At 45.7% G+C, this 45,046-nt stretch carries 38 protein-coding genes; 30 read left to right on the plus strand and 8 right to left on the minus strand.

What is annotated here, in order from left to right; genetic code table 11:
• Positions 1-75 precede the first annotated feature (75 nt).
• From SCJ97_10375 to SCJ97_10435, 13 genes are all read left to right on the plus strand, one after another.
• Positions 76-1,296, plus strand: coding sequence for an AAA family ATPase (locus SCJ97_10375; protein MDW7740440.1), 1,221 nt, complete (start codon positions 76-78; stop codon positions 1,294-1,296).
• A 2-nt stretch (positions 1,297-1,298) separates the two neighbouring features.
• On the plus strand, positions 1,299-2,684 hold the full coding sequence (locus tag SCJ97_10380) for a CpaF family protein (GenBank protein MDW7740441.1): 1,386 nt from the start codon (positions 1,299-1,301) through the stop codon (positions 2,682-2,684).
• Positions 2,684-3,652 (plus strand): type II secretion system F family protein, encoded by a 969-nt coding sequence (locus tag SCJ97_10385; GenBank protein ID MDW7740442.1) that lies wholly within the window; start codon positions 2,684-2,686, stop codon positions 3,650-3,652. Before SCJ97_10380 ends, SCJ97_10385 begins: the two co-directional genes overlap by 1 nt.
• A 15-nt stretch (positions 3,653-3,667) precedes the next feature.
• On the plus strand, positions 3,668-4,594 hold the full coding sequence (locus tag SCJ97_10390) for a type II secretion system F family protein (GenBank protein ID MDW7740443.1): 927 nt from the start codon (positions 3,668-3,670) through the stop codon (positions 4,592-4,594).
• Positions 4,595-4,670: 76 nt separating this feature from the next.
• The gene (locus SCJ97_10395; GenBank protein ID MDW7740444.1) at positions 4,671-7,298 is read left to right on the plus strand and encodes a vWA domain-containing protein; all 2,628 of its coding nucleotides are present in this window, start codon (positions 4,671-4,673) and stop codon (positions 7,296-7,298) included.
• Between the two features lie 140 nt (positions 7,299-7,438).
• Positions 7,439-10,879, plus strand: coding sequence for a PAS domain S-box protein (locus SCJ97_10400; protein ID MDW7740445.1), 3,441 nt, complete (start codon positions 7,439-7,441; stop codon positions 10,877-10,879).
• A 107-nt stretch (positions 10,880-10,986) separates the two neighbouring features.
• Complete coding sequence (locus SCJ97_10405) at positions 10,987-12,822, plus strand: ATP-binding protein (GenBank protein ID MDW7740446.1); 1,836 nt, start codon at positions 10,987-10,989, stop codon at positions 12,820-12,822.
• Positions 12,815-13,261 (plus strand): response regulator, encoded by a 447-nt coding sequence (locus SCJ97_10410; GenBank protein MDW7740447.1) that lies wholly within the window; start codon positions 12,815-12,817, stop codon positions 13,259-13,261. Before SCJ97_10405 ends, SCJ97_10410 begins: the two co-directional genes overlap by 8 nt.
• Before the next feature lie 50 nt (positions 13,262-13,311).
• Positions 13,312-14,532 (plus strand): DUF438 domain-containing protein, encoded by a 1,221-nt coding sequence (locus tag SCJ97_10415; GenBank protein ID MDW7740448.1) that lies wholly within the window; start codon positions 13,312-13,314, stop codon positions 14,530-14,532.
• Positions 14,519-14,755, plus strand: a complete 237-nt coding sequence (locus SCJ97_10420; GenBank protein ID MDW7740449.1) for a DUF1858 domain-containing protein — start codon at positions 14,519-14,521, stop codon at positions 14,753-14,755. The genes SCJ97_10415 and SCJ97_10420 overlap by 14 nt, the downstream gene beginning before the upstream one ends.
• Before the next feature lie 34 nt (positions 14,756-14,789).
• Entirely contained in the window at positions 14,790-15,806 is a 1,017-nt protein-coding gene (locus SCJ97_10425; GenBank protein MDW7740450.1) for a hypothetical protein, read from the plus strand.
• A gap of 28 nt (positions 15,807-15,834) precedes the next feature.
• Positions 15,835-16,488 carry a DUF1638 domain-containing protein gene (locus tag SCJ97_10430; protein MDW7740451.1) on the plus strand — a complete coding sequence of 218 codons (654 nt, stop codon included), beginning with the start codon at positions 15,835-15,837 and terminating at the stop codon, positions 16,486-16,488.
• Between the two features lie 28 nt (positions 16,489-16,516).
• Positions 16,517-18,193: an ATP-binding protein gene (locus SCJ97_10435; protein ID MDW7740452.1), complete on the plus strand. Its 1,677-nt coding sequence runs from the start codon at positions 16,517-16,519 to the stop codon at positions 18,191-18,193.
• Here the strand turns inward: SCJ97_10435 and SCJ97_10440 are convergent.
• A complete protein-coding gene (locus SCJ97_10440) occupies positions 18,190-18,849 on the minus strand; it encodes an HAD family hydrolase (GenBank protein ID MDW7740453.1) in 660 nt (219 codons plus the stop codon). The two genes, SCJ97_10435 and SCJ97_10440, sit on opposite strands and share 4 nt — an antisense overlap.
• Before the next feature lie 139 nt (positions 18,850-18,988).
• Here SCJ97_10440 and SCJ97_10445 point away from each other — a divergent pair, with 139 nt between their 5' ends.
• The 4 genes from SCJ97_10445 (at position 18,989) to SCJ97_10460 (ending at position 23,744) form a co-directional block, all read left to right on the plus strand.
• Positions 18,989-20,347 carry an MATE family efflux transporter gene (locus SCJ97_10445; GenBank protein ID MDW7740454.1) on the plus strand — a complete coding sequence of 453 codons (1,359 nt, stop codon included), beginning with the start codon at positions 18,989-18,991 and terminating at the stop codon, positions 20,345-20,347.
• Between the two features lie 91 nt (positions 20,348-20,438).
• On the plus strand, positions 20,439-21,080 hold the full coding sequence (locus SCJ97_10450; protein MDW7740455.1) for a PilZ domain-containing protein: 642 nt from the start codon (positions 20,439-20,441) through the stop codon (positions 21,078-21,080).
• A gap of 63 nt (positions 21,081-21,143) precedes the next feature.
• A complete protein-coding gene (locus SCJ97_10455) occupies positions 21,144-22,415 on the plus strand; it encodes a Glu/Leu/Phe/Val dehydrogenase dimerization domain-containing protein (protein ID MDW7740456.1) in 1,272 nt (423 codons plus the stop codon).
• 66 nt (positions 22,416-22,481) lie between these two features.
• Positions 22,482-23,744 (plus strand): ArgE/DapE family deacylase, encoded by a 1,263-nt coding sequence (locus tag SCJ97_10460; GenBank protein MDW7740457.1) that lies wholly within the window; start codon positions 22,482-22,484, stop codon positions 23,742-23,744.
• 35 nt (positions 23,745-23,779) lie between these two features.
• Here SCJ97_10460 and SCJ97_10465 read toward each other — a convergent pair whose 3' ends face one another.
• A complete protein-coding gene (locus tag SCJ97_10465; GenBank protein ID MDW7740458.1) occupies positions 23,780-24,601 on the minus strand; it encodes a transposase in 822 nt (273 codons plus the stop codon).
• 204 nt (positions 24,602-24,805) lie between these two features.
• Here SCJ97_10465 and polX point away from each other — a divergent pair, with 204 nt between their 5' ends.
• From polX to SCJ97_10480, 3 genes are all read left to right on the plus strand, one after another.
• Positions 24,806-26,539, plus strand: a complete 1,734-nt coding sequence (gene polX, locus SCJ97_10470; GenBank protein ID MDW7740459.1) for a DNA polymerase/3'-5' exonuclease PolX — start codon at positions 24,806-24,808, stop codon at positions 26,537-26,539.
• Positions 26,540-26,598: 59 nt separating this feature from the next.
• The gene (locus SCJ97_10475; protein MDW7740460.1) at positions 26,599-27,816 is read left to right on the plus strand and encodes a M28 family peptidase; all 1,218 of its coding nucleotides are present in this window, start codon (positions 26,599-26,601) and stop codon (positions 27,814-27,816) included.
• 141 nt (positions 27,817-27,957) lie between these two features.
• Positions 27,958-28,452: a hypothetical protein gene (locus SCJ97_10480; protein MDW7740461.1), complete on the plus strand. Its 495-nt coding sequence runs from the start codon at positions 27,958-27,960 to the stop codon at positions 28,450-28,452.
• A 29-nt stretch (positions 28,453-28,481) separates the two neighbouring features.
• Here SCJ97_10480 and SCJ97_10485 read toward each other — a convergent pair whose 3' ends face one another.
• The gene (locus SCJ97_10485) at positions 28,482-28,622 is read right to left on the minus strand and encodes a hypothetical protein (protein MDW7740462.1); all 141 of its coding nucleotides are present in this window, start codon (positions 28,620-28,622) and stop codon (positions 28,482-28,484) included.
• Between the two features lie 185 nt (positions 28,623-28,807).
• On the opposite strand from SCJ97_10485, the gene SCJ97_10490 reads away from it, so the two are divergent.
• The 3 genes from SCJ97_10490 (at position 28,808) to SCJ97_10500 (ending at position 32,541) form a co-directional block, all read left to right on the plus strand.
• Positions 28,808-29,725, plus strand: a complete 918-nt coding sequence (locus SCJ97_10490) for a hypothetical protein (GenBank protein ID MDW7740463.1) — start codon at positions 28,808-28,810, stop codon at positions 29,723-29,725.
• A 320-nt stretch (positions 29,726-30,045) separates the two neighbouring features.
• Complete coding sequence (locus SCJ97_10495; protein ID MDW7740464.1) at positions 30,046-31,278, plus strand: radical SAM protein; 1,233 nt, start codon at positions 30,046-30,048, stop codon at positions 31,276-31,278.
• Between the two features lie 3 nt (positions 31,279-31,281).
• On the plus strand, positions 31,282-32,541 hold the full coding sequence (locus SCJ97_10500; GenBank protein MDW7740465.1) for a uroporphyrinogen decarboxylase family protein: 1,260 nt from the start codon (positions 31,282-31,284) through the stop codon (positions 32,539-32,541).
• Between the two features lie 67 nt (positions 32,542-32,608).
• On the opposite strand, the gene SCJ97_10505 is transcribed toward SCJ97_10500, so the two are convergent.
• A complete protein-coding gene (locus SCJ97_10505) occupies positions 32,609-34,816 on the minus strand; it encodes a PAS domain S-box protein (protein ID MDW7740466.1) in 2,208 nt (735 codons plus the stop codon).
• Between the two features lie 261 nt (positions 34,817-35,077).
• On the opposite strand from SCJ97_10505, the gene SCJ97_10510 reads away from it, so the two are divergent.
• A complete protein-coding gene (locus SCJ97_10510) occupies positions 35,078-35,392 on the plus strand; it encodes a hypothetical protein (protein MDW7740467.1) in 315 nt (104 codons plus the stop codon).
• A 121-nt stretch (positions 35,393-35,513) separates the two neighbouring features.
• On the opposite strand, the gene SCJ97_10515 is transcribed toward SCJ97_10510, so the two are convergent.
• Both SCJ97_10515 and SCJ97_10520 read right to left on the minus strand, forming a co-directional pair.
• Positions 35,514-36,050, minus strand: coding sequence for a DUF2937 family protein (locus SCJ97_10515; protein MDW7740468.1), 537 nt, complete (start codon positions 36,048-36,050; stop codon positions 35,514-35,516).
• Positions 36,034-38,610: a PAS domain S-box protein gene (locus SCJ97_10520; GenBank protein ID MDW7740469.1), complete on the minus strand. Its 2,577-nt coding sequence runs from the start codon at positions 38,608-38,610 to the stop codon at positions 36,034-36,036. The genes SCJ97_10515 and SCJ97_10520 overlap by 17 nt, the downstream gene beginning before the upstream one ends.
• A 136-nt stretch (positions 38,611-38,746) precedes the next feature.
• Between SCJ97_10520 and SCJ97_10525 the strand changes: the two genes are divergently transcribed.
• Positions 38,747-39,316 (plus strand): MBL fold metallo-hydrolase, encoded by a 570-nt coding sequence (locus SCJ97_10525; protein ID MDW7740470.1) that lies wholly within the window; start codon positions 38,747-38,749, stop codon positions 39,314-39,316.
• A complete protein-coding gene (locus SCJ97_10530; protein ID MDW7740471.1) occupies positions 39,267-39,479 on the plus strand; it encodes a hypothetical protein in 213 nt (70 codons plus the stop codon). The genes SCJ97_10525 and SCJ97_10530 overlap by 50 nt, the downstream gene beginning before the upstream one ends.
• A gap of 21 nt (positions 39,480-39,500) precedes the next feature.
• On the opposite strand, the gene SCJ97_10535 is transcribed toward SCJ97_10530, so the two are convergent.
• A complete protein-coding gene (locus SCJ97_10535) occupies positions 39,501-40,394 on the minus strand; it encodes a pirin family protein (GenBank protein ID MDW7740472.1) in 894 nt (297 codons plus the stop codon).
• 143 nt (positions 40,395-40,537) lie between these two features.
• Between SCJ97_10535 and SCJ97_10540 the strand changes: the two genes are divergently transcribed.
• The 4 genes from SCJ97_10540 (at position 40,538) to SCJ97_10555 (ending at position 44,662) form a co-directional block, all read left to right on the plus strand.
• Complete coding sequence (locus SCJ97_10540; protein MDW7740473.1) at positions 40,538-40,792, plus strand: hypothetical protein; 255 nt, start codon at positions 40,538-40,540, stop codon at positions 40,790-40,792.
• A gap of 28 nt (positions 40,793-40,820) precedes the next feature.
• On the plus strand, positions 40,821-42,215 hold the full coding sequence (gene asnS / locus SCJ97_10545) for an asparagine--tRNA ligase (GenBank protein MDW7740474.1): 1,395 nt from the start codon (positions 40,821-40,823) through the stop codon (positions 42,213-42,215).
• 2 nt (positions 42,216-42,217) lie between these two features.
• Complete coding sequence (locus tag SCJ97_10550) at positions 42,218-43,213, plus strand: uroporphyrinogen decarboxylase family protein (GenBank protein ID MDW7740475.1); 996 nt, start codon at positions 42,218-42,220, stop codon at positions 43,211-43,213.
• 108 nt (positions 43,214-43,321) lie between these two features.
• Positions 43,322-44,662, plus strand: a complete 1,341-nt coding sequence (locus tag SCJ97_10555; GenBank protein ID MDW7740476.1) for a pyruvate carboxylase subunit B — start codon at positions 43,322-43,324, stop codon at positions 44,660-44,662.
• Between the two features lie 7 nt (positions 44,663-44,669).
• On the opposite strand, the gene SCJ97_10560 is transcribed toward SCJ97_10555, so the two are convergent.
• Positions 44,670-45,046, minus strand: a 377-nt coding sequence (locus SCJ97_10560; protein MDW7740477.1) for a YccF domain-containing protein, incomplete at its 5' end; no start/stop codon positions are given.

Below are 45,046 nucleotides of genomic sequence, written 5' to 3' on the forward strand. Positions count from 1 at the left end.
AGCAGACGAAGTTATCCTTCCTCTTGCAGATTACGGCATCAGCAATTTCGAAGATTTCAGAATGAGGTGATCAAATTGGAAAAGATCAAAGTACTGGTTGCCGGAGTGCAGGGTGAAGAGAGGGATAGTATCAATGAAGCCCTGGCCAATGTTGAATACATCAGCGCTACCGATGGTGCAAACACCGCAGAGGATGTCCTGCAGGTTTTGGATGAAAGCCATGTTGATGTAGTCCTGGTGAACGCTCAAATATCGGGGAATGGTTACAGCCTTACTGAAAAGATAGCAGAGCAGTTTCCCGGTGTCGCCGTGGTTATAATGGAGTATGAACTTAAGGAAGAGACAATGCGCCAGGCTCTTTTCAGCGGAGCCAAGGATGTATTGTTATACCCCTTTACTCCCTCGAAGCTGGTTGATTCGCTTTACCGCAGCTACCAGCTGGAACGAAAGAAGCAGGCAATGCACCAGGGCAAACCGATGATGCGCAAAAAGGCAAACCAGGGAAAGATGATCACGGTTTTCGGCACCAAAGGTGGGATCGGAAAGACCTTTGTTGCTACCAACCTGGCAGTTTCCCTGGCTGAGTATAACGGCAACAGGGTAGCCCTGGTTGACCTGGACCTCGACTTCGGTAATGCTGCGCTGGCCCTGAATATCATCCCCAAGTTTACCATTTCCGATGTGGTTAACGAAATTGCCCATCTCGATCAGGATCTTCTGGAAAGCTACCTGATTCCACACAGTTCCGGTGTAAAATTGCTGGCGGCCAATGCTCAGCCCCAGATGACCGAATTTGTAACTGCCGAGCATGTCAGTTTTATTTTGAGGTTGCTGCAGAATGCTTTTGACTATGTTGTGGTAGATATGCCTGCCAGGTTCTATTCTCCGGTCGATCCGGCCCTGCAGGAGGCTGATCTGCTTTTGCTTATCACCACTCCCGAAGTGGTTGCCCTGCGCAACATTAAATCCTGTTTGAATACCTTTGCCCTGCTAAAATATCCCCCTGCTAAAATCAAGCTGTTACTTAATAAAGTTGACTCCCGTGATGATATAAAGCTGAAAGATGTGGAGGTTACCCTGAACAGTAAAGTCTTCGGAGCCCTTCAGGCTGATCACCGACTGGTTTGTTCATCAATGAACCAGGGTATACCGGTGGTAACCCTTTATCCCCGCTCAAAGATCAGCAGAGGGTTTTACGATCTGGCAGTTCAGATCAGTGGTTCTGAAAAATCATGGAAAGAAAAAGCGGCCCGAAAAGCTGAAAGTGAAGAAGTTTACCAGGAGGCGAAAAGTTGATGATGTCGAAACAGCCTTACCCGGGGAAAATAGAGGCTAAAAGTGAAGACAGCCGCAGGCCGAGTCCGGTTGCCCCGGAACGAAGCCGGCTGCTCAGCGATATATCCTGGGAAACCCTGCGGAGGATAATCGATACCATAAAAGATTATGCCAACCTGGATGCAAGCGACCTGAAGCGGAGAAAACAGATCCAGGGACAGATTATTGATATTATGGAGGATGTTCTGCGTGAGCAGTCCCATCACCTGTCCCAGGTAGATAGGCAGAAGGTAATCAAGCAGGTAACCGATGAAATATTCGGCTTTGGTCCAATAAACTCTTTGATCAATGACCCGACCGTAACAGAAATCATGGTCAACGGGCCGAACCAGGTATATGTTGAACGTGAAGGTAAACTCTATCACGCGGATATTAATTTCAGGGATAATGCACACGTGATGCATACCATTGATAAGATAATTACCCCCCTGGGCAGAAGAATAGATGAAAGTTCACCCATGGTTGATGCCCGTCTGCCGGACGGGTCAAGGGTAAATGCGATCATCCCTCCGCTGGCGATCAAGGGACCCACCATTACTATCCGTAAGTTTGCCACAGACCCCTATACTTCCGAGGATCTGATCAGCTTTGGGACGATGACCAAGGATATCGCCCAGTTTTTGAAGGCCTGTGTGCGGGCCAGGTTAAATATTATTATCTCCGGCGGTAGTGGTACCGGAAAAACCACTACCTTGAATGTCCTTTCCAGTTTTATTCCCAATACAGACCGGATCGTGACCATCGAGGATGCGGCGGAACTGCAGTTGAAACAGGATCATGTTGTATCACTGGAGAGTCGGCCGCCTAATATTGAAGGAAAGGGGCAGGTAACCATTCGTGACCTGGTGATCAACTCTCTTCGGATGAGACCCGACAGGATTGTTGTCGGTGAAGCCAGGGGTGGGGAAGCCCTAGATATGCTGCAGGCGATGAATACCGGTCATGACGGCTCTATTTCGACAGTCCATGCTAATACAGCCCGTGATGCTTTGGCCCGTTTGGAAACAATGGTTTTAATGGCGGGGATGGATCTGCCGATCAGGGCAATCCGGGAACAGGTTGCGGCGGCGATCGACCTGATAATTCATATCCAGCGCTATTCAGACGGAACGAGAAAGCTATTTAAGATCAGTGAAGTGGTCGGCATGGAAGGTGATATGATTACCATGCAGGATCTGTTTATCTTTAAACATTCCGGGTTAAATGAAAAGGGATTTGTAACCGGCAAACACTTACCTACGGGGATCATTCCAAAATTTATTGAGAAGATCCAGCTTTCCGGTGAATCGCTGCCGATGAAGATATTTGAAGGTGAAGAAACTGAAAAAGTACGCTGGGGGGGCAGTTGATGGAGACTATATATCTGGTTGTTGGTGCCTCTCTATCTGTTATTCTTTTTGTTGTTGGGCTCTATATGACCTTTTTCAGTTCAAGGACAGTTATCCTTTCAAGGCTGGACAAAGCAACTGCAGTTGAAGATGGGACAGCCGGGCAGAATGTGGAAAAGGCCGACTTCAAATCTGACTTTCTATGGGTTTTAGGCCAGATCGGCAGGGTTATCCCCCGTAAAAACCGGTTTGAGAATATCCAATCCAACCTGATCAAAGCCCAGGTTTTCATGAGAGCTGAGGAATTTGTCGGGTTGACCCTATTGGTAGGGGTGGCCTTTTATCTCGTTGTTTTCTTACTTAGCGACTCTGTGCTATTGGGGTTATTGGGTGGTTTAATCGGGCTCTATATCCCCGGGATGATAATCAATTCAAAGAAGAGAAAACGTTCATTACAGATGACAGAACAGCTCCCCGAAGCGCTGAATATTATTTCCAGCGGTTTGCGGGCCGGTTTCAGCTTCCCCCAGGCTGTGTCAATTGTGGTGCGTGAAATGGAACCGCCGCTAGCGGTAGAGTTTTCACGAGTTTTAAGGGAAAACAGGGTTGGCAAACCGATGGATGAAGCATTAACCGATCTTTTGGATCGGGTGGAAAATGATGATCTCGAACTGCTGGTTACTGCTCTGTTGATCCAGAGACAGGTTGGTGGGAATCTGGCCGAAGTCCTTGACAGTATATCACATACCATAAGAGAGAGGGTGCGAATCAAGGGTGAGATCAGAACGCTGACTGCCGAGGGTAGGATTTCAGCTATAATATTGTCTTTGCTACCCATCTTTATTGCTGGGGTAATTGTATTATTAAATCCAGACTATATTCTTACCTTAGTGCAAGAACCTATTGGTATTATACTCATTGCTGGTGCGATTTGCATGCAAGTTGTTGGGATTTTTATTATTCGCAAAATTGTGGCCATCGACGTTTAAGAAGAAGGTGATGTTATGACCGTTATTTTGACAGTGCTAACATTTATTGCTATAACATTCCTGGTTATATCTACAGGTTTTATTCTGACCTACCGCAAAAACCAGGTTAAAGGTCGGCTAACTGTCATCCGCAGCATGCATGATGAAGTAGATGCTGAAGATATGCTGCGTTTGCCTTTTGTGGAACGGGTTATCATTCCAATTTTAAGCGGGCTGGGCCATAGACTTGGCAAGCTGGCGCCAGGTGAATTCCGCTTGCGGATGGAAAAAAGAATTTTGTACGCCGGGACTCCATGGAATATCAGCTTCCAAGGTTTATTTGCGATACAGTTTTTGCTTGGTGCAGCCTTCTTTGTTTTATCAATTTTGATATTAAGATTATTCCTGGTTGGTGGTATTAGGGCAATCATATTTGTAGCTTTGCTGACCTTTATCGGTATATTCCTCCCCTCAGGAATAATCAACAGCATGGGAGAAACACGGCAGAAAAAGATCCGCCGTGCTCTACCGGATATGCTGGACCTCCTGCTTGTAAGCGTGGAAGCAGGTCTCGGTTTTGATATGGCCTTAAAAAAAGTAATCCAAAAGATGCCGGGGCCGCTTAGCGTGGAGATCAAGCGAGCACTTGATGAGATAAGAATGGGTGGAACAAGGGAGTCGGCTCTGCGGGGGATTGCCCGCCGAACCGGGGTAAATGAATTGAGTAGCTTCATCAGTTCAGTAATCCAGTCTGAACAGTTAGGGAGTAATATTGCTGGCACCCTGAGGGTTCAGTCCGATTATATGCGCCAGCGCCGCCGTCAGCAAGCTGAAGAAAGAGCAATGAAAGCACCTGTAAAGCTTATTTTTCCGCTGATTTTCTTTATTTTCCCATCACTTTTTGTTGTTATTCTCGGCCCGGCGGTTATTAGAATATTCCAGATGTTCGCGACCATGCTCTGAGTCGGTCACATGGTATAATAATTATGATCAATCAATGGAGAAAAAAATTAAACATAACCGGCAAGGAGGTTGGTTTGTGGTTAGGCAGAAACAGAAAAGCCTGGTTGGCCTGCTTCTCTGCCTGGCGCTGGTAGTAAGCCTATTTTTACCGGGCTCCACTACCCTGAGAGCCCAGGAAGAAGAGACACCTGTACAGGTTACAGAAATGCTGCCTTCAGGTTCTGTTGAGCCCAGCCCCTTCGACAACCTTGCCGTGATCTTGGTGATTGATATTTCGGGCAGTATGTCATATACCGACCCGCTGCGCCTGCGTGAAACGGCAGCGGGTGTTTTTATTGATCTTCTTGGGGCCGACGATTTCCTGGGGGTGGTAACCTTTGATGACAGGGCTGAAGTGGTTATCCCCCTAGCGCCGGCAGGAAGCCCGGCTGCTAAAGAAGCGCTAATTCAGAAGCTCTCAACCGAACTGGATCCCCGTGGTGATACCGACTTTGTTGCCGGCCTTCAACTTGCCCACAGCCAGTTTGCCGATACGGATATCGGCCGGAAAACTCCCGTAATACTGCTTCTTACCGATGGCGAGCCTGACCCTTACCCGGGCAGCCGGGATGATCAGGATTTTATGGCGGGTTACATGGAATCACTCTGGGAAGAGGTGGAGCTGATCTCCCGCGATGGTATTCTTGTTTACACGGTGGGATTCAGCGCTGAAATCGATCCCGAAGTGATCAGGCAGATAGCCGCTGAAACCCGCGGCCAGTATTACATCCTCTCCGATCCAGCCGAACTGCTGGTTACCTTTTACCGGGCTCTGGAAGTGTTAAAGGACAGGCGCAGTTTCCTGGAAGAATCCATTGATTTCGGGGCTGGTATAACAGAAACATTTACCTTTGAGGTGCAGGAATTTATCCGCCAGGTAAACATTGTAATCGTCAGCTCTCCGGCTGAAGAGGCTCTCGAGTCCGCTGTAACAGTCAGACCTCCGGCAGGTTCAGCTGCGGGAATAGAAGAACTTCTGCTGGGTGGCCGGAGCAGCTACCGCACTTTGATTCTTTCCCGCCCCCTGGAAGAGCATTACGGAACCTGGGAAGTCGAAATAGAGGGCAGCGGAGAGGTGATGCTGCTCGGCAATGCCGATCTTTACCTGGAAGCGCTGCTCATGGAGCCCGATCCCGATGCCCACTATCCGCTCGCTGAACCACTTGAAATCAGGATGGAGGTAATAACCAGGGAACGTTATGTCGACGCCGATTTCAGGGTAGAGATGCAGGTTACGGCTCCCGGGGAAACTTCGCCGGCAGCGGTCGCCATGACCAGGGAAGGTAACAGCTTCAGGGGTACATTTGAGGATACTGAACAGCCGGGTGAATACCGGCTTGAATGGACCCTTTTAAAGGATGGCGAAGAAATATCTAAGAACTCAGCGCCCATTCAGCTTAGGGCTCTGCCGGCCCTGACCACCGATTTCTGGGTCGACCGTGAAGGCCTGCGCCTGGGCGAAGAGATGGTGATCAGCGTATCGCTGGCCAGCCGTGGAGAGAGGATGCAGCAGGGTCCTCACCTGCAGGTTGAAAGGATGACCCTCGACCTTGAATACCGCGACGGAGCCAGAGTTGAGGTAGAACTTTTTGACAGTGGAAACCGTGAGCATGGCAACAGCCGGGCCGGTGACGGCATCTGGTCCAACCGGATTGTTTTTGACCGGGAGGGGACGGCCGAAGCCTTGCTGACAGCGACCGGTACTTACCGTGATGCCAATTTCATTCTTAAAAAAAGCTTCGGTTTTACCGTGGTAGAGCCTGGAGAACTTGTGGTGCATGCCCTTCCCGAGGAGCTCTGGTCTGAACCGGGGGAGATCCTGGTTATCCCTCTCGAACTGATCAGCAGGTCTCCTTTTACCCAGACCGTCCGTATTTCAAGCGATAGCGAAGATATTAAGCTGCTGCAGGACCGGGTGATCGTTCCGCCCGGAGAAGAAGTCCTGTTCAACCTGGAAACAGAAATCGCTGAAACAGCCGACTATGGGCAACTTTATGCCACGTTGAATTTTACCGTTGAAGATGGAATGACCCCCATTTCACCCGATGCCCTCGATGTGGGAGCACAAATCCTCACCCGGGGAGAAGCCTTTCGCGAACGCTATACGGGTCTGGGTCTTGGAGTAGGATTTATCCTGGCCGGGCTGGTACTGATTGTCGGAGTTGTTTTCGGCGGCGGCAGCTTGCTCTACCGCTTCTACCTGCTGCCGAAGATTAAAGTTAAAGGATGCCTGCAATACTCAGCATCTGAAAAGAAGCCGGGACCGACGAAGAAAAAACATCAAGAGTATCGGTTGGATTTGGATCTGGGGTTGAAAAATGAAATAGTTATCTCCTTTGACCCTGAAAATAATCTGGCTGATTATAGCTTTGACAGTCGGGAGTACAGCCACGATCTGGTAATAAATAACAGCTGGAATGATCACCTGCCCCGGTTCTGGCGGGGATGGAAAGCGCTTTTCAGCCGTAGATTACCTGTCCGGACTGAAATTGCCTGCACACCACCGGGTATTATGGTTGTAGATGGTAAAGTTTTTTCCCGGAAAGATATTCATCCCGGGGATGAGTTCGAATCAGGCGGGTACCTTTTTAAATATATCGACGACTCAGATACAGATATACATGCTGACCTTAAAGGCACAAATATCCTCAAAGATAAGATTTAAACCCCTTTTCCTGTCAGGGGGACGGGGTTGTTGACAACTTTTTATTCCAGCAGTAAACCTGAATAATGTGACATTTTTGCCCATACTGTTATATTATTACCAATGATTCAGTAAGTTTGATGCTCCCCGGGGGTTAGATTATGGCTGTTAAGAAAGATCAAAACTTTCACGATTCCGATAATATACTTCAGGTTGCTGTTGATGCCGTCCAGGATGGAATAAGTATATTATCAACAGATCTGACTATTCTAAAGGTCAATAAAGTAATGAACGATTGGTACAGCCATGCTGCTCCCCTGGTTGGTAAAAAATGTTATGAAGCTTATCACATGACGGATTCCCCCTGTAAAATATGCCCTACCTTAAAAGCCCTTAAAACCGGAAAACCTGCAGTCGAAGAGGTTGCTCTTGTCCAAAATGGAAAACAAACCGGGTGGCTTGAGCTATTTTCTTATCCCATTCGTGATAAATCCGCAGAAATTAGCGGGATCGTTGAGATTGTTCATAATATCACTGACCGAAAGGAAAATGAAGAGAAATATAAGGCGCTTTTTCAGAATTCCACCGACGGCATTTTCCTCTTAAGCGACATATTTATCGACTGCAATGATGAAGTATGCCGCATGTGGGGTTACAGTCGCGATGAAATCATCGGTCGTTCCCCCGGAGATTTTTCCCCTCCCTTCCAGCCCGATGGACGGAAGTCTGCTGACGCAGCCCAATGTTATATCAGGGCCGCCCTGAAGGGAGAAAAACAGTCTTTTTACTGGCAGCACCAGCGTAAAGACGGTTCTCTTCTTGATACGGAAATCAAACTTGCCTCATTGACTATTCGTAAAGAAATTATTTTGCTCGCTGTTATGCGCGATATTACTGAACGGAAAAAAGCTGAAAAAGTTTTGGAACAGAGTCGTGAATGGTACAGGGCTCTGGCTGAAGATATCCCAGCCCTGATCACCAGGATTTCACCGGACGGTAAAATCACCTATGTAAATGATGCCAGTTGTGAAGTTATCGGTAGTTCGCGCGACGAGATTGTCGGCAGTGATTTTTTTCAATTTGTACCTGATGAATACCGCGATCAGGTTTGGAAAGGTCTGCAATCTTTAACTCCGGAAAACTCCGTGATTACCTACGATCATTGCATTAAATCGCGTTGGTACAGCTGGAAGAACAGGGCTGTATTTGATTCGGAAGGACAGCTGAAGGAATATTTTACAGTCGGGGAAGATATCACCCGGCGTATAGAGTATGAACGGAAACTGGAAGAGAGCGAAGCCCGCAACCGCGGCTTGGTTGATGCCATTCCGGATATGCTGGTCCGATATAGCCGCAACGGAGTTATCCTGGATGCTGAAATAAAAGGGGCGCGTCAGTTAACTCATCGGGGGCAAAAGTATTACGAAGCAGGTCAGCTGATCGGCAGTGTGGTCACTGAACTGTTGGACCCGGAGGTCGCTTCAGCAGTTATGGGAGGAATCAAGAGAGCGCTTGAAACAGGTAAACTTCAACTTGTTGAATATAGCTATCCAATTGATGACAAGAAGAGTTTTCTCGAAGCAAGGATGATTGCCACCGGGCCGGATGAGGTTACATCGATTATTCGTAACGTAACCGATCGCAGGGAAACTGAAGAGGAACTGCAGTATCTCTATCAGTTTGAAAGCATGGTTGCCGATATATCCTCTGCTTTTGTTAACAATACGAGTGAAAAAATTAATGAAACCATTAACTTTGCGCTTGAAATGAGCGGCAAATTTTTCAAAGCCGACCGCAGCTATATTTTCCGCTTCAGTGATGACGGCCTGTTTATGGATGTAAACCATGAATGGTATGCAGCCGGAATAGCTTCAACCCTGGAGCGAAATCAATGTTTCCCTGTTGAGAAGACTCCCTGGTGGGTCAATAAAATGCTGGAAAGCGAATATGTTTACATTCCGGATGTTGAAGCTTTGCCTCCCGAAGCCGAGTTGGATAAGCAGGATTTTCAGATTGAAGAGATCAAATCTCTGCTGACGTTACCGATGATCAGGGAAGGAAAGGTTATTGGATTTTTTGGCATAGATGCAGTTAAGGAAAAGCAAAACTGGTCTGAACAGCAGATTTCCCTGATCAAGGTAGTTGCTGAAATTATCGGAGGGGCTATTATAAAAAATGAAACGGAAGAAGCTTTGAAAGAATCGGAAGATCGCTACCGTGAGATTCTGGCTACAATTGAAGAAGGCTATTATGAAGCCGATCTTTCCGGGAATATAACCTACTGCAATGATGCAGCCTGCCGCCTGTTCGGGGGATACAGCCTGGATGAGATCATCGGGACAAGCTACAAAAAGTTATATAAAGATCCTGAAGCTGCTTTCAGGACATTCCATAATGTCTTCCTGTCCGGTCAACCGGAACGAGGATTGATTCTGGAGATGCTGCGCAAGGACGGCTCTGTCAGGTACGGGGAAATTTCAATATCATTAAACAAGGATAAAGAGGGTTATGTTACCGGTTTCAAGGGTATCGGAAAAGATGTGACGGAGAGAATCGAGCGTGAGCAGCGTTTGGAATATCTTAGCTTACACGATCAGCTCACCGGAATTCACAACCGGGCCTACTTTGAGGCAGAGTTAAAACGCCTGGACAACAGCCGTGAATATCCAATTACAATTATTTCTGCCGATTTGGATGGATTGAAACTGGTTAATGATACTATGGGCCATAACGCGGGAGACCGGCTCTTAATCGGTTGTGCCGAGGTTCTGAAGGATTCTTTACGTGAATCCGATATCCTGGTCAGGGTTGGCGGCGACGAATTTTCTTCCATATTATTACATACCGATAAGGCTACCGGGGAAAAAGTTGTCCGCAGGATCAGGGAAAATGCCAACCAGTATAATCTCACCCATCAGGACTTACCCATTGGTATCTCACTTGGTGTAGCGACTACCGAAAGTAACGAAATTTCCTTGAAAGATCTCTTTAAGCGGGCTGATGATATGATGTATCGTGATAAACTTTACAGCAGCACAAGCAGTCGCAGTAAAATTGTCCAGAGCCTTCTGGCAGCCCTGGCCGAACGAGACTATATTGCCGAAGGCCATGCTCGCCGGTTGGAAGAACTGTGCCGGGCTGTCGGCGAAAAGCTTAACCTCTCATCTCACCAGCTTGCCGACCTGGCTCTGTTGGCCCAGGTGCACGACCTGGGCAAGGTAGGAATACCCGATACGATTCTTTTCAAACCAGGTCCGTTAAACGAAGAAGAATGGGAAGTTATGCGCGGTCACCCCGAAAAGGGATTTCGCATCGCTTCATCATCACCGGATCTTGCAAGTGTGGCAGAATTAATTCTGAAACATCATGAACGATGGGATGGTCAGGGTTATCCACTGGGGCTGAAGGGTGAAGAAATACCCGTTGAATGCCGCATACTATCTATTGTCGACGCTTACGATGCAATGACCAATAAACGACCCTACAATGAGGAAAAAACTAAAGCTGAAGCTGTTGAAGAAGTTAAGAGAAATTCCGGCACGCAATTTGATCCCACCCTTGTCCCCATATTTCTTGAATTCATTTCCAGATCTGCAGAATAAATTCTTCCAAATAATATTTAAAAATTTAATCAGATCTATATTTGATATAATGTTGCTATCAAATTACAGCTTTAGTGCTACTTAGATGGAGGCTGGCTACCTTGAAAATGTCGGTCAGGTTATCAGTATTTTTTGTTTTAATTGCCATTATCCCTATTACTATTGTTGGCATATTATCTTTCTTAAACGGCCGGCAGGCAATCGAAGAAGAAGCAATCAATCATCTATCTTCGGTTAATCTATACAAGGAAAATGCAGTTATTAGCTGGGTTGAAAAAAACATGCGGGATCTTGTTATCCTTGCCCAAAGGCCCCTTATTAGAGTAAATGCTGCGGCTCTTGTTTTGAATTCAGATGAATCGGAAATTGAAGCAAGCAGTGCGAATATCCGAAAAGTTCACTTTGAGATCCTCCTTTCTAATAACCTGGATTACATAGAACTCTTTATAATGGAGTTGGAGGAAGGAAGGGTTATAGTCTCTTCAAGCCTTGAATGTGAAGGAGAATCTCATTTAAATGATCTTTATTTTATCGAAGGACAGAAAGATACCTATTTTCATAACCTCTACTACTCGGACCATCACGAAACAAACCTGATTACAGTAACAACTCCTTTGCTTGACCTGGACGGTAATATTATTGCTGTTTTGGCTGCCCACCTCAGAATCGATGAACTGGAAAAACTGATTAAACAGTCAAGTGAATTAAAAGCCAGCGAGGATACTTACCTTGTTAATGATCAACATTTTTTTATAACAGAGCCTTTGTACGGCAGCGATTATATCCTGAAAGAGCAGGTTTACACAGAGGGGGTATTAGATGCCCTGTCTGGCAATAACGGGGTCGGTTACTATGATGACTATCGTGGAGAGCCTATCATCGGGGCATACCGCTATATACAGCAATTTGACATGGCTTTGATCACTGAGATTGATCAGCAGGAAGCTTATATGCCAATCTACGATCTGGGCTATAAGACTCTTGGTATTGCTTTCATTTCGGCCTTGATCGCTGCGGTTATTGGAATTGTTTTCTCTAACCGGATGATCCGACCCATTTTGAAGCTTATAGATGGTGCGGCTGAAGTTGGTAAAGGCAATCTCGAGCATCAAATTCCTGTAACCGGTAGAGATGAAATCGGTGAATTAACCAAGACCTTTAACACGATGACCTCAGACCTACGGGAAACCCTTATTTCAAAGAGTCGCATGGAAGAGCTGGTCAAGGAGCGGACCATGCAGGTTGAAGCATCAAACCGGGAGCTGGAGGCCTTTTCCTATTCTGTATCACACGACCTGAGAACGCCGCTTCGGGCTGTCGATGGTTTTTCTCAAATTTTGATCGAAGAACATGCAGATAAGCTTGATCAGGAAGGTCTGAGAGTTGTTGGTATAATTCGCAAGAATATTGAGCAGATGGATCAGTTAATTACCGATCTTTTAACTTTTTCTAAGGCAACCAGAACTGATATTAAATCTGTAACTTTTGATATGACGGAGATGGTCCTATCAATTTATGAAGAATGTGTTCCCCCCCAGGATAAGATCGATTTAACTTTCCTGGTCGAATTACTGCCGCATGCCTGGGGTGACCCCGTGCTTATCAGGCAGGTCTGGTTAAACCTGATCGGCAATGCTGTCAAATTTACCAGAACCCGTGATGACAAGAGAATAGAAATAGGGGGTTATTCAAATCGTTATGAAAATGTATACTATATAAAAGATAATGGTGTGGGGTTCGATTCCCGTTATACGCATACCATATTTGGAGTTTTTCAGCGCTTGCATAAAAGTGAGCAATTTTCGGGGACCGGTATAGGCCTGGCTATCGTTCAGCGGGTTGTTGAACGTCATCATGGAAGGGTATGGGCTGAAGGAGATATTGACCGTGGTGCGGCATTTTACTTTGCGTTGCCGGTAAAGGAGGAAGATAGTAGTGTATGATATTCAGGATGTTGAGATTCTCTTGGTAGAAGATAATCCCAATGATGCAGAACTTGCTATCCGTGCATTAAAGAAGAATAAACTGGCCAACAAGGTCGTCCAAGTGGGAGATGGAGAGGAGGCTCTTGATTTCCTTTTTGGCAGGGGAAAATTTTCGGACAGGCAAATCGAGAATGGGCCGAAAGTAATTATTCTTGATCTGAAGCTGCCCAAGATAAACGGGCTTGAAGTATTGCAGGAGGTCAAGTCGCATCCGATCCTGAAAAAAATACCTGTTGTGGTGTTGACCTCTTCATCTGAAGAGTCGGATCTGATCGAAAGTTACAACCTGGGAGCAAACAGTTATATAGTCAAACCGGTGGATTTTGACAAATTTACTGTAGCAGTGAGGGATCTTGGGTTTTATTGGCTGCTGCTTAACGAACCGCCTAAACTGTAACAGATTGTTTTCGGATCCCAATAAAATATTTTAAGAAGGAGATTACCCTGATGAGCGCCGATAGCTTTGAAAAGCAAAAAAAAGTGATCAAGGATATTATCCTCGGGTTGCATGAAGGGTTGAGCTTTGAAGAGGCAAAGAACAAACTGGAGAAAGAAGTGGGCAGTATATCTTCACTCGAAATTGCCCAGGTTGAGCAGTCTTTAATCGACGATGGTATGTCGCCCGATGAAATAAAGAAATTCTGCAACGTTCATACCCTTCTTTTCGAAACATCCCTGAGAGAGGAAATGGGGAAAGAAGAGAGTCCCGGACATCCTGTATATCTCTTTAAACAGGAGAACAGGGAGATTGAAAAGATTACTGCCGAGATAAAAGAGCTGGCCGGTCAGGTTGAAAAAGAAGACCCGGAAGATTTTAAAGATAAGATCAAAGCCTATCTTGAGAAGTTAAAGGATGTAGAACTGCATTACATAAGAAAGGAACAGCTTTTGTTTCCCTATCTTGAAAGATACGGGTTTATGGGGCCTTCAAAGGTAATGTGGGGCAAACACAACGAGGTAAGAGATCTTTTCAAACAGGCCTTTTCCGCCATAGAGCAGATCAAAGATACGCTCAGTGCCCAAAAATTTGTTGAAGATCATCTGAACCTGCTGATTGAAGAAGTTGATGGGATGATTTTCAAGGAGGAGAATATTCTCTTTCCCACCTCGCTTGAAAAGCTGCAGACCGATGACTGGGTTGATATCCTCAAGGAAAGCGATCAGGTCGGATATGCCTTTATAGAACAGCCGGAAGAGACCTCTCACCTGGTGGAAGCGATGAAAAAAGCGGCTGCCGAAGAACCTGCATTCAAAGAGAATAAGATTACCTGGCCTGCGGGTCAGCTGACTCTCAAGCAGCTGGTGCATATGCTAAATGCTTTACCGGTTGATTTAACATTTGTTGATCATGACGATGTGGTCCGTTTCTTCACGGAAAACAAAGATCGTATATTTGTCCGGACCCGCGCCATAATCGGCCGGAAAGTTGAAAACTGTCATCCTCCTCAGAGTGTTGAAGCGGTTGAAAAAATCCTTGATGCCTTTAAAGATGGAAGCCGTGATTCTGCCGAATTCTGGATTAACATGAAAGGCAAGATGATCTATATTGTTTTCTATGCTGTACGCGATCAGCATGGTAAGTATCTCGGTACGCTTGAAGTCGCCCAGGATATAACCGGAGTAAGGGCGCTGGAAGGAGAAAGAAGGTTGCTGGATGAAGGAACTTGATCTGAAGAAAACAGTCTACCAGCTAACTGAACAATTCCCTGAACTGATCGATGTCCTGAAAGAACTCGGTTTTGCCGGAATCGCTTTCCCGGCAGTTCGAAAAACTCTGGGCCGGAAGATGACCATTCCGGAGGGAAGTAAAAAGCAAGGCAAAGACCTCGACCAGGTGATCAGTCATCTTGAAAGCCTGGGCTATAAAGTTACAGGAAGAGAAGTAGATTAGCTGACTAAATATCTGTTCTAAGGATGATTGGTATATGAAACTTATTGGTAACTGCCAGACTACGGCGATGGGGATTATGCCCCATACCGATGTTCAAAAAGCGCTTGACCTGGCTCTAAGCCTTGATATCCCATTTTGGCCTCAACTGCCGAAAGTCAATTTTTTTGAAGATATGTATGCCCAGATTTCCGAACATTTTCCGGGTATTTTGCTCGAAACGGAAAAACGAGTGGTCAGTTTTTCCATTGAGAAATTTTATGAAGATATAGAGGAATTCCTGGCTAACTGGGAAGATGATAACTATTTTCGGCTTTCTCCTGAATACTCAGTTGTTTTTCACCGCTTTTTGGAGCAGGACCTTTCCAGGTACACGCATATCCGTGGTCAGAGTATCGGTCCGGTCAGTTACGGGCTGAAAATACTTGATGAAAGTAATAAGCCGATGATCTATTATGAAGAAGTCAGACAGACGGTTTTTGATTTTGTGGCCAAGAAACTGCAGGCCCAATTCAATGAGATGCAGGAGATTCACCCGGGGGCTTTCGTCTGGGTCGATGAGCCGGGTCTGGAGATGATTTTCATGGCCATAACCGGCTATACCAGTGAAAAGGCTAAAGATGACTACCGGGCTTTTCTGGAGAATTTTCCCGGTCCGAAGGGGGTTCATCTTTGCGGCAATCCCGATTGGTCGTTCCTTCTGCAGATGGATTTGGATGTTTTATCTCTGGATGTTCTGGCCCGGGGGCATATATTCAGCCGTTATGTGGATGATATCAGGACTTTTCTGGACAGAGGCGGCATAATTTCCTGGGGGGTCACACCCACCCTGACCGAAGAGTACGAGAAGGAAAATATTGAATCCATGATCAAAATGGTCGATGAACTGTGGACCAGTATGAATTCAATGGGTATTCCCAGGGAACAGATTTTGAAGCAGGCCTGGTTCGCCCCGGCTCGCTGCTGTCTGGTTAATATGGATGGCGAAGAAACTGTCACAAAATCATTCAGGCTTTTGCAGGAAGTAGCTGAACACTATAAAGCTCAATTATAGAATACAAAATGACGTGGAGTGTTAACCGATGAAACAGGTAATGAAGCTTTTCTGTTGTAAAACAATGATGGATGAAATTGCCAGGATAAAGCCGGATGATATTCTGGTTGAATATATTGAATATGCTCTGCACAGAAACCCGGACAAACTTCGTGCGGAGCTGCAGAAAAGGATAGATCGGGAAGAAGAGGCAGATGTCCTTGTTTTTGTATACGGTTTATGTTCACGTGGCCTTGATGGCTTAAAAGCGCGAAATAAAACCCTGGTTATACCGCGGGTTCATGACTGCATCAGCATTCTGCTCGGTTCACGGGATAAATATCAGGAGGAGTTTGAAGCATCGCCCGGGACATACTACCTGAGCAAGGGTTGGATCGACCAGAAGGCCGACCCGTACCAGGAATATGAAGAATACGTCGATAAATACGGTGAGGAAAACGCCAAGTGGGTTATTGAGCAGTCCTATAAGCATTATAAGAGATTGGTCTTTATCGATACAAAATTACCGGAACTGGATGAGTATAAGGAGTATGCCCAAAAAGTTGCCAGGTTTATGGATGTTGATTATATCTGGATGCAGGGGCAGGGCGACTTCTTCGAAAAACTGGTTTCCGGATCATGGGAGAAGGACTTTATTGTTGTAAACCCGGGAGAGACCTCCAGATACCAGGATTTTATGTAGAATTTCCTACTCAAAAAGGAGACAATATATGGCAATAACTGACAGCAAAAGATTTCTTAAACAACTGATTGCCATTAATGAACTGCTCTTACAACAATCATCCAGTGAGATAGATTATAAGATGCTCTCTGATGGTTTGCTTGTCCTTTCAGGGGCAAAATATGTATTGCTGATTATCCCTGAAGATGACGGGAAAGTAGCTCACGTAGCTGCCGTTTCGGGATCAGGTGATGGTATAGATAAAATTACAGAAATTTTGGACAGTCCACTGATGGGTATGAAATGGAAAGTTGGCCAATTTTGGGGGGCGGCTAGTAGAGAAAAGAATAAGTTAACAAGCTATGATGACCTCGAGGAAGTCAGCAGTGGGGTTGTTACAAAGGAAATTGAAACACTTATTAAAAATACTCTTGGTGTCGAAAGCTTTTTCAGTCTGGCTGTGACCGGCGATAAGGAAGAGATATTGGCAGATGTTGTTCTTGCCATGCCACCGGGCGAGGATTTGGCTAACCCGGAAGCAATCGAGCTATTTGCCGGACAGCTTGGAATGCTTCTGATGCGATTAAAAGCTGAGATGGCCCTTAAAAAGAGTGAACAAGAGAAGGCAACAGTGTTGAATAGCCTGGAAGAACAGGTCCTCTACCTGGATCCCCAGTTTCGGATTATCTGGGCCAATCCGGCGGCAACCAGGACACATAATATGGAGCTGGATGAATTTCTTGGCCGGAAATGCTACGAAGTTTGGCACGATTATTCTAAACCCTGCCCTTACTGTCCGGTTGAAAAAGCTATCAATACAGGCAAAATCCAGATTGGAGAAACTCACGCTGCCGATGGCCGGGTATGGAAAACGACCGGGGTTCCAGTGTTTGACGATAGCGGCGAGTTAATTGGCCTTGTTGATACATCGATGGAAATAACTGACCTTAAAAAAGCTGAAAAAGAGTTAAAAAAATTAAATTTAACCTTAGAAAAAAAAGTTGCTGAGCGTACTGCCGAGCTGGAAAGAGTAGTGAAAGAACTTGATGCTTTTGCCTATTCCGTGTCTCATGACCTGCGGGCCCCATTGCGCAGCATTGACGGTTTCAGCCAGATTCTTATCGAAGATTACAGACTATTGCTGGATGATGAAGGTAAGAAGTATCTCGAAAAAATATCACAGGCCAGCCAGAGAATGGGTAGGCTTATTGATGATTTGCTTAAGCTTTCCAGGGTTTCCAGGCAGGAACTTAATCATAAAACTGTTGATCTGAGTGAACTGGTCAAACAAGAGCTCGAAAATGTTAGGGAGAAAATTGATTTGAAAGAAGTTGAAACTGTAATTGAGCCGGGGTTGAAGGTAACCGGTGATTTAGAACTACTGAGGATAGCTGTCAATAACCTTATTGATAATGCTCTCAAATTCTCCTCTCAGAAAAAAAAGCCGTATATCAAATTTGGTCTTAATGATTCTGAGGGTAAAAATACTTTTTATATCAGGGATAACGGGGCAGGATTTGACATGAAGTACGTGGATAAATTATTTACTGCTTTTCAGAGGTTGCACTCTCCGGAGGAATATCCCGGTTCTGGGATCGGACTGAGTATAGTATCGCGAATACTTTCCAGGCATGGCGGTGAAATTTGGGCAGAAGGCAAGGTTGGCGAAGGCGCAACTTTTTACTTTTCATTACCCGGGGATGCCGATAAATCGAGTGGTTGTTAACAGGTCAGGTTTAGCAGCAGGTTTTTAAATTCCCGGACACTCTTAACGAGATAGGTCGGCCTGGCAGCGGTAAGTTCCTCTTCAGTGCCGTATCCGTAGGCAACAGCAGCTGAATCGATATTACAGTTTCGGGCACCGATAATATCATGTTCCCGATCTCCGACCATCAAAGTTTTTTCCGTCGCCAGCTTATTTTCTGTTATCACATGGGTGATCACTTCAGTTTTATCTACTCTTGTGCCATCCAGATTACTTCCGGTTATTCCTTTAAAGAATTTGGTGAGATCGAAATTTGCTAAAACCTGCCCGGCGAAAAAGGTCGGTTTAGATGTGGCCAGATATAATGAAACTTCCCGATTTTTTAACTCTGCTAGCAATTCTGCAATACCAGTATAAACCTTGTTTTCATAAATTCCTTTTTCCCTGTAATATTCCCGGTAAAAAGCGACTGCTTTTTTAGCCTCTTCTTCACTGAAGCCGTAATGGTTTTGAAAAGAGTGCTGAAGGGGAGGGCCGATGAAAGGGATCAAATCGCCCAACTCTGCGGAGATCTTAAACTTTTTTAAGGCATATTGTACCGAACGGGCGACACCCGGAGCCGAGTCGGTGAGCGTGCCGTCAAGATCGAATAGGATATTACAGTATCTTTTTGCCATACCGGGGCCCCTTTCTATTATTTTATTGATATATTAGATTGACTCTACGGGGATTCCTCCTCTTGCCCCTGTTTAATTTAAGGCGTAAAATAAGTTAATGCCTGAGTTATCTCTGATAAAGATAAGGATATGATATTAAATGCGCAATAATGCAGCTTTAATGGGTGAAGATAGCATAGTCAGGTTGCTGATCCGCTTTTCCGTCCCGGCTATAACCGGGATGCTTGTAATGGCTACTTACAACATAGTTGATACCATATTTGTCGGTATGCTGGGCAGCGAGGCGATCGCTGCTCTTTCTATTGCCTTTCCCTTTCAGATGCTGCTTGGCGCTGTGGCAATAGGCACCGGGGTTGGGGCAGCGTCGCTTATTTCAAGAGCGCTGGGGGCTAATCAGCAAGATCTGGCCCGTCGGGTAGTCGGTCAGGTAATCGGTCTTTCTCTTCTGTTTGGTCTTATTATTGCATTCCTCGGTTTATTTTCGCTGGAGCCGATTCTTGTTCTCTTCGGGGCAACTCCCGATATTATCGGTTTAACCGGAGAGTATGTCAGTGTGATAACAACCGGTTCGGTTATGTTCTTTTTGATCATGGGTCTCAATAACATGGTCAGGGGTGTGGGGCATCCCACCCTTTCAATGAAGGTTATGATCATATCGGCGATTATCAACATAATCCTTGATCCGATTTTCATCTTTGTCTTCGGTATGGGTGTCCGGGGCGCTGCTGTGGCAACAGTGTTGGCCAAGGTTGTTGGTGTGGGTATCATGCTGCACTTCTTTCTCAGGGGTAGTGAAGAAGTTAGAATTGATCTGGCCTGCCTGAGGCCCCACTGGGATACGATTAAGAAAATCTATGTGATCGGATTTCCAGCTATGATTCTCCAGGTTTCCACAAACATTTCACTGGTTATTGCCAATAATATACTTGCTGCTTACGGACATTTACCTATTGCTGCCCTGGGTCTGATTTTCCGGTTATTTATGTTTGCCCTTATGCCGGTAATCGGAATAGCACAGGGCTTGCTGCCGATTATCGGGTTCAATTTTGGTGCAGGAAAGATGGAGAGGATACGGGAAGCAATCATCAAGGGTTCGGCTGCTGCAACTGTGCTTGTAACAATATTCGGCATATTATATTTTACAATTCCCCATGTTTTCCTGAGCATTTTTACGCGGGAAACTGAACTTATTGAACTGGGTGGGCAGGCTTTAAGAACGATGGTCGTCATGTTTCCGGTTATCGGGGCGCAGGTGGTGTTTACGACTTATTTTCAGGCTGCGGGCAGGGGATTACCTTCACTTCTACTTTCCATCCTGCGGGAAGTGATTTTCTTTATACCCTTTTTATTGGTTCTTTCCGCAATTTACGGGCTTGATGGCGTCTGGATTTCCCGCCCGGTAAGTGATCTTCTTGCTTTCCTGGTAACCTTAATGCTGATTAGCAGAGAATTGAAAAAGCGCGGAATCCCGCTGTTTAAAACAGCTGTTTCACCATAAGGCAAATAATCCCGGACGCAGCAATGCAGGAATATTGAGCTTTTATATAGAATGCATGAGCAACTTCACAGTGAGGGTGAGTGTGATATCAGTGGTCGATGAAATTCGGCTTGAAGAGGCTTTTAGTCCCGGCGCCATTGTTACCTGCGAGGTTGTAGTAAAAAAAGGCCTGATCAAGAAATACGAAACCAGTGTTGATGATATTGAAAAAGAATATCTGGTGCTGAAGTCGCCGGTTTCCAACAATACTCCCGTTGAGTTTGAAGAAGGTCAGGAGCTTACCCTGCGACGTAAGGAAGATAAGAAGAAACAAGCCTATGTTACAAATGTCTTTGTTATTGAGAACCGTGCCGGCCAGGTTCCCCTCCTTGTTTGTAGCAAACCACGCGAGATAGGGAAAACATCCCTGCGGCGTTATTCACGTTTTAATGTCGAGCTTCCCTGTTCATATGTAACGGGAAAAATATCGGCAAAAGGGCAGTTGAATAATCTTTCGCTCACCGGTTGTCGGCTAGAAGTCAGCCCGGGTCCGCATATCAGCAAAGGTGTCTTGATGGATCTGAATATTACTTTACCTGGTGAGCAGAAAATTTCTTTCCGGGCTGAAGTTGTCAGAATTTATGAAACCGCTGATGAAGCCATTATTGACATTGCCCTTGAAATTCGTGAAATTACCTCTGAGATGCAGGATAAGCTTCGAACATTTTTGTTCGGGCAGCAGTTGATGCAGTAAGTGAAGATTTAGCCGGGATAAGATCCTGGCTTTTTTTCATTTCAGGATAGGGAGGAAAGATTCATGGCTGACGAGGTAAAGAAAACCCGGGGATACAGGCTGCTAAACTGCGAGCAATCATCACGCGTCCATTTTGATAAAGCTGCAAATAGATTGGGATTGGATGAACAGATGCGCAACTGGCTTAGAATTCCGCTGCGTGAAATAAGGGTGCACCTGCCGGTGGTCAGGGATGATGGCAATCTCTGTGTTCTTGAAGGATACCGGGTTCAGCATAATAATGCCCGGGGACCCTTTAAAGGGGGTATCCGCTATCACTCTGAAGTCTCCATGGAAGATATCCGTGGGCTTGCTGCCTGGATGACCTGGAAAACTGCACTGCTCGATCTGCCCTACGGCGGAGCCAAAGGTGGGGTAACCTGTGACCCAAAACAGTTATCTTTGGCAGAGCTTGAAAGGATAACCCGGAAATATACCCAGGCCATTGGATTTGATATAGGCCCACATCAGGATATACCTGCGCCGGATGTTAATACCGATGAAAATGTGATGGCCTGGATAATGGATGAGTATAGTAAAATACATGGCTATTCACCGGCGGTAGTTACCGGTAAACCGGTTGATCTTGGTGGATTAGCCATCCGCAAGGAGGCCACCGGACTGGGAGCTTCCTTTATTGTTGAAAAGTGGGCTAAAGATAACGGCATGAAGATGAATGAAACGACCGCGGTAATTCAGGGATTCGGTAATGTTGGCCACAACCTGGCTTTTTGCTTGCAGGATATGGGGTGCCGGGTTATTGCTGTTTCTGACACCGGGGCCGGGGTAGTCAACAGAGATGGGCTCGATATTGATGCAGTCTTTGAACATAAGGAGAAAACCGGTTCTGTTGCCGGATGTCCGGGAGTTGAAACGGTTGATCGAGAAAATATCTTTGGTCTGGAATGTGATTTTTTAATTCCCTCTGCGCTGCAGAATGCTATACATGGTGGCAATTACCGGAATGTGAGGGCCAAAGTTATCTTTGAAGCGGCAAACGGCCCTACCTGCCCGGTGATCGAACCGAGGTTAATCAGGAAAGGTATACCTGTTGTTCCGGATATCCTGGTCAATAGCGGCGGAGTGGTAGTTTCCTACTTCGAATGGGTCCAAAATCTACAGCAGTTCAACTGGGATGAAGATAAAGTCTACAACGAGCTGAAGAAAAAGATGATCGATGCTTACGATGCAGTTTTCGGTAAAGCTGAGGAAGAAAAGTGCTCACTTCGTACGGCCGCCTACATGATTGCTATCGCGAAAGTGGCTGCAACAGCCCGGACACGCGGCATCTACTAAGTAAAATTTGAAAGGTTTCTATTTGTAGTATGATAAGTTGCAAATGTTGAAGGAGAAGAACATAAGATGAAGCAGCTGATAGAGCAGATCAGAAATGAAGCAGAAAATAATCGAAGCAACCTGGCCCTGTTAATCGGAGAGATGGTGCGTATACGCAGTTATTCCGGGGAAGCTGAAGATATGCAGCTATATCTTCGGGGAAAACTTGAGGAGCTTGGGATGGAAACCAGGTTGGTTAAGGTGGAACCTGATAAGCTCGAAAAATATAAAGGGTTTAGTTATGATGGATTTTCATATGACAGGCGTTACAGTTTGATCGGATTGAAAAAAGGAAAAGGCGGTTCAGGGCGGTCGCTTATTTTGAACGGTCATGTTGATGTTGTTCCTCCCGGTGATACTTCCTGCTGGATTGATGACCCGCTGAGCGGAAAGTATGTAAATGGTCGGGTCTATGGCAGGGGGGCTCTTGATATGAAGGGCGGTCTTGCAGCAGGAATTATGGCTATCAAGATTTTAGAGGATTTCGGTTATACAAATAGCGGAGATCTATTCTTTAGCAGCGTTTGTGGTGAGGAAACCGGGGGCTGTGGTGCTTTTGCTGCTGTTGAAAGCGGTTTAAGCGCTGACGGCTGCATCATCCTGGAGCCGACAAAGCTGAAAATATGTCATATTCAGTCCGGCTGCCATACCTTTAAAATCACTGTTAAAGGCCGTTCGATTCATGCCTGCATGGCCTATAAAGGCATTAATGTCATCGATAAATTCTATATCCTTTATGATGCGCTTAAAAAGATGGATCGGCGGAGGCACGAAAGGTTCAGTAACCGATTTTATGAGAACCCCGGAAATGTTGCGCCCTTTAGCGTGGGGACTGTAGCAGCCGGTGAATGGCCTTCAAGTGTACCAGATCTGCTCGAAGCCCATGGGCGGATGGGTATATTCCCCGGGGAAACTGTCGAAGAAATGCACCGTGAATTTGAGGATACTTTGCGGCAGGCTGCTGAAACTGACTCCTGGCTTGCTGAAAATTTGCCGGAGATAGAGTGGTACGAGGGGCTGTTCGAGCCGGCTGAAACGGACATTAACAGTGATTTGGTCAAAACTCTTGCAGCAAGTCACCAACAGATCCTGGGCCGGAGTGTCCAATACGATGCAGCAACCTACGGCTCTGATATGCGAATCTTCAATCTTTACGCCAATATCCCTACAGTTCTCTACGGGCCCGGCGACGTCAGCCTCGCCCACACCGTCAACGAATACATCGAAATCGATCAGGTCCTCGAAGCAGTTTGCTCCATAGCCCTCATGATCACCAACTGGTGCCAATAAGTGTACGCTTTAAAGCCTGTCCACTTTTCGTACACTTATTTGGATAATTTATAGACTGCTGATTTGGATAAATTCATGAACTCACCAATTTCGGTAAAGGAATAACCTTCCTCGATTGCCGATTTGATAAATAGTTGTTTTAACGGTATTAATGGTCGGGACCGTGAGCCACTTTTAATCTGCATGATTTCTTCATCAGAGGCACCAATATCTCTTAATAAAACTTCCCTTGCTTTTCTGCCGATTTTTTCACGTTCGAATTCCTTTTCTTTCTTCACAGTTTTTTTTCTGAATGCCATGTAATTAAAATCATCTGGTGTTTTCATCATCTGTCTGTAATTGTTAATTGCATCAGACCTGGTTGAGGATGTAATATTGAGGATAAAGTCGATATCCACAAAACTATTGTTATTTGATTGATAAGCCCAATCGCTGGTCCAATTATATTCTGAAACAGTTTGGCAGATATCCGCCCGGACCGGGTTCCAATGGATGTAACGAAGCACTGAAAAAAGATAATCTTCATCCAGAATTAAGGTGGCATAGTACCTTGAACTGAACACATGGCCGTCTCGATTATTTTCATGGTTGTAATATTTGCCATATGCTGTATTGATTGGGTGCATGATTTTGCTGAGGGGCACTTCTCCGGTCTTAACCAACAGGTGAAAATGGTTATCCATTATTGCATAACCGAATAACTGAAAATCAAGTCTTGCTTTGTAGACTTTAAGAAGATCCAGATAAGTCTCTTTTTCAACGGTCTTGCCGAATATAGGCTCCTGATTATTGCCTCTCTGGGTAACGTGATAAACTGCGCCAGCGTATTCAATCCTAGATTTTTTGATAACAATCACCCTAAATAATTATACTTGCAGTAAATTCCTCTTTCAATAACTAATTGCTGAATAAATGGATGGAGAGGGCTTAGTTTATAGTATTTTAACTTCAAAGAATATGCTAAACTTAATATGAAAAACGTTGTTGATGAAATAAGTGTACGAAAAGTGGACAGGCTTTAAAGCGTACACTTATTTGAGTGGGTGACGAAAGGATAGGTTATGGAGAAGCATGGCGTTGCGGGATTAATTGAGGAGATAGGTGTCCTGCTTGAATTGAAGGGAGAGAATCCTTTTAAGAGCAGGGCTTATTATAATGCGGCCCGGATTATTGAATTGATGGGTGAGGAAGAACTGGAAAGATTGGTCCGGGAAGGTAAACTAAAAGATGTCAAGGGTATTGGCACTGCCCTTAATGAAAAGATTACCGAACTTGTTACAACCGGGACACTAGTCTATTACGAAGAACTTAAGCAGAGTATACCGGAAGGACTTCTTGAAATTTTAAAAGTGCCTGGCCTTGGACCGCGGAAAATACAAACTCTTCATGAAATGCTCGATATAACCACTCTGGCTGAGCTTGAATATGCCTGCCGTGAAAACAGGTTGATAAATATAAAAGGGTTTGGGTCGAAAACACAGGAAAATATTCTCGAAGGAATTGAATTCTTAAGGCGCAACCAGAATCAGTATTTTTATAGTGAGGCAATGTTGATAGCTGACGATCTGCTCGAACAGATGAAAACAATCCCTGGTATTGGTGAAGTAAGCCTAGCTGGCAGTATTCGCCGTTTCAGGGAAATTGTTAAGGATATTGATTTGGTTGCATCTGCCGAAAAACCGGGAAACCTAACCCATCAATTTACAAAACTGCCCGGTATCTCCGGCGTAATTGCTCTCGGAGATACGAAAGCATCAGTTCAGATGGAAGAAGGTATAAATGTCGATCTACGGGTTGTGAAGAAATCCGAATATCCCTATGCCCTGCACCATTTTACGGGCAGCAAGGAACATAACACTGCTCTGAGGCACAGGGCAAAAAGCATGGGGCTCAAGATTAACGAATATGGATTATTCCGCGGCGAGGAACTAGTAAAATGCAGTACTGAGAAAGATTTTTTTGCCGCACTCGGTCTTGATTATATCCCTCCCGAATTAAGGGAGAATAACGGCGAAATTGAAGCAGCAGAAAATAGTACTCTGCCCTTATTGGTTGAGAGTAAAGATATTAAAGGTATTTTCCATGTTCACAGCGTCTACAGTGACGGAACAAATACACTGGAAGAGATTGTCCGGTATTGCCTTGACTCAGGCCTTGAGTATGTCGGGATCACCGATCACAGCCAATCAGCATTTTATGCCGGGGGGCTAAAGGATGATGATCTAAAAAGGCAAGCCGAAGAGATTCAGGCCCTGCGTGAAAAGTATTCGAACCTGGGGATATATGCCGGTGTTGAAGCGGATATTCGGGCAGATGGTACACTCGATTATCCTGACGAAATTTTAGAGAAGCTGGATTTCGTTATCGCCTCTGTCCATTCAGGCTTGAAAATGGAACGGTCAAAAATGACCGAACGGGTGATACAAGCCCTTAGAAACCCATATGTCACAATGCTTGGGCACCCCACAAACAGACTCTTACTCGGTCGCGACAGTTCGCCCATCGATCTTGAAACAATATTTGAAGTAGCTCTTGAAAAGGGAATCATTATTGAACTGAATGCCAGCCCGGCTCGGCTCGATCTTGACTGGCGGCATCTGAAAAAAGTCAAGGAGATGGGTTTGCTGGTTTCAATAAATCCCGATGCACACCGTCTGGAGAATTTTATAGATATTGAATTAGGGGTATCGTTAGCCCGAAAGGGTTGGCTTGATAAAGGTGATATTTTCAATTCATTATCCCGATCTGAAGTTGAGAAATACCTGTTATACCGGCGGGGAAAAAGTAAAAAATGATCTGGAGGTCCTTTATTAACCGCATCAACCTGGAATAATATGATGAGTGGAGGTTTTAGATGAACAGGGAAGGTTTAATCACGCTGAGCAATCACTGCATGAACACTTTATGCAGGCGTATTCCCAGCCGTTCGGTTGGCAGCCCGGGAAACAGGCAGGCAACAGGGTTTTTCCTGGAAGAAGTATCTTCCCGCGGTTTTGAAACTGAAGCGGCAACCTTTAATGTATTAGACTGGCATGATGGTGGAGCCAGCCTGAAAATCGGAAGTGAACATTATGAAGTTTTGGTCAGCCCTTATTCACTGGGGTGTTCCGTATCGGCCAACCTGGCAGCAGCGGGCAATCTCACCGAATTGGAAAACACAGATCTTCAGGGTAAAATTATCCTGCTGCATGGAGAAATTGCTCGCGAGCAATTGATGCCCAAAAACTTCGTATTTTATAACCCCGAAGAGCATAAGAAAATCGTTTCAGCCCTTGAAAGGAGCGGTGTTCTTGCTATTATCTGCGCGACCGGTAGAAACGCTGCCCTTGCCGGTGGGGTCTATCCTTTTCCCCTGATCGAGGATGGCGATTTTAATATTCCTTCTGTTTATATGACAGAAGAGGAAGGTAAAAAAATCCTGTCTCACCTTGGTGAGAAAGTGTACATCGAGTCTTACTCCGAAAGAATTCCAGGAATTGCCAGCAACATTATCGCTCGCAAAGGCAGCGGTTTTTCTGAGCGAATGGTGATAACTGCACACATCGATGCAAAGAAAGGCACTCCAGGTGCTCTCGATAATGCTACCGGTGTAACTATTTTGCTCCTGCTGGCGGAGCTGCTGAGAGATTATAGCGGCAACAAGCTGGTTGAACTTGTAGCTCTAAATGGCGAAGACTATTATTCAGCGCCCGGCCAGATGAATTATATCAAGGCTAACCAGAATTTATTCGACACGATATTACTGAATATCAATATTGATGGTGCCGGATACCTGGATGGAGACTCGGCATTTTCCTTTTTTACTCTTCCGGATGAAATTTTACAGGCAGCTAGAACAGTTTTCAGTCGGTATTCCGGTTTATGCGAAGGCCCGGAGTGGTACCAGGGAGATCACAGCATATTTATTCAGCAGGGAAGACCGGCGATTGCCTTCACATCGAGGTGGTTTCTTGACAATATGGAAAGCCAGACGATCACGCATACCCCGGAAGATAATCTAAGTATAGTAGATTCCGGAAAACTGGCCGAAATTGCCGAGGCAATCCGGCAACTGATAGATGATTTGAATTAGTTCAGTCAAATAAGTGTACGAAAAGTGGACAGGCTTTAAAGCGTACACTTATTGTATTTTTTTCCGGATGTTGATTTGAATTAAAATGTGCTATTATTTCACCAGGTGGGTTCATTTTTTATTTTAAGGAGGCAGTCGGAATTGCGTATCGGGAAATGTAATCTATTTATCATCATATCTCTGCTTATAGTCCTGTTAGTCATGGTCACAGTCCCTGTTTTTGCCCAGGAGGAAGAAACGGAAGAGCCGTCTTCAACTCACGAACTGCTGGTGCCCTATGCCTACATGTTTAATGAAAATATCGATCAGATCCCCGGGGTAGTAAAAAGCATGTTCGATGGTGAAAGGATCAACCTTTATGTTGATATGGGAGACGGCACTGAAGAAATAATCGGGATAACCACCTTATCAAAATCCTGTCTGATTGAAAAGTTCTTGCCCAACGAACTCGAAGATCCAACTCTTCTGGTCTATATCGACCGGGCAACAATTGACAGCTATATAAACAATCCCTCAAAAGATGAAATTGTCCAGGGGGTCCTTAATCTTCGAATTGAAGGGGTCGGAATCGGCAACCAGATCAAGGTGTTTTTCATGGGGCTGGCCCAGAAAATCATGAGTTTGTTTGGTGATTAAACCAAAGATTAGAGTTTGTCAGAATAAAATCATCCCTCGCGGATGGTTTTATTTTTTTGCAGCCAGATCTCGTAAGGCGGAAAGGCAATCACGAAAGCAAGCCCTCCGGCAACCGAAAGTATGATGCCCAGCAGAACACGAACTGCAGTTGATTTCTCGACGATTATCATAAGATACTCATCACCTACTTTACAGATCCAAAATCAATCCTCTATAGACTTATCACAGGTAATAGCTTGCGGTCAAGGAAATACTCAAAAAACTGTCCTGAGTTTACCAATAAAGGCAGGCATTAACTGAAATTCACCGAATCTTTCAGATAATCAATTGGATTTATCGAGGAGGCAGACTGAAGATGCATCATTACCATCACCTTGGTGATAAATTGAGCAGGCATCCCGTCGGAGCGCCAAAAACAGAAGAATTTATTGAAATCCTAAAAATACTTTTCAAACCGGATGAAATAGAGGTTGCAACTCACCTGGAGTTTATACCCCGGACAGCCTCCGATATCGCCAGTGAAGCAGGGCTCTCTTTCGGAGAAGTTTCTGTAAAGCTCGAATCATTGGCCAACAGGGGAGCGGTTCTGGCGAAAAGAAAAAATGGGGACACTTACTATTCTCTTTTACCCAACTATCCGGGCCTTTTTGAATATCCGCTCATGAAGGGGTTAAATCCGCAGGAAGAAAAGCGCCTGGCCGAACTGTGGCATGCTTATTATATGCAGGATATGGCTGCAGAACTGGCTTCAGCCCGACCGCCCTGGATCAGGGTTTTCCCTGCCGAAGAGGCACTTCCGGCAGACGAAGAGATCGAAATTATTCCCTATGAAAAAGCTTCCGAACTTTTAAAGAAAACAGAAGACATTGCCCTGGCCCGCTGCCCCTGCCGGGTTATCGGCAAGAATTGTGATAAACCTCTTGATGTCTGTCTCTCCTTTGACGGTGCTGCCCGGTTTCTGGCTGAAAGAGGTATGGCCCGTTTTATTTCCAGGGAGGAAGCCCTGCAAGTGCTCAGAGAATCTGAAGAGGCAGGGCTTGTCCATACCGGCAGCAATATAACTGAGCGGCTTTATTTCATGTGCAACTGCTGTTCCTGTTGTTGTCATATGCTGATGCTGCTTACCAAACATGGATTCAAAGAGGGCATAGCTCGCTCTGCCTACCGGGCGGAACTGGACCAGGCTGCATGCACCGGCTGCGCTATCTGTGTCGAAGAGCGCTGTCCGGTCGGCGCCCTGACAATGGATGCGGACCGGGCAGGTTCATTTTGACATGGAACAGATTGGTAAACCGAGCCGTTGGAACATTCTTCGGGCTCTGGGGGTATTGAACCATTTCAAAATTTGATAGCAGCTATCTTTGCGCTCCTAATATTTTTCAGCGTTGGTTAACCTGATCAGGTCTACTCCTTCATGTAAAGCCAGTTATATATATCATAATTCTTGAAAAACCAAAAATAATTTCTGATTACATTTAATTTTTAAACCGGGCAGGAAAACCTTCATCGTTCAGGTATTTTAACAATAGAAAGTGATTACAAAAACATCATTTCTATGTATATTCTATTTAAATCGTTGGAGCTGAATTAAAGTTGATCTATAAGATCGAAAACATACCCCGGTTAAAAAACCTGCAGGTTGAAGTTGAACCAAAAGGTACTGGCTTGAAGACCAGGGTAAGCGGGGCCGGATCGCCCTGGCTTCACCTGTTGATCAAAAGATATTTTGGATCGCATAATTCTCTTGGCCTGATCGGGACTAAAGCCGGAGGCAACGTTTACACCTTGTATTTTCCTCCTGTTCCAAGCAGGGCACACGCCCGCCTGTTTGAATCCTTCATCTCAACCCGGGTATTTAAAAGGCCGCGGCCCATGGCGGCCACGATCGGTATAACAGGTCTCTGCCAGTACTGCTGTGAGCACTGCAGCGCTGCCGGCAGGAGCACCGATCAACCGGTGATGACTTTCCAGGAGATTAAACGGGTAGTTGATCAGTGTATCGAACTGGGGGTTAGTAATATTACATTTACGGGCGGAGAGCCCTTATTACGTGATGACCTTGCCGATCTTGTAGCATATGTACCGCAGGAACTATGTGTTACGCAGGTTTTTACCAACGCTGCAGAGCTAAATTCAAAAAAAATAGATGAGTTAAAAAAGGCCGGTTTATTCGGCTTGCAGGTGAGCCTTGACTCACCGGATCCTTTTGAACATGACCTCCTGCGCGGTGCGACAGGAGCATTTACTGCCGTGGAACAAGGTGTTATGGAAGCCTCCCGGGCCGGACTTTTTGTCGGTATATCAACATATGCCACACGTGATCGGATGAATGATCATTTCGTGCCCCGCATGGCAGATCTTGCTACCGAGTGGGGGGCACACGAGTTAACCATCCTTGACGCTATCGAAACCGGCAATTTAAAGGGCAAAAATTATCTATGTCTGGACCGGACATCAAGGCGCCGGCTGATTTCCGACATGACCCGGATCAACCGTCAGCACAATAAAGCCAAGGTTGTTACCCAGAGCTGGACCAACAGTGGCCGCGGTTTTTCACGTCTTATTGGCTGCCTGGCTGCCGGTTTCCAGCTGCATATTACTGCCCGTGGCGAGTTTACCCCCTGCGATTTTACGCCTCTCTCCTTTGGGAATATCCGTGAATCTACGGTCGGAGAACTCTGGCAGAAACTAACCTCTCATCCTGAGTATAATAAACAGAAGCTGCGCTGCAGGATGCAAGATAAAACATTCAGGCAAAAATATATTGACACAATTCCTGAAGGCGCGAAACTGCCCTACCGGATTACGAATGATAAAGAGGGATAGCTTATGGATATAGAAATGACCCGTCGTGAGAGAGTAATTACCACCCTTGAACACAGGGAGCCCGATCGGGTTCCCATCGACTTTGCCTCAACCCATAACAGCGGGATCAATGTGCTGGCGTACAACCGTTTTAAAGCGTATGCCGGTATCGACACGGTTACCTACATGCGTGATCCCATACCAATGCTGGCATCTCCCGATCTGGAAGAAGGGCTGGAGGTTATCAGGATGGTTGGTGGTGACCTGCTGCCTCTAACCCGCTATTATAATTTTGGTGTTCCTGCTTCAGAATGGAAGGAATGGATTTTGAAAGATGGGTCAAAAGCACTTGTTCCAGGTGGCTTCCGACCGGAAATCAAAGCTGACGGTTCGCAGGAAATGCTCCTGTTGGGCGGCTTAGCCAGGCTCTCCATGCCGGCACAGGGTCATCATTTCAACCTGATCAGCAGACCCCTTGGATTTGTTGAAAATCTATCCCAACTTGAAGATATCCTTCCCCTGCTGCGTCAGAGCGGCGCTTTTTCGATCAGTGATGAAGAACTTGACATTCTGGAACCACATGCCAGAAAGCTCTTTAATGAAACTGATTACGCTATTACAGCCACAGGAGGCCCACTGTTCTTTTCACTTTACCAGATCGGTCAGGAACTCTTCGGTTATGAAAAGTTCTTTATCTTTATGGTCTCCGAACCCGACATCATACACTGCTGGTTGGAGTTTTTAACTGAAACTTGTATTGAACGCCTTGAAAAATATCTTAAGCGCCTCGGCCCTTATTTGACCGTAATAATGATGGGTGATGATTACGGTTTTCAAAACAGCCCGCAGATGTCGACCAAGATGTTCCGGCAGCTTTTCAAGCCGTACCTGCTCAGGATTTGCCGTGCTGTCAAAGAGTTTGCTCCCGGTATCAAGATCCTGCTCCATTCCTGTGGCAGTATTTTACCATTCATTCCCGACTTCATCGAAGCAGGAATTGATGCTTTGAACCCGGTCCAGGTGACAGCAGCAGGAATGGATCCCCTCTGGCTCAAGAATGAATTCGGGAAAGAAATCGCTTTCTGGGGAGGCGGAGTACGGACCCAGACAACCCTGATCAAAGGCTCACCGGCCGATGTGGCCGGTGAAGTTAAAGAGCTGATTGATATATTTAAGCCCGGTGGCGGCTATATATTCTGCCCGATTCACGACATTCAGGAAGAAGTTCCTCCGGAAAAGATCATGGCTATCTTCAATGCCGCCCGGGAATTTGGAGCTTATTAAACTCTACTCACCAGGCAGTTTGTCTAACTGCTGCGCCTTTGTTATCTCAGCTCCGGATGCCATACGTTTATCCGATTTTATTTAACTGGTTTTCCAACTTACCTTTCTTCAGTAGTGAAAGGAAAATGTCAACCAGTGCCGGATCAAAGTGCTTGCCTGAACTCTTTTTCAGTTCTTCAACCACCTGATCGGGATGGAGGGCTTTTTTGTACGGGCGACCGTAAGTCATCACTTCGTAAGCATCGGCAATAGCTGCTATCCGGGCCAGTAAGGGTATATCTTTTTCCTTCAGACCGTGCGGGTAGCCTGAGCCGTCCCATTTCTCGTGGTGTGCGAGAATATCTTCTGCTACATGGGAAAACTCTTCAGTAGCGCGGGCAATCCTGAAACCGATTTCAGGATGCTTCTTTATGGCATCCCATTCTTCGGTATCCAGGTAGCCTTCTTTTGTTAATATTTCCTCTGCAATATTAATCTTTCCGATATCATGCAGGGTTATTAACAGATTTAAGCGGCTCAGTTCGGTATCGGGCAAATTTAGCTGTTCGCCTATACGATTTGCAATATTTTTCATTCTCCTGGTATGGGCCTCGGTTTCATAACTTTTGGCTTCCAGCGCATGGAGCAGGGCCTTCAGAACTGTATGCTTGGTACTACGGCTTTCAACCATCTTATGTTTGTACATGTTATCTTCAGCTTCCCGCAGAACCGATTTCAAAGTTCTATCTGCCGATTCCTTGCAGCCCACACCCAATGATATCGAGACAGGGATTTCTCTGATTCTGACCCTTCTGTTTTTCCTGATGATCCTGTTACAGATATTATGTGCTTCTTCTTCAGTAGTTGCCGGAAGTAGTATTACAAATTCATCGCCGCCGAAGCGAGAAATAATATCTTCATGGCGGCACGAATCGCGGAAAATATCAGCAGCGGTGATCAGTATCTCATCACCGGCAGTGTGACCGTATGTGTCGTTTATCAACTTGAGGCCATTAAGATCGGCCATGATAATACTGATTGGGAGCTGTCGTGGAGTGTCAAGCTTGGTCATGCTGTCTTCCAGGTAATTCCGGCTGTAGAGACCGGTCAAACGGTCGTGAAGGCTGAGAAACCGCACCTGTTCCTCCACCATTTTTCGCTCGGTAATATCCTGAATTACCCCAATGGACTTGATGATCTCTCCTGCTTTATTTCTTTCATGAATACATTTTTCATGCACATGACGTATTTCTCCGTTATCTCTTCGTATGATTCTGTGTTCCACCTTGTATTCATTGCCTAGCTCTTTAACCGAATCAGTATAAGCCGTATCGACCAGTACCCGGTCATCCGGGTGGACCAGTTCAAGAAATGATTCGTAGGTGGCGACGAAATTATGTGGGTTTAACCCCAGGATGCGGTATACCTCTGCCGACCAGGTTAAATAGTTCGTTTCAAGGTCCAATACCCAACTTCCTACATGGGCAATTTCCTGTGATTTTTCGAGTATTGCTTCGTTTTCCTGCAGAGCAAGTTCCGCTTTCTTCCGTTCAGTAATATCTATGATGAAGCCCCTGAGTTTTACTGCCTTACCATCATCAAGTTCAACTTTTACATCATCTCTCAACCAGGACACGCTGCCATCTTTTTTGATGAACCGGTATTCAAATACATAATCCCTGCCGTGCTTAATACAGAATTCGAAATGCTCGGAGGCCCAGTTTCTGTCATCAGGATGAATATGTTCGGTCCAGAATTGATTTCTACACCATTCATCCGGCTTATATCCAAGAATTTTTGTAACCTGGGGAGCGACATATATCCAGCTATTCGCAGCAATGTCATATTCCCAGAAGATGGCTCCGGCTGATTCTGCCAGGGTTCTATATTTTTCTTCACTTTCTTTAATCGATATTTCTAGCTTCTTTGCACTGGAAATATCCCGAAAGAGGGTGATAAAAAATCCGGGAGCATCACTGTAAGCGGTGACTTCAAACCATCTGCCCCGGGGCTGTGAATACTGCTCAAAGCGGACTGCCGTTCCATTCAGGGTAACCCTGTTGTAGGTGCCGATCCAGTCAAAATAAGACTTTTCGATGCCGGGCAGCACGTCGGTGACCTTTTTGCCGATCACCTTTTCTTTGGGCAGTCCGGTGAGCTCAGTAAAAGCATCATTGATTTCCAGAAAAGTATAGTCAACCGGATTTCCCTCCGGATCAGTTTCAATACGGTGATAGGCAAACCCGTCCGGCATATTTTCTACAAGTAATCGGTACTTATCATGGATTGAATCCATTGAACTCCTCCTATTATTTATGCAATTTCGACAAAATTAATGCAAATCCTGCACATGTGCAAACCACCACTTATTTTATGCGATGTTCATCTGATATTACCGGGAAGCGCTTGTGAAATATATAACCATATTGCAACCAATCTTGTGAAATAATTACTTTTTATATACATCTTGACAAACTCAGGGCTATGATGCATAATAATAAGTAACAGAATATTCTGTATTTGTGATAAAAAGAACAAGCACAGGGAGGTGCAAATAATGGCTGAACAAAGTACACAAAAATATGAGTGCCCGATTTGTGGTGAAACTTTTTACCTGCAGGAAAAAGGAGTAAAAAAAGTACTCTGTGGTGAGGAAAATGTATGTAATCCGCCGGATGAGAAATATAAAGCTCCCGACTGCGAGATCCACTATTTCTGCTCCGATAACTGTGCCAAAACCAAAGAAGATTCGGTTCCTTCATGCGAGCCCACTTCTAATTGGTCAAGGTTGATGAGTCGAATCGGTAAGGTAAGTTCGGATTGCGGGGTAGCGGGAGCTAAAGTTCATGATCTCTCCAAAAAAACCGGTTAACCCGCTGAAGGGAATTTTAATTGAGCAAGTGCCGAAAATGAATGTGCAGTAAAACGGGCCGGGTAGTTTACCGGCCCAAGAGTTTTTTATGGATCAAACAGGTTCGAAACATATTATTTTCTTAATTTACTTTTTTGCCCAGGGCTTTAATCGGCGCATATACTGCTTTCTTCAAAGCGGTATAGATGCCCCAACCGATGAGCAGTCCGGCCAGCGCATAGGTTAGACCTTCCGCTGTTGTCGGTACTCCGGGGGTAAAATTTTCCCATGTGCCGGCGGCGATAGACCAATCGACTTCTCTAAGGAAAATGAGCCAGCGATTATATATTGTTGAATCCTGAAGGGCTGAATAAGCCTGTTCGAGGGAGTTAACCCTTTCTACCAAGCGTTGAATCACTTCACCACTGGACCGGAAAATTTCACTCCCTGAACTGAGATGTTCATGTATATATTCTTCAAGGGTAAGGTTAAGCGCGGCAGCAGCTTCGATGTATTCATTAAGAGCCCTTCTGGCCTCATCAAGATGGCCGCCAAGCCTCTGCATATACTGGCCGAAGAATTGGGGGAACTGGGATAAAGCGACAGCGCCGATTACGGTAGATACCCGGTCAAGGATACCATCCAGAAACTGTAGTGGCTGTTTATAAGGTTTCAGCATTTAAGTTCACTCCTCTTTGAATGTATAGGTATACATCCACCAGATCCGGGTCGAACTGATAGCCTGAACAGCGTAAGAATTCCTTATTTACTTCATCCGGGCTGAGCGGATCTTTATAAGGTCTACCGTAACTCATAACCTCGTGAGCATCGGCAATAGCGGTAATCCTCGCCAGCAGAGGGATCTTACGACCTTTTAAGCCCCTTGGATATCCGCTTCCATCCCAATTTTCGTGATGAGCCAATATATCTTCTGCAACATGGGCAAATTCCTCGGTTGCCCGGGTAATCCTAAACCCGATTTCAGGGTGTCTTTTAATCAGGTTCCATTCGTCTTCTGTAAGGGGTTCGCTTTTAACCAGTATATCTTCCGGTATATTGATTTTGCCTATGTCGTGTAGGGTTATCAGCAGATCCAGGCGTGTTAATTCATCATCCGTCAGGTTGATTCGAGAACCGATTAACTGGGCGATTTTCTGCATACGCCTCGTATGTGCTTCCGTTTCAAAACTCTTGGCTTCAAGTGTTTTAAGTAGAGCTTTAAGCACCGAACTTTTTGCGCTGCGGCTTTCGGTAAGTTTCTGTTTATACATTACATTTTCCGCTTCCCGCAGAACTGCAATTAAATCTGTATCCTGGTTGAATTTACTTGACACCCCTAATGCCATCGAAATTGGTACATCTTCAATAACTGTATTACTACAATTGCTTTTTATCCGTCTGCATAAGGCCATGGCTTCTTCCATGGTTGTCTGTGGGAGCAGAATTACAAATTCATCGCCTCCGAAACGGGCAATAATATCCTCTTCCCGGCAGGTATGCTTTATAAGATCGGCGGAACACTTTAGCATTTTATCCCCGATCGAATGTCCATAGGTGTCATTAACCAGTTTGAGGCCATTCAAGTCAGCCATGATGATGCTTACGGGCAGTTTTCTGGTTGGATTAAGCCTTTTAAGTTCCTCGTCCAGAAATGTCCGGTTATACAAGCCGGTTAAACTGTCGTGGAAACTCGCATAATGGATCTTTTCCTCGGCCAGCTTTCGTTCGGTAATATCTGAATGAATGCCGAACATAAGCAGTGGTTTGCCTTCAGGAGTACGGGTAATAATCCTACCCCGGTCGTGAACCCAGATCCAGCGGCCGTCTTTATGTTTCATTCGGCATTCGCACTCGTAATGAGGAATTTCTCCGGCCAGGTGGCGGGCTATCAAATCATCCGATTTTTTCAGATCGTCGGGATGGACAAGGGCTTCCCAGGTTTTAACGCTCATCGGTTCCAGCTCTTCTTTTCTATAACCAAGCATTTCAGCCCAGTTTTTGTTATAAAGCGTTTTTCCGCTTTGTAGATCCCATTCCCAGGTGCCCAGGTTAGCACCTTCGATTATACTTTCCAAGCGCCAGCGCTCTCTCTGTAACGCTTCTTCGGCCTCTTTATGTTCTGTAATGTCCACCAGGAAACCGCGCATACGAACCGGTTTTCCATCAACTGTTTCAACTTTTACATCATCCTGCAGCCAGGCGGTGCTTCCATCTTTTCTCAAAAAACGGTATTCAAAAATGTGATCTTCGCCGCGTTCCGTGCACTCTGCACAATACTTGGTTGCCCAGCCCCGGTCTTCGGGATGAATATTGTTAACCCAGAACTGCATATCTTTCCAATCCTCGGGTTTGTAGCCGAGGATATCAAATACCTGGGGAGATACATAAGTCCACCGATCACTGGCGATATCATATTCCCAGAGGATAGCACCAACTGATTCAGCCAGGACCCTGTATTTCTCCTCACTGAACTTCAAGGCTTCTACTATTTTATTTCGTTCGGATATATCCACGTAGATCGCAAAGGCTCCGGCCAGTTTTCCTTCAACACAGATGGGCAGACCTTTGATCAGAACCTCGATCGGTTCACCATTCCTGTTATACCTGATCCCTTCCTCTTCAACATAGTCACCGTTGATTACCCTGGCTGTAAATGAAGCATTTGCCGAACCGGGCTTGCCCATATTCATTACCTGGTCAATTGTTTTCCCCTTGATTTCCTCAAACTTGTAACCGAACATAGTGGTAAACATCCGGTTTATATCGATAATTGAATAATCCTGGTCTAACCTGGCCATTGCATCGGGAGCGCTTTTAAATAGTGCCTCAAGAGATTTGTTCTGGTAATCGAGATCTGCCTCTGATTGTCTGCGCGCAGAGATATCCTGAAAGATTGCAGCGAAGTAGCCGGGATTGTCGCTGAGGGCAGTAATTTCCAGCCATAAGCCGTTATGAGAAAAGTAGTTTTCAGTCCGGATTTTCTTACCGTTCGTAAGATCGTCGGTAAAAGTGCTGACCCGGCAAATATCTTGTTCTCCAGTGATCCTGGATAACTCAGAAGCTTTTTTGCCTATCACCTGTTCTTCAGCCAGGCCAGTTATATTCTCAAAGGCTTTATTTATTTCTAAAATGCGGTAATCAACCGGATTGCCATCTTTGTCAGTGATAAACTGGCAGAAAGCATAGCCGGCGTCCAGGCAGTTGATCAGTTTGCTGAATCTCTCCTGGTCAGTTTTCATGATTACCTCCGGTATATAAATATTCTAGCTTCGCTAATTATTTCAGATTTCCTGCCCTACACATCTTTGACAGGTAGCAGGATTAAAACAGCTTCAAATAGAAGAAAATACTGGTTTACTCAAGGAGGAAGAAGTATTGCTTGAATCGAGCCGGTACGGTGAAGTTATACAGTTAATAATGGGACGGGAAATGAGCGGGCAGGTATTATACCGGGTTGCTGCCTATCTCGTTGATGGCCTGATGATTGACACCGGCTGCAGCCATACTGCTGAAGAGCTGCTTGATTTTGCCCGGAGGGAAAAGATAGAAAGAGTATATTTAACCCATTACCACGAAGATCACATCGGAGCCTGTGCTTTACTGCAAAAAGAGTTAGAGATTGATATTTATGCCAACCCTATTACAATATCACTAATCCACACACCGCATCAGCTTTACCCTTACCAGGAACTGGTCTGGGGATATCCCGAGGCAGCGGATGTTGAACCGATCAAGGAAAGAAAAATTATTACCAAAAATTACCGGTTCGAAGTCATGGATACACCCGGTCACAGCAAAGATCATACAGCACTGATCGAACCGGAATTGGGCTGGTGTTTTACCGGAGATCTCTTCGTATCAGAGAAGCTAAAGGTCCTGAGGCCGGAGGAAGATATTGAACCGGGATTTCATTCTTTTTACATCTATCGGCAGGGTAATCCCTGAAGGACGGCAGTCATTAAAGAACTTTTTGGATTACCTTTATGCTACCGGCGAAAAGGCTAGACAGTTAAGCGTTATCGACGGAATGGAAGTTGAAGAGATAGTCGGGCAGATATTTGGTGGGGAAAGTAATATGGCAGAACTTACCGCCAAACTCCATGGATGATTTAACGGATAATTGCCAGGCTTACCTGTAAAATGATTTATTTACATCACTACTGCTGAAAGTTCCGTCGTCATGATGCTTTTTAATAAATATACCGTTGTCGATCTCCTTGAAAGCCAGGGCCAGTTCCTCATGGGTATTCATCACTATCGGCCCACCCCAGGCGATCGGCTCATTCAGCGGTTTACCGGAAAATAGCAGGAACTGAATGCCTTTACTGCCTGCGTTCAACCGCAGTTCATCACCTTCACCGAAGAGAATGGCCTTTTTGGAAGAAAGGGTTCGGTTGTTTTCCGCTTCCAGGGTTGCCGAACCTTTTATGATATAAATAAACAAGGTATTATCGGGATCTGTTTTATAGGAAAAGCTGCCCAAAGCATTGACCCTGACATCCAGGAAAGTCGGTTGGACCGTGATCTCTTCCATCGGGCCTATTGTACCGTTAAAATCTCCGGCAATGATATTTACAGTATATTCATCTTTTTCAACCGCAGGAATATCAGCTCTGGTAAAGTCCCTGTACTTGGGTTGAATCATCTTGTCGTTTGCCGGGAGGTTGACCCAGAGCTGGACACCGAGCATTTTTGGCGCTGCTTGCGGCATTTCCTGGTGAATAATACCGCTGCCGGCAGTCATCCACTGGCAGTCGCCGTCGCGGATTACCCCTGAATTGCCCAGGCTGTCACCATGCTGAACTTCGCCTTCGAGGAGGTAGGTAACTGTTTCGATTCCCCGGTGCGGGTGCCATGGAAATCCCTTGATATATTTGTCCGGATTGTCGTGGTCGAATGCATCGAGCATCAGAAAGGGGTCAAAATCCTTAACTGTCGACTTGCCGATTACCCTGATCAACTCCACTCCGGCTCCGTCAATCTTGTTTTCGCCTTCGACAATTCGTTTAACCTTCCGGATCATTAGATCACTTCCTTAGTTAGATCTTTGATTCTATTATAACAGCTTAGAATTAATGGAAAAAGACCAGATTCACTCAAATAGAGGAGATATCATGTATAATATACGGTAAGTGCTTAATGAAATAGATAAATGAGGTAGATCGTATGGGTGCACTAATTGTTATAGTGGTAATTATTATAGCCCTGGTCTTCTACATAGCCCTGAAACCGGGGCGGGGAGGAGCAGGCCGGCAGCGTGCGTTGCGGCAGAAATTATACCAGCTGCTAAATCTGCCGAAAGCGGAAGCCGATGAGATGATCGAACGCCAAATCAAAAACCTGCAGGAGCGTTTTCCGGGTAAGACGGAAGAGTGGTACCTGGAAAAAATAATATATGATCTGGAACGGGATCGATCATGAGATATATTATATTACAAGGGGGATATCAATGCATAAGGTAACGGTGAGGGAACTATACCAGAACCCCGAGACCTTCAATGATCGGGAAGTAAATGTAAACGGGTGGATAAGGAATAACCGCGATCAGAAATCCTTCGGATTCATCGCTCTAAATGATGGGACTCATTTCAATGCAGTCCAGGTAGTCTACGAAAAGGATTTGCTGGTCAATTATGATGAAGTAGCCAGACTCGGGGTTGGCTCTGCAATCAGCATAACCGGAAAACTTGTCCTTACTCCCGAAGCCCGGCAGCCCTTCGAAATAAAAGCAGCCGAAATTGTTCTTGAAGGTGATTCGCCGGCCGATTATCCGATCCAGCCGAAAAGACATACCCGGGAATTCTTAAGAGAAATAGCCCACCTGCGCCCCCGGACGAATCTCTTCACCGCTGTTTTCAGGGTTCGCTCGCTCCTTTCCTTTGCAGTACACAAGTTTTTCCAGGATAGGGGCTTTATTTACCTTCATGCCCCGATCATAACTGCCAATGATGCCGAAGGAGCCGGAGAACTATTCAGGGTAACCACCCTGGATCTGAATAATCCCCCGAAAGCTGATAATGGCTGTATCAATAGCAGCGCCGATTTTTTCGGTCGCAAAACAAACCTTACTGTCAGCGGACAGTTGGAAGCGGAAGCATTTGCCCTCGCTTTTAAAGACGTCTATACTTTCGGCCCCACCTTCCGGGCAGAAAATTCCAATACTGCCCGGCATGCCGCTGAATTCTGGATGATCGAGCCCGAAATTGCTTTTGCCGACCTGACCGATAATATGAATCTTGCAGAAGATATGGTTCGCTACCTGATCAGTTACGTGCTGGATGAAGCCAAAACAGAGATGGAATTTTTCAACCAGTTTGTAGACAAAGGTCTCCGCCAAAGGCTGGAAGACATTGTTGAAGCAGAATTTGTGCGTATTACCTATAGCGAGGCAGTTGACCTCCTGAAGCAGGCAAAGGAGAAATTTGAATACCCCGTTGAATGGGGCAGAGACCTGCAGACCGAGCATGAAAGGTACCTGACCGAAAAAGTTTTTAAAAAACCGGTATTCGTAATCAATTACCCCAGGGAAATCAAAGCCTTCTACATGCGCCTGAATGACGACGCCAGAACTGTGGCTGCCATGGATCTGCTTGTACCCGGAGTGGGCGAAATAATCGGAGGCAGCCAGCGTGAAGAAAGGGCAGATGTCCTTGAAAAGAGAATGGCCGAGTTCAATATTGATCCGGAGGATCTCTGGTGGTACATGGAACTGCGTAAATACGGAGGGGTAAAACACGCCGGATTTGGCCTCGGTTTTGAGCGGGCCATTATGTACCTGACCGGAGTAAGCAATATACGGGACGTTATCCCCTTTCCGCGAACCGTCAATTCCTGCGAGTTTTAAAGATGAACTCCAGGCAGAGGGTCAGTGCTGTTCTTAACCGGGAAAATCCGGACCGTATCCCCCGTTTCGAGGTCTGGGTCGATGCCCTTTATGAAGAACTGGGTGTGGCAGATCCGCTAAGCGCACACCCTGAGCTTGGCCAGGATAACCTGCTTATTCCCTCACAACCCCCTGACGGGAGTAACGCCTGGAAGGATGGGCTTGATGAATTCGGGCGCGTCTGGAAGAAGGGTATGTATTTCAGCGGGATGGTCAGGAGTTATAGCGATTTAAAACGCTTCAGCCCACCTCCCGGCTATGCTCTCCGGTTTTTCAATGAAGGCAAATCCACCAGCCTGCTATCGAAATTTCCCGATCATTTTCCCTTCTTTGGAACACACATCGGCCCTTTTATGAATACCTACATGGCAATGGGTATGAGCACCATGTTCCGCTTCCTGGGGAAGGATAAAGCTTTGGTTAAAGCTGTGATGGAAAACAGGACTGAATGGTGCCTTGCTGTTTTTAAGCGGGCTGTTGAACTGGGGGCGGAACTGATTGTCCTTGGTGACGATGCTGCTCACAGCGGCGGGCCGATGATTTCTCCTGCTCTCTGGGAGGAACTTGTCCTGCCTTTTCATCAGGCGATAGTTGAAGGGCTTTCTGTGCCGGTTATCTGGCATAGCGACGGGCAGATGGAAAAGCTTCTTCCCTATGCAGTAAAAGCAGGCTTTATCGGAGTTCACGGGTTGGAACCACCGGCCGGTAACCGCCTGGATATATTAAAGGCCGAATTTGGCGACCGGTTAATATTAGTTGGCAACCTGGATGTAAATATTCTTTGTGAAAATGATCTTGAAGCAGTCGGGGCTGAGGTCAGGCGCTGCATTGAACAGGGAGGAAGGAGCGGATATATGCTCTCTACATCCAACAGCATCTTCCCGGGTATGAATCCTGCGGCTGTCCGCTGCTACCTGGAATATGAACTAACTAAATGGAAAAATAATCGCTCACAGTGAAAGCAGTTCAACCTGCATATCTGCACTTTCATTGATAACCTTAAAATGTTTGTCCAAAGTCTGCTATAATGAGATTTATTTCGGTTTACACCCTGGGGGAGGCACAACATGAACAGAGTATATCTGACTGATACGACTTTTCGGGATGCCCAGCAGTCGATGCTGGCGACGAGGTTAACCACGGAAGAGCTATTATCTATAGCCGGTGATATGAACAGGGTAGGATTTTATGCCATGGAAGTTTGGGGTGGGGCAACTTTCGATGCCTGCCTCAGATATTTAAATGAAGATCCCTGGCTTCGCTTAAGAGCGATCAAGGAAAAGGTAAAGGATACAAAAGCAAGTATGCTGCTGCGTGGACAGAGCCTGCTCGGTTACCAGCACTACCCGGACGACATAGTCGAGAAATTTATAACCTACGCCTATAATAACGGCATTAATATATTCCGTATCTTTGATGTGCTCGATGATTTCCGCAACCTTGAACTGCCGGTAAAAGCGGCCAAAAAAGTGGGGGCCAATGTACAGGGGCAGATTCTCTACACCAAAAGCCCCATTCACAGTATCGAAAAATATGTGGAACTGGCTTTAGAACTGGAGAAAATGGGCGTTGATGCTATTGTATTTGAAGATATGGCCGGACTGATGAGTCCCTTTGATGCAGAGAAGCTGTGTGTCTCTCTGTTACCGGAATTGAAAGTACCCCTTTTCCTGCATTGTCACAGCACCAGCGGTATGGCCATGATGACCTACCTGAAAGCAGTTGAATCGGGTGTGCGTTATCTGGATACCGCCATGTCTCCCCTGGCCATGGGAACCTCAAACCCAGCAACGGAAACCATGGTTGCCGCTCTTAAGGATTCTATGTATGATACCCGGCTTGACCTGGAACTGCTAAAAATTATTAATGAAAAACTATATACCGTTCTGGAAGGGCACAATTCAATACCCAACCGTTTTCTGCAGGTAGATGTGAACGTGCTAACTTACCAGATACCGGGAGGTATGCTATCGAATCTTTATGCCCAGCTGCAGCAGTATAATGCTACCGATAAATTCCAACAGGTTCTGGACGAAGTGCCGAGAGTGCGGGAGGAGCTGGGGTATCCCCCGCTGGCCACGCCGGCCAGTCAATTTGTCGGGGCACAGGCTGCCAACAATGTTCTATCGGGCGAAAGGTACAAGATAATCCCGAAAGAAGTTAAAAACTATATCCGAGGGTTTTACGGCAAACCGCCGGGAGAGATTGATCCAAAGGTGATGAAAAAAGCAATCGGTGATGAAGAACCGATCACCTGCAGGCCGGCTGATCTCTTTGAACCGGCCTGGGATAAAATTCGGGCAGAGTTGGACAGCTCGCTGGTTGAAAAAGAAGAAGACTATTTAACCTATGCCATGTTCCCCCAGGTTGCCAGGGATTTTTTCGAAAAGAGAAAAGGTTCGATATAAAAATTAGCTATCTGAAACTGTGTCCGAAGGGAGTAATGGCCAGGCTGGCCAGTTTGATATGCTGCCGGGCAAAAGGTATTCCGATAATAGTCAGGGCCAGTATAATGGCCAGCACTATATGGGTCAGGGCTATGATTAACCCGAAGGTGATGATCCAGAGAATATTAAAAATGATCGCTATGGTTCCCGTAGCCGAAGGGCTGTCAACTATCACTTTACCGAAGGGAACCAGACCGAGCAGGGAGAGCTTAAAACACTGTACCCCGAAAGGAATGCCGACAATGGTCAGGCAGAGCAGCAGCCCTCCGATTAAATAAAGCAGAAAGATGATAAATCCTCCCAAAATAATCCATATAATATTGCCGATAATACTCATATACCTGG

Source organism: Bacillota bacterium, assembly GCA_033549065.1.
GTDB lineage: Bacteria > Bacillota > Dethiobacteria > DTU022 > DTU022 > JAWSUE01.

What these genes read in the sequence shown, in the direction of transcription:
- SCJ97_10485 (MDW7740462.1), bottom strand. Translation starts at nt 28,622, where the DNA reads ATGATAATCGTCGAGAAATCAACTGCAGTTCGTGTTCTGCTGGGCATC.
- SCJ97_10390 (MDW7740443.1), top strand. Translation starts at nt 3,668, where the DNA reads ATGACCGTTATTTTGACAGTGCTAACATTTATTGCTATAACATTCCTG.
- SCJ97_10400 (MDW7740445.1), top strand. Translation starts at nt 7,439, where the DNA reads ATGGCTGTTAAGAAAGATCAAAACTTTCACGATTCCGATAATATACTT.
- SCJ97_10510 (MDW7740467.1), top strand. Translation starts at nt 35,078, where the DNA reads ATGGCTGAACAAAGTACACAAAAATATGAGTGCCCGATTTGTGGTGAA.
- SCJ97_10440 (MDW7740453.1), bottom strand. Translation starts at nt 18,849, where the DNA reads ATGGCAAAAAGATACTGTAATATCCTATTCGATCTTGACGGCACGCTC.
- polX (MDW7740459.1), top strand. Translation starts at nt 24,806, where the DNA reads ATGGAGAAGCATGGCGTTGCGGGATTAATTGAGGAGATAGGTGTCCTG.
- SCJ97_10505 (MDW7740466.1), bottom strand. Translation starts at nt 34,816, where the DNA reads ATGGATTCAATCCATGATAAGTACCGATTACTTGTAGAAAATATGCCG.
- SCJ97_10555 (MDW7740476.1), top strand. Translation starts at nt 43,322, where the DNA reads ATGAACAGAGTATATCTGACTGATACGACTTTTCGGGATGCCCAGCAG.
- SCJ97_10500 (MDW7740465.1), top strand. Translation starts at nt 31,282, where the DNA reads ATGGATATAGAAATGACCCGTCGTGAGAGAGTAATTACCACCCTTGAA.
- SCJ97_10405 (MDW7740446.1), top strand. Translation starts at nt 10,987, where the DNA reads ATGTCGGTCAGGTTATCAGTATTTTTTGTTTTAATTGCCATTATCCCT.
- SCJ97_10425 (MDW7740450.1), top strand. Translation starts at nt 14,790, where the DNA reads ATGAAACTTATTGGTAACTGCCAGACTACGGCGATGGGGATTATGCCC.
- SCJ97_10385 (MDW7740442.1), top strand. Translation starts at nt 2,684, where the DNA reads ATGGAGACTATATATCTGGTTGTTGGTGCCTCTCTATCTGTTATTCTT.
- SCJ97_10430 (MDW7740451.1), top strand. Translation starts at nt 15,835, where the DNA reads ATGAAACAGGTAATGAAGCTTTTCTGTTGTAAAACAATGATGGATGAA.
- SCJ97_10420 (MDW7740449.1), top strand. Translation starts at nt 14,519, where the DNA reads ATGAAGGAACTTGATCTGAAGAAAACAGTCTACCAGCTAACTGAACAA.
- SCJ97_10535 (MDW7740472.1), bottom strand. Translation starts at nt 40,394, where the DNA reads ATGATCCGGAAGGTTAAACGAATTGTCGAAGGCGAAAACAAGATTGAC.
- asnS (MDW7740474.1), top strand. Translation starts at nt 40,821, where the DNA reads ATGCATAAGGTAACGGTGAGGGAACTATACCAGAACCCCGAGACCTTC.
- SCJ97_10445 (MDW7740454.1), top strand. Translation starts at nt 18,989, where the DNA reads ATGCGCAATAATGCAGCTTTAATGGGTGAAGATAGCATAGTCAGGTTG.
- SCJ97_10415 (MDW7740448.1), top strand. Translation starts at nt 13,312, where the DNA reads ATGAGCGCCGATAGCTTTGAAAAGCAAAAAAAAGTGATCAAGGATATT.
- SCJ97_10435 (MDW7740452.1), top strand. Translation starts at nt 16,517, where the DNA reads ATGGCAATAACTGACAGCAAAAGATTTCTTAAACAACTGATTGCCATT.
- SCJ97_10380 (MDW7740441.1), top strand. Translation starts at nt 1,299, where the DNA reads ATGTCGAAACAGCCTTACCCGGGGAAAATAGAGGCTAAAAGTGAAGAC.
- SCJ97_10515 (MDW7740468.1), bottom strand. Translation starts at nt 36,050, where the DNA reads ATGCTGAAACCTTATAAACAGCCACTACAGTTTCTGGATGGTATCCTT.
- SCJ97_10520 (MDW7740469.1), bottom strand. Translation starts at nt 38,610, where the DNA reads ATGAAAACTGACCAGGAGAGATTCAGCAAACTGATCAACTGCCTGGAC.
- SCJ97_10460 (MDW7740457.1), top strand. Translation starts at nt 22,482, where the DNA reads ATGAAGCAGCTGATAGAGCAGATCAGAAATGAAGCAGAAAATAATCGA.
- SCJ97_10455 (MDW7740456.1), top strand. Translation starts at nt 21,144, where the DNA reads ATGGCTGACGAGGTAAAGAAAACCCGGGGATACAGGCTGCTAAACTGC.
- SCJ97_10490 (MDW7740463.1), top strand. Translation starts at nt 28,808, where the DNA reads ATGCATCATTACCATCACCTTGGTGATAAATTGAGCAGGCATCCCGTC.
- SCJ97_10475 (MDW7740460.1), top strand. Translation starts at nt 26,599, where the DNA reads ATGAACAGGGAAGGTTTAATCACGCTGAGCAATCACTGCATGAACACT.
- SCJ97_10550 (MDW7740475.1), top strand. Translation starts at nt 42,218, where the DNA reads ATGAACTCCAGGCAGAGGGTCAGTGCTGTTCTTAACCGGGAAAATCCG.
- SCJ97_10540 (MDW7740473.1), top strand. Translation starts at nt 40,538, where the DNA reads ATGGGTGCACTAATTGTTATAGTGGTAATTATTATAGCCCTGGTCTTC.